We start from the raw sequence: 51,398 nt of genomic DNA on the forward strand, positions 1-51,398 counted from the left end.
GGGCGGGTTGCCGCCCGGCTGCCACTGCTTGGCGCCGGCGGGGCTGCGGACCAGCTCGTACTCGTGGTCCAGCAGCATGTCGAAATAGGACATGTCCCAGGTGATCGGCGTCGGCGTCCACGCACCCTCGATGCCCGAGGTGATGGCGTCTTCGCCCACGCCGCTCTTGTGGCCCGACTGCCAGCCAAAGCCCTGCAGCGCGATGTCGGCCCCTTCCGGAGCGACGCCGACCTTGGACGCGTCACCCGCGCCGTGCGCCTTGCCGAAGGTGTGGCCGCCGGCCGTCAGGGCTGCGGTCTCCACATCGTTCATGCCCATGCGGGCGAAGGTGATGCGGATGTCGCGGGCGGACTGCAGCGCCTCCGGCACGCCGCCCGGGCCTTCCGGGTTGACGTAGATCAGGCCCATCTGGATGGCCGCCAGCGGCTCTTCCAGCGCCATGTTCTTGTCTTCCTGGATGCGGGTCTCCTCGCCCTTCACCCAGTTTTCCTCGGTGCCCCAGTAGACGTCCTTCTCGGGCTCCCAGACGTCGGCGCGGCCGCCGCCGAAGCCGAACACCGGTCCGCCCATCGATTCGATCGCGACGTTGCCGGCCAGGATGAACAGGTCGGCCCAGCTGATCTGGGCACCGTACTTCTGCTTGATCGGCCACAGCAGACGGCGCGCCTTGTCCAGGTTGCCGTTGTCCGGCCAGGAGTTCAGCGGGGCGAAGCGCTGCTGACCCGAGCTCGCGCCACCGCGCCCGTCGCCGGTGCGATAGGTGCCGGCCGCGTGCCAGGCCATGCGGATGAAGAAGGGGCCATAGTGGCCATAGTCCGCCGGCCACCAGGGCTGGCTGTCGGTCATGAGGGCGGTCAGGTCGCGCTTCAGGCCGTCATAGTCGATCGACTTGAAGGCTTCGGCATAGCTGAAGCCGTCGCCCATCGGGTCGCCGGTCTTGCCGTGCTGATGCAGGATGTCGACCGCGAGGCTGTTGGGCCACCAGTCGCGGTTCGTGCGGCCGAGCAGGGCGCGCTTGGCGGCGGCCTTCTTGCTCGGATCAGACAGGGGTGAGTTTTCGCCGTCCATCGTGGGCCTCCCGGGGGGTCAGAGTGATGCGGAACGCTAGTCCCGATGGCTACTCAAGACAAATCGATTATAGTTCCGCTTGGGATAAGTCTTATCTATGAATGTCCGCCGCGTTCCTCGATCCGCGCGTCGCATGCTAACCGCTGATCTTCCTCGCTGATGCAGCAGCAGAGAGTGGGGGCGGCCGTTGAAGGGGGCAGACGGGGTGACGCGGCGACAGGTCATGTTCATTCACGGGTATGACCCGCGCGGCCCTGCGCCCTATCACGCCCTGATGTCCGAACAGGCTGTTCCAGGCGCCTTCACGGTCACGCCCCGTTCGGGATCCCGCTGGACCCTGTCCGTCGACTGGCCAGAGGGCAGGGCTGAGTCGGCGTTCGAGGTCCTTCGGTGGGACGACGTCGTTCGGAACTTCTGGCTTCGTGGCGCATCCGCCCGCTCGCTGTCGTGGCGCTACCTGCCGGCCTATCTGCGCTCTGGCATCCTCGCCGGGGCGGCCCGGGAGAACAGGCCTCTCTTCCTCGCACTGCTGATGCCTGCCCTGGTGGGAATAGTCTTTGTGGCCTCGCTGCTGGTTGCGACGGCGGCGGCCGTCGTCTTGGCGGCGTCGCTGATCGGTGCCGTGGGGGGGGATTCGCGCCTCGGGCTTTCGGCCATCGCCCTGATGCTGGCGGGTCCTGGATTATGGCAGGCGGTGCGAGCGAGGATCGACCTCGACTGGCTCAGCCAGTGCTTCGACGTGCTGGTTCGATTCCGGGCCATGCCGCAGGCCCGCGAGGCGAAACTGGACGCCATGGCCGAGCGGATCGTCCAGGTCGGCCGGGACGCCCCGTCCGACCCCCTGATCGTGGTCGGCCACAGCATCGGCACGGTCATGGCGGTCGCCGCCCTGTCCCGGGCTCTGACACGGGATCCCCTTCTGGGCCGCCGGGTCTCGCTGGTGACGCTGGGTCAGTGTCTGGCCGTGTACACCCGTCTCGGCGGCGACCCGGGCTGGGCGCGGGACCTGGATATACTGGTCAGATCGGATGTCGCCTGGACCGATGTGACCTCGCCGGCGGACGCGGCTTCGTCGGGGCGTTGGCACCCCCTCCGGTTCAGCCCGCATGAGGCCGCGGCGGGCCGTGTCAAGGTGACCTCGCCCCGCTTTCACCAGGCGCTGAGCCCCGATCGTCTCGCGCGGCTGAGACGGGATCCGTACGCCTATCATTTCCAGTATCTGCGGCTGTCCGACAGCCCCGAGATCTATGACATCCGGCGTCTGATCGTCGGTCCGCCGGTGCCGGTCTGATGGCGCTGTTCACGCCGCCCAAGCCCGATCCGCTGCCCGAGCGTCCTGGTCTGATCAGGCGCGCGCGCCTGATCGCCCATTCCAGCCTCGCCATCCTCCAGGGGGGCAGCTACGGCACGCCCAAGGTCGGCCGGATGGGACTGCCGAAGCTGCCCGGACACCGAAAGCGCTGGGTCTATCAGGTCCGTGATCCGGCCCGCGTTCGCGAGATGCTGGTGACCCGGGTCGACGCCTTTCCAAAGGCCGGGCTGATGGGCTGGATGCTGCGCCCCCTGACCGGCGAGAGCATCTTCACGACCAATGGCGAGGTCTGGCGCCGCCAGAGGCGACTGGTCGACCCGGCGCTGGAGCAGGCGCGCGTGCGCGACAGCTTCTCGCGCATGCGCGATGCGGCCGAAAGCGCCCTGACCCGGCTCAGGGCAGCGGCGTCGGCCCATGGGGCGGTGGCCGTGGACGACGAGATGACGCTGTTCGCCGCGGACGTCATCTTCCGCACCATCTTCTCCGAGCCGATCGATCCGGCCGAGGCGAAGGAGGCGGTGGACGCCTTCGAGCGCTTCCAGGCCCTCGCCTATGCCCATGGCATGTTCGGGCTCGCCGGGGTGCCGGAATGGCTGATGCCGGGGACCTGGTCCCGAATCCGCGCGGGCAAGCGCCTTCGGCGGGTGCTGAAGCGACCGCTGGACCGCCGTCTGGCGCGGATCGCCGCGGGCGAGAGCCCGCCCGCCGACATTCTCACCAGCCTGATGACCTCTCGTGATCCGGACACCGGCAGCGTCTTCGCGCCGGAGGAGTTGCTGGACCAGGTCGCCATGCTCTTCCTCGCGGGTCATGAAACCTCGGCCAGCGCCCTGGCCTGGGCGCTCTATCTTCTGTCCGAAGCGCCGGATGTGCAGGCCCGGGCGCGCGAGGAGGTGATCGCGACGGTCGGAACTGGCCCGATCGCTTTCGAGCACATGAAGCGCCTGGATCGGGTCCGGAACGTCTTTCGCGAAGCGCTCAGGCTCTATCCTCCGGTGACCACGGTGGTCAGGGAATGCGTGCGCCCGGAGCCCATGGGGCGCAATGAAGCCCAGCCCGGCGATCCTCTGTTCATCACGCCCTGGGTCCTGCATCGCCTGTCGGATGTCTGGAGCCATCCCGATGCCTTCGATCCGGATCGTTTCGAGACGGCGGAGGGGCGAGAGGCGGTGCGTCAGGCCTATCTGCCGTTCAGCGTCGGTCCCCGGGTCTGTCCGGGCGCCGCCTTCGCCTTGCAGGAGGCGACCCTGATGCTGGCGCTGATCCTGCGGGACTTCGAACTGACCCGGGCCGAAGAGGCGAGGCCGCCCGAGCCGGTCGCCAAACTCACCCTCAGGTCAGCGACCGGCGTCACCGTCCGCCTGAAGCGGTTGTGACGCCTGGGACAGGTGGTCGGCCAGCCGTCCGAACTGCTGCTCCATGACGGCATGGACTGGTTCGGCCATCGCCCCTGATCCGGAACCGTCGACGACGAAGGTCCAGCGCAGGCGTCGCATCGGCTGGCCCTCGACCGGCGCCCAGCTCAGGGTCAGCACGGCTTGCGCGCCGATCCCCCGAAGCGGGCCGAACGGCGCGTCGAACTGCGCCATGCTCCGGGCTGGCCAGACCAGCACGGCCTCCGCATGCTTGACGCCGCCGCCCGGCAGGGCCTCGCACCAGCAGCCGCCGGGCCGCAGATCGAGGCTGATGTTGGCTGCGTCGCCGGAATAGGTATGGGCGCTGCTCCACCACCGTTCCGGATGGGCGACGGCTTCGAGGATCGCCTCGGGCGAGGCGGCGACCGTTCGTTCGAAGGCCAGGGTGAAGGCGGTCTCGCTGCGCGACACGATTTCGGCGTTCGCGGGGGCGGCGAGCAGGCTCAGGCCGAGGCCGATCAGGGCAAGTCGAAACATGGCGGATCCTCCGGGTGGCAGGGGGCGCTCCCAGCGTCTCTGCGTCAAGGCTGTCGAGCGATGCGACCGTTTCTGACGTGTTGGCCTGATAGGGTTGCCACCATGACCAGCGATATCGCCACGTCTGAATTCTCCGATGCCTGTTCGTCCTCCCCGTCGGAGGCCCTTTGGGACGCCGTCCGCGACGCCTATCTGGCCGGGGCCACCGTCGCCAGCCTGCGCGAGGACTTCGGCATCCCGTCCTCGACCTTCTACAAGCGGGCGGGCCGCGAGGGCTGGCTGCATCGGCCCCGGGCCATGCCAGAGGACGCCCCACTGGACCTCGACGCCCCGCTCGCCGAGCCGCAGGCCATGCTGGACCTGGCCTGGCGCCGACTGTCCCATGCGCTCGACCAGGGCCGCTCCGCCGATGCCCTGCGCTGGATGCGCATCCATGATGGGCTCAAGGCCCGCGTCGCGACCGCTCCCGCCGCCGTCTCGCAAGGCGCTCGCGAAAGGCCGTCGGCATCGATCGTGGAGAAAGTGGAGACTGTTTTTCAGGATTCCACGACCCCGGCCGCTCGTCCGCCACTGAACCGCGCCGAACGCCGACGCCTGGCCCGCCTCGGCGGCGGCCCCTGATCGTTCAGGCGGCTTCGAAGCTCAATGGCGCGCCCCAGAACTGGCTGACCAGGTCAGACTGCGGCCCCGGCTTGCCCGTCGTCAGGAAGGTGCGCCGCCCGTTGTCGCCAAGCCCGTATTCAGGATGGCGCTGGAAGTAGCGATCCAGCGCGTCGGCCACGGCACTGGGCTGATGGATCACCGGCGTCCCTTCCGGGAGCGCCGCTGCGAAGATGTCGGCTACGATCTCATAATGGGTGCAGCCCAGGATGGCCTTGTCCGGATGCCGCCCGATCCGCCGCCGCAGCGCATCGACGTGATCGCGCACCACGACCGTCAGCTCAGCCGTCGGGGCCCCCAGTTCGATCAGCCCGGCCAGGCCGGGGCAGGGCTCGGAGAAGACCGCCAGGTCCTCGCGCCGCTTGTCGATCTCGATCTCATAGACCCGGCTCATGGCGGTCGCGGCGGTGCAGAAGACGCCGGTGATCTCCAGCGCCTCGATCTTGTCGCCGCGCCGTTCGGCCTCATAGGTCCAGGGCAGGCCCGTCGCCGCCTCGATGGTCGGGACGATGATGCCCAGCACATTGACCGGGCGGCCATGGCGCGCCCGCGCCTCGGGCACCCAGGTCTGCTGCAGCCGGCGAAGCGCGATGGCCGACGCCGTATTGCAGGCCAGCACGATCACGCTGGCTCCGGCCTCGAACAGGCGTTCGCACCCCGCGCGGGTCAGGTCGACGATCTCCTCGCCGCCGCGTCCGCCATAGGGGGCATGGGCCTGGTCGGCCAGGTAGATGAAGTCCCGCCCGGGGAACCGCCGTGTCAGTTCGCGGTGGACCGTCAGCCCGCCCACGCCGCTGTCGAAAACGCCTATCGCCATGTCGCAGGCTCTACGGCCTCGCCCGGAAAAGTGTAAGCGGTTTTCCACCAAGGCGAGGCCCAACGAGGGGCCGCCGCTTGCCTTGTCGTCCAACGGGATTACAGGTCGTTCATGTGACGGTCATGCGAACCTGGCCTAGGGTGCGTTCACGTCCAAGACCCATGAACAGGATGTTCCCATGCATAGACGCCAGCTTCTTGTCGGAGGCGCGAGCCTGATGGCCCTTTCGGGCTGCGCCAGCGCCAGCGCCGGGGCCATGGGCGGTGGAGCCGCCGCCACCGCCGACGAACTCGCCATCGCCAGGGCCGTGCTGCCGACGCAGACGCCGCGCGCCGAACTGCTCCAGCCCTGGACCGGTCCCTACGGGGGCGTTCCGCCCTGGCCGTCGGTGACGGCCGACAAGCTGCGGGCCGCCATCCTCGAGGGCATCGAGTTGCAGCGCGCCGAGATCGCCGCCATCGCCAACAACCCCGAGCCGCCCACCTTCGCCAATACCATGGTCGCCATGCAGCTGGCCGGCGAGCCGCTGGATCGGGCCACCTCGATCTTTGGCGTGATGACCTCCAACATCGGCTCGGACGATTACCAGGCGGTCGCCACCGAGGTTTCGCCTGTGCTGTCGGCGGCGGGTGACGAGATCACCTTCAACGAGGCGCTCTTCCGGCGCATCCGCACGGTCGCCGACAACGCCCGCGCGGCCGGTCTGACCCCTGAGCAGACCCGCGTGGCCGAACGCAGCCGCGACGCCTTCATCAGGAACGGTGCCGCGCTCGACGCCGCTGGCAAGGCGGAACTGGGCCGGATCAACACCGCGCTCGCCAACGCCTTCACCACCTTTGGCCAACGGGTCGTCGCCGACGAGAACACCTGGACCCTGATCGCCAACGAGGCGGGCGTCGCGGGTCTGCCCGAGTCCAACAAGGCCGCCGCCGCCGGGGCCGCGCGCTCGCGCAACCTGCAGGGCTGGGCCATCGTCAACACCCGCTCCAGCGTCGATCCCTTCCTGACCTTCGCCGACGACCGGGGCCTGCGCGAACAGGTCTGGCGCAAGTTCGTGAACCGCGGCGACAACGGCGACCGCAACGACACCAACGCCATCATCGCCGAGATCGTGCGCCTGCGCGCCGAGCGGGCGCGTCTGCTGGGCTACGCCAACCATGCGGAGTGGCGCATGCAGGACACCATGGCCGGCACCCCTGCCGCCGCCATGGAACTGATGATGCGTGTCTGGGAACCGGCCAAGGCGCGGGTGACGCAAGAGGTCGCCGACATGCGCGAGATCGCCGGTCACGACATCGAGCCGTGGGACTACCTCTACTACGCCGAGAAGGTCCGCAAGGCGAAGTACGACCTCGATCAGAACGAGCTGAAGCCGTACTTCGAGCTGAACGCGGTCAAGCGCGGGGCCTTCTACATGGCCGAGCGCCTGTACGGCTTCACCTTCACCCCGGTGCCGGCCGGCAGCGTTCCGGGCTTCCATCCGGACGTCGAGGTGTTCGAGGTCAAGAACAAGTCGGATGGCAGCCACGTCGGCTTGTTCTACTCCGACGACTTCGCCCGTGCGGGCAAGCGGTCGGGGGCCTGGATGACCAGCTACCGTCTGGCCTGGGGCTATGAAGGCGGCGGCAACAAGCTGGTGTCGAACAACAACAACTTCGTGAAGGCGGATGCCGGCCAGCCGATCCTGATCTCGCTGGACGATGCCGAGACCCTGTTCCACGAGTTTGGCCACGCCCTGCACTACCTGTCCTATCAGGTCCGCTACCCGGCCCTGGGCACGACGCCGCGCGACTACGTCGAGTATCCGTCGCAGGTGCACGAGCACTGGGTGCTGAGCCGGCCGATCCTGGATGGCTTCATGAAGCACTACCAGACCGGCGAGCCCATGCCGCAGGCGCTGGTGGACAAGGTCGAGGCGGCCGCGACCTTCAACCAGGGCTATGCCACGGTCAGCTATCTGTCTTCGGCCCTGGTCGACATGGACCTGCACACCCGCGCCACGCCGCCGACCGACATCGACGCCTTCGAGCGCGAGAGCCTGGCCCGCTACGGCATGCCCAGGGAAATCGTGATGCGGCACCGCCTGCCGCAGTTCAACCACCTGTTCACGTCCGACGCCTACTCGGCCGGCTACTACAGCTATCTGTGGTCCGAGGTGATGGACGCCGACACCTGGGCCTACTTCGAGGAGTCGGGCGACGTCTTCAATCCGGACATCGCCGCCCGCTACAAGTCGATCATCCTTGCGGAAGGCAATGCGTCGGATCGCGGCGAGGCCTATCGCCGGTTCCGCGGCCGCAATCCGGACGTGGCGGCCCTGCTGCGCGTGCGCGGATTTCCGGTGAGCTGACGTTGGAGATCGAGCCGGTTGTTCGCCGGCTCCATCCCCGCTCACCTGATCGATGATGTGAAGCCGTCGCGGTTCAGGCCGCGACGGCTTTTTCTTCGGACGGACGGGCGTGTTCGGCGATGGCGGCGAACAGGGCGCGCGGATCGATGGGCTTGGCCACATGGCCCTGCATGCCCGCTGCGCGGCACTGGTCGATCTGCTCGGGCAGGACGTTGGCGGTCAGGGCGATGATCGGGGTCCGGGCCGCAGGTCCCGGCAGGCCGCGTATGGCGCGGGCCGCCGAGGGGCCGTCCATGACGGGCATCTGCATATCCATCAGGATGAGGTCATAGGCCTCGGCCTGGAGGGCCAGGACGGCTTCCTCGCCGTTCTCGACGACGTCCAGCTCGATATCGAGCGGGGCGGTCAGGGCCGTGATCAATGCCCGGTTGGCGGCGTTGTCCTCGGCCAGAAGGACGCGCAGCCGGCGGTCCGGCGTCACGGTGTCCGGGGCGCGATGGCTGTCCGCCGGGCTTTCGGCCGACCGCAGCGGCACGCGGAAGCGGAAGGTCGAGCCGGAGTGTCCGTCGCTTTCCGCGCCAATCTCGCCACCCATCATCTCCACCAGGCGTCGGGAGATAGCCAGGCCCAGCCCGGTCCCGCCGTAGCGTCGAGACACCGACCCGTCCGCCTGGGTGAAGCGATCGAACATCTGGTCGATCTGGGCCGGATCCAGGCCCACGCCGGTATCGCGGACCTCGACCTTCAGCCACGAGTGGCCCGCCTCGGGTTCGACCTGCAGGGTCAAGGCGACCTCGCCGCGCTCGGTGAACTTCACGGCGTTGGAGACAAGGTTCAGCAACACCTGACGCAGCCTGGCCGCGTCACCGGCGAGCCAGACGCCGTTGGGGGCCTCACAGGTCAGGCGCAGACCCTTGTCCTCCGCCTGGCCGCTGAGCAGGGCAGTCACGCCCTGGCCGAGGTCGGCGATCGAGAACGGCTCCTCCGTGAGGCTCAGCGCCCCGGCCTCCAGCTTGGAAAAGTCCAGAATGTCGTTGACCACGGCCAGAAGCGTTTCACCGGCCGTACGGATGAGGTCGAGGTGCTTGCGGTCCTTGTCCGACAGACCGCCGTCCTGGCCCACAAGGCGGGAAAAGCCGAGGATGCTGGTCAGGGGCGTGCGCAGTTCATGGCTCATGTTGGCCAGGAATTCGCTCTTGGCGCGCGAGGCGGCCTCGGCGTCCTGACGGGCCTGAATCAGGGCCGCTTCGGCCTCCTTGCGTGCCGTGATGTCTCGAACGACGTCGACGATCTCGGTCAGTTCGCCGGCCCCGTTCAGGACCAGGCGCGGGTTGGCCTCGAGCCAGACCAGATGGCCGTCCTTGTGGCGGCCTCGATACTCATAGCCTGTCGGGCTGATCAGCTCGCCGCGCGCGATCCGCTCCTGCAACAGCGCACGGATGCGGATCACGTCCTCCTCGACGACGATGTCGGCCGGGGCCATGCCGACGATCTCTGTCGGCGAGTAACCCAGGACAGCGCGCGATGCCGGGGAGGCGAAGGTGATGCCGCTGTCCATCCGGCTGCGGATGACCATGTCGGAGGTGTGCTCGGCCACGAAGCGGAAGGCGCGCTCGCTTTCGAACAGCTCACGGTCGTCGACATGGTCGGTGACGTCGAACGACATGCCGAAGATCCAGCGACGGCCCTCCGCGTCCGGGGGCTGGCGCTGGCCCCAGTTGACGACCTGGCGGTATTCACCAGACGGCCGGATGATGCGGTAGCGGATCTGGACCTTTTCGTCGGTCTCGAACATCCGCCGCCACGACCGCCCGACGAGGTTGGTGTCGTCCGGATGGTAAAGCCGGAAGATCTGGTCGCGCGTCGGCACCCCGCCGGCGGGGTCGAGGCCGGCGATCTCGTACATGCCCGGCGACCACCAGGTCGTCTCGGGATCGAGAATCCGCCACCAGCCCACGCCCATCCCCTGAAGGCCAGCGAGAGCGATGGCGAGCGAGTCTCGATCACTGGTCTGGATCGTCATGGGCGCCCCTCAAGCGAAGGGCGCATCCTGAACGAAAATGGCTGCTATCCGGTGAACGCGGATTCTTCAGCCGTAGACGACCGGGATCATGGCCACCTGCCGGCTGGTCCGGCCGCGCGCATACTCCTCGCGGCGAACCGAGGGGAGCAACGACTGGAGCTCGGCGCGCAGCGAGGCGGCGCACTGGGCGGCCTCACGATGCGAGCCGCCCTGGCAGGCGGTGCGAACCGCGCGGTTGACGCGTCGGTCGAATTGCTGGGCACCGGCGGCGCTGGCGAGATCGAGGTCACCATAGGCGACGCGGATGTCCTCGGCCGAGGCTGAGCTGGCGGCGATCAGGGCCACGGCGAGGGTCGTGGCGGCGGCGAAGGCTTTCATGGCGGTCTTCCTGAGGTCTGGCGTCGCTCTTGGCGGCGACGGACAGGGACTAGCCCCGCTCCGTCGCCGCACGATGAGCGCGCGAGGGCCAAACTGCGACGCTGGGTGAATTCGAAGCCAGAAAGTGAATGATCGGCAACGAACCCCAAGGCTCGCAGCGAGGCTCAGCCGTAGACCACCGGAACAGCGGCGAGGATGCGGCCGCCGCGGGCGCGGGCGTATTCGTCGCGGCGAACGCCGGGCAGAAGGCGCATGGCTTCAGCGCGGAAGCGGGCGCGGCATTGATGATCGGCCAGCGGCGCGCCGGTGCGGCAGGCGCGACGGGCGACAGCGTTGACGCGGGCGTCAAAGGCGTCAGCACCGGAAACCGAACCGAGGTCCAGGTCGCCGAACGCGATGCGATAGTCCTGAGCGGAGGCGGCGCCGGCCGACAGGGCCAGGGCGGCGAAGGCGAGGGCGAGGGTCTTCATGGCGGAAGGTCCTTGGCTGTCGTCGCGGGGAGGCGACGCGGGGCCGTATGACCGCGTTCGGTGACAGCGAAGGTCGAGTTCCGTGACCGCCCGGTGAAGCCTTCCCTAAATCTTGTTCATGGTCGTCACGGTGTGCGCAAACGGCTGTTGTGACGCATGATCCGTGCGCGGTGTCTCAACCGCTGTTCCTCAATCCCGCCGCGACGCCGTTGATGGACAGGAGGATGCCCTCCCGCACTCGAGGATCATCGTCGCCCGCGCGACGGCGCCGGATCAGCTCGATCTGCACATGGTTGAGCGGCTCGACATAGGGCATGCGCAGTCGGATCAGGCGATCGAGCTCCGGCTGGCCGCCCAGAAGCGCGGCTTGGCCGGTAATCGCCAGCACGGCGGCGTGGGTGCGGTCCCACTCGGCCTGAAGCGCGCCAAAGACACGCGCGGCCAGGGCCTGGTCCGGAACCAGAGTGGCGTAGCGGCGGGCGATGGTCATGTCGGCCTTGGCCATGATCATCTCCATGTTCTGGACCAGCGTCCGGAAGAAGGGCCAGTCCGTCGCCATAGCGCGCAACTCCTCGATATCCGCGCCCTCGCAGGCCGAGCCGAAGCCGAACCAGCCGGGCAGCATGACCCGGCTCTGGGACCAGCTGAGCACCCAGGGAATGGCGCGCAGATCCTCGATGGCGGTCGAGGCGGTGCGGGATGTCGGGCGCGAACCGATCTTGAGCTCGGCGATCTCATTGATCGGCGTGGCCGCCCGGAAGTAGTCGACGAAGCCCGGCGTCTCATAGACGAGAGCGCGATAGGCGGCCATCGAGGCGCGCGACAGGGCAGCCGCGGTCTGCCCGTGGCGGTCCGACATCCGCTCGTCCGGCGGAGGGGTCAGGGAGGCGATCAGGGTGCCGGCGGTCAAGGCGTCCAGATTGCGCCGCGCCACGTCGGGTTCGCCATACTTGTTGGCGATGACCTCGCCCTGTTCGGTGATGCGGATGCGACCGGCCACGGTTCCGGTCGGCTGTGACAGGACGCCGGCGAAGCTGGAGCCACCGCCGCGTCCCACGGCCCCGCCTCGTCCGTGAAACAGCTGCAGCCGCAGGCCCAGGGCCTCGGTCACCGACAGCAGACCGCGCGAGGCCTCGTGCAGTTCCCACGTCGAGGTCAGGTAGGACCCGTCCTTGTTGCTGTCGGAGTAGCCGATCATGACCTCCTGCACGCCGCGCGCCCGGGCGACGGCAAGGGCCGACGGCTCTTTCAGCAGACGCTCCAGGGTGGGCTTGGCGGCCCTTAGGTCGTCGATGGTTTCGAACAGGGGGGCGGCCTGGATCGGGCAGGCGGCGGGGTCTTCCGGACGATAAAGGCCGACCTCCTTCAGCAGCAGATAGACCTCCAGCAGGTCAGACGCCGCGTCGGTCTTGGACACGATGTGGGTGCGGATGGCGTCGGGTCCGAACCGGGCAAGGGCCTCGGCGGCCGCCTGAAGGATGGCGCGCTCCTTCAGCGTCTCGGACGCATAGTCAGCATAGGAACTGAAGAGCGGGCGGGGCGAGCGGAGTTCGGCGGCGAGCAGCGCCAGCCGCGCTTCCTCGTCGAGGGCGGCGTAGTCGTCGCAAACCCCGGCCACGCGCAGCAGGTCGGCGACCACCCGGGCATGCACGTCGGCGTTCTGGCGCAGGTCCAGCGTCGCCATGTGAAAGCCGAACACATCGACCGTGGCGATCAGGCGAGCGAGGCCATCGTCGGCGAACACAGCACCGTGGCTGGCGACCAGGCTTTCATGAAGCACCGTCAGCTCCGCGCGGAACTCGAACGGTCCGGCATAGGCGGGAGCCGCGAAGGGCGCCGGTCGAGGCGCGGGCTGGCCGGTCAGGACCAGATGGGTGGCCGACAGCCGAGCGTAGATCTGGCTGAGCGCACGGCGATAGGGCTCGTCGGCGCGGTGGGGCGACAGGTCTCCAGAAGCGTCCGAGAGAGCCTTCAGCGCCGGACTGATGCGGGCGAGCGAGCCGGACAGGCTGAGCTCGGCGCCGAGCGCGTTCACGGCCTCCAGATAGTGACGCATCACGGCCTTGGCGGGCGTGGCGAAGGCGGCCCGCAGGGCGTCGGCGTCGACGTTGGGGTTGCCGTCGCGGTCGCCTCCGACCCAGGCGCCGATGCGGACGAAGGGCTTCAGGTCCGGGGCGTTCAGGCGGCGGCGCCAGTCGATCAGCTGCTCTGGCGCGACCTTGAGGAAGACGCGCTCCAGGAAGGAGACGACGGTGTCGATCTCGTCCTGAACCACCAGGCCGGTGGTGCGCACCAGCCGCGTGGCCCACAGGATGACGGCCTGACGGCGCAGCCCGTCGGTCATGACCTCCGGGCGGCAGGCCAGGTCGTCGCGGTCGCAGGCGTCGAGCAGGTCGGACACGGCGGCGATGCGGTCGATGACGCTCTTCCTGCGCACTTCCGACGGGTGGGCGGTGAGGACCGGCGAAATCAGGGCGTCTGACAGCAGGGCGCGGGCGTCCTCCAACGAACGCCCTGCGGCTTGCAGACGGGCCAGCGCCCCCTCCGGCGTATCGGCCCGCGCCCCCTCGGCCGCCTGGGCCTGGGCCCGGCGCTTGCCGGCCCGGTCCTCGGCGACGTTGGCCAGAAGCGAGAAGACCGCGAAGCCGTGGGCGAGGCCCACCGCCTCGTCCAGCGACAGCTCGCTCAGCAGCCGTTCCAGCTCCGCCGAGCCCTTGGCCCCGGGGTGGCGGTGGTAGGCGACCGAGGCGACGCGCACGGCCTCGATCCTGTCGTAGAGCGCCTGTCCGCCCTCGTCGCGGATGACCTCACCCAACAAGCCGCCGAGCAGCCGCACCTCCTCTCGCAGGCGGTCGTCGGCGGCGGGGACTGTGCTCGGCATGGCGATCTCGCTCAGCGGGGAGGCTGGAACGGTGAACGTATCAACGCTTATCCGCCCGGTCCCGGATAATCCGGAGGACTGAAACCCGATGTGCGATCGGCCTCGGAGGCCCCAGAGTCGACAAGCCGGAGCTTTTCGAGCATAAGCCGCCGCTTCCGGCGCAAGTGAACCTCGCGCCTCCACCGTCACGACCCCCGCCCTTCATCGAAGGGAGCCACGGGACGAGGGCGGAGAGGAACCCCCGTCGACGTCGTACGTCCACGGGGGCTGAGGTCGTTTTGCGCCCTGACGAGGTGTGAATGTTCGAGGCTCTGAACGAGCGGCTGACAGGCGTCTTCGACCGGATCACCGGGCGCGGCGCCCTGTCCGAAAAAGATGTGGCCGAGGCGATGCGCGAGGTGCGCGTGGCCCTGCTGGAGGCCGACGTCGCCTTACCCGTCGTCAAGGACTTCGTCGCCTTCGCCACCGAGCGTGCCACCGGCGAAGAGGTCATCCGCTCGGTCAAGCCCGCCGACCAGGTCATCAAGATCGTCTACGACGGCCTGATCGAGATGCTGGGCGGCGAGGAGCCGGTTCCGCTCAACACCAACGCCACACCGCCCGCCGTCGTTCTGATGGCCGGCCTGCAAGGCTCGGGCAAGACGACCACGTCGGCCAAGCTGGCGCTGCGCCTGACCAAGTTCGATCGCAAGAAGGTCATGATGGCCTCGCTGGACACGCGGCGTCCGGCGGCGATGGAACAGCTGGCCCAGCTGGGCAAGCAGATCGAGGTCGCGACCCTGCCGATCGTCCAGGGCGAGAGCGCGGTCCAGATCACCCGGCGCGCGCTGCAGTCGGCCAAGCTTCAGGGTTTCGATGTCCTGATCCTGGACACCGCCGGTCGGATCACGCTGGACGAGGCGCTGATGAACGAGGTGGCCGAGGTCGCCGCCATCGCCAAGCCGGTCGAGACGCTTCTGGTCGCCGACAGCCTGACCGGTCAGGACGCGGTGCGCACCGCTGCTGCCTTCCATGAGCGGCTCCCGCTGACGGGCCTCGTTCTGACCCGCGCCGACGGCGACGGGCGCGGCGGGGCCATGCTGTCAATGCGGGCCACGACCGGCCTGCCGATCAAATATCTGGGCGCGGGCGAGAAGGTCGATGCGCTGGACGTGTTCGACGCGCGGCGCGTGGCGGGCCGCATCCTGGGCCAGGGCGACATCGTGGCCCTGGTCGAGAAGGCCGCGACCGAGCTGGATCAGGCCAAGGCCGAGGCCATGGCCAGGAAGCTGGCCAAGGGTCAGTTCGACCTGAACGACCTGGCCGCTCAGCTGCAGCAGATGAAGAAGATGGGCGGGCTTCAGGGCATCATGGGCCTGATGCCGGGCGTGGCCAAGATGAAGGCCCAGATGGCCGACGCCAACATCGACGACCGCATGATCGCCCGCCAGGAGGCCATCATCAGCTCCATGACCAAGGCCGAGCGCAAGAAGCCGGACCTGCTGAACGCGAGCCGCAAGAAGCGCATCGCGGCGGGCGCCGGCGTCGAGGTTCAGGAGATCAACCGCCTGCTCAAGCAGCACCGCCAGATGGCCGACATGGTCAAGTCGCTGTCGCGCGGCGGGCGCGGCAATCTGCAGAAGATGGCCGCCATGATGGGCGGCATGGGCATGGGCGGCATGCCTGGAATGGGCGGCGGCCCCGACATCAATCGCCTGAAGGCGCTGGGCGGCGGGCGCATACCCGAGCCGAGCCCCGAAGAGATGAAAGCCCTCCAGGACCGGCTCTCCGGCCTGGGCGGCGGACTACCGCCGGGAGGCCTGCCCGGCCTGCCGGGCCTCCCCAAGAAGCCGAACTGACCTCGTTAGAAAGAGACTGAAATGCTGAAGATTCGTCTGGCCCGCGGCGGCGCCAAGAAGCGCCCCTACTACTACATCGTCATCGCCGACAGCCACTCGCCGCGCGACGGCAAGTTCCTGGAGCGGGTGGGCACCTACAACCCCATGCTGCCGAAGGACGGCCCGACCCCGCGCGTCAGCCTGAAGGCCGACCGCATCGCCGAATGGCTGACCAAGGGCGCCCAGCCGACCGACCGCGTCGCCCGCTTCCTGAGCCAGGACGAGACCCTGTCGGCCAAGGTCAAGTGGACCCAGGGCAACAACCCCAAGAAGGGCGAGCCGGGCAAGAAGGCCCAGGAGCGTCTGGCCGAGCGCGCCCAGCGTGAAGCCGACCGCGCCGAGGCCGAGGCCCAGGCCAAGATCGAGGCCGCCGAAGCCGCCGCCCGCGCCAAGGAAGAGGCCGCTGCTGCCGCCGCTGCCGCTGCCGCCGCTCCGGCCGAGGAAGCCCCGGCTGAAGAGGCCGCTCCGGAAGCCGCTGCCGAGGAGGCTCCGGCCGCCGAAGCCGCCGCTGAAGAGGCGCCCGCCGCCGAGGAAGAGAAGACCGAGGCGTAACCGTCTCATTTTTTCCGCTCATCCCCGCGAAAGCGGGGACCCAGTGCTTTGGCCGATGGACGTTCATTGGAGCGGACAATGGCGATCCCATTCGCCGTGCCTCGCTTAAGGACTGGGTCCCCGCTTTCGCGGGGATGAGCGGAGTTTTTTATGTCCACCTCTTCATCGAACCAGAAACTCATCCTCGTCGCCCACGTCGCCGGTGCCTTCGGCGTGAAGGGCGAGGTGCGGATCACGACCTATACGGCCGACCCGCGCGCGCTGATGGACTATGGCCCCTTGCTGCGCGCCGATGGATCGCACGGCCTGACCCTGACGGCGGCTCGGCCGACCAAGGACGGGCTGGTCGCCAGAGCCAGGGAGATCGCCACCAAGGAGGAGGCCGACGCCCTGCGCGGTCTCAAACTCCACGTCCCCCGAGACCGGCTGCCAGAGCCGGAGGAAGACGAATTCTATCTGACCGACCTGATCGGATTGGAGGCGCGCGAGCCCTCGGGCACCGCGCTCGGCAAGGTCAAGGCGGTCCAGAACTTCGGCGCCGACGACATGCTGGAGATCGCACCGGCCGAGGGCGGTCCGACCTGGTACCTCCCCTTCACCCGGGACGCCGTGCCCGAACTGCACATCGCCGACGGCTGGCTGATGGCCGTGCGCCCGGCCGAGGTCGGCGAGCGCGAGCCGGACTAGCCGTCCACGACCTCGGCGTCTCCGACGTGCTTCTTGATCGACTCGATCGCCCGCTTGGCCCCGGATTTGTCGGAATAGCCCTCGGTCGAGAAGATGATTTCCGAGTTGTATTTGAAGCGGACCCGGAACTCTCCGGCCTTGTCCTGGTAGATTTCAAACTTGTGGGCCATGCGGCGTCTCCCTGCTGAAGGGCCGATATGGCCAAGCCGGATGGTCGCCGGTCAACCCGTCCCGTGTCGTGTAACGGACACTTGCGCGTGAGCGAAGGACCCCCACATGAAGCCCTAACCGCAACAGAGACTGTATCTTATGGCCGACCTCAGCGCCTTTCCGATCACCAACCAGTATCCGACCAAGGACCCGTCGGTTCTGCAGCTCTATTCCAATCCCACGCCGAACGGGGTGAAGGTCGCCATCGCGCTGGAGGAGCTGGGCCTGCCGTACGAGGCGCATTTCGTCGACATCATGCAGAACCAGACCTGGACGGCCGACTATCTGTCGCTGAACCCGAACGGCAAGATCCCGGCGATCCTCGATCCCGATGGTCCGGGCGGCAAGCCTTTCGCCCTGTGGGAGTCCGGGGCCATTCTGGTCTACCTCGCCGACAAGGCGGGCAAGCTGATCCCGGCCGATCCGGCGGGGCGCTACGAGACCCTGCAGTGGGTGTTCTGGCAGATGGCGGCGCTGGGGCCGATGACGGGCCAGCTCGGCTTCTTCCACAAGTTCGCGGGCAAGGAGATCGAGGACAAGCGTCCGCGCGACCGCTTCGCCACCGAGGTCAAGCGGCTGCTGGGCGTGCTGGAAGGCCGCCTGGCGGACCGCCCCTTCATCATGGGTGACGACTTCACCATCGCCGATATCGCCCTGATCGGCTGGGTCCGCGCCATCCCCGCCTTCTACGCGGCGGGCGAACTGGTCGACTGGGGGTCGCTGAAGGTCGTGCCCGAGTGGGTCGCACGCTGCGAGGCGCGACCGGCCGTGGCGCGCGGTCTGACGATCCCGGCCAAGTCTTAAGGGGCGATTGGGGCGCGCCAGCACTCAGACAGGCGCGTTTCGGCGAGGATTACCGCTTCTGCGATGAGACCATCTGTGGCGGTCAATCGCATGGTCGCTGTGGTGTTTCCGGGTTGGATCGCGGGTCCCTCTATGGTGAAACCTCGACCATCGACGGGCGGCGGTTCCGCTGGTATTGGCTCCCCTCCTCGAGGAGGCGCCCCATATAGAGGGCCACTGTCAAATCCTGGTGCTTCGAGTCGGTTGAATGCGTCCAGCACGGTCAGGATCGCAGGGCAGGTGTCGCTGTCTGCGCGCTCGATGTCGAAGGCAAGGTCAAAGGACGGTCCTCGATACCGCGTCGCTGAAAATTCGGTTCGGAAGGCCCTTGCACCAGGACCGTCAACCGGACGAACGGCCTTATGGAACTCTATCGTCCAGGCACCCTGGGCATCGGAGGACGAAACGCTCAGAACTCTGACAGCCGAAACATCCGCGGCGTCACCACCACCGGCGGCGAAAGCCTCAAGCGCAGCGATGAATGATGTCAGCCACATGTCATTCCGTTCCGCGCCTGTCGGGTGCTTTCCATGTCAGCCGCTCAGTTAGCGAAATCAGGCTCTTGGCTGGTCCAGCATCCCGCCAAGTTTGCTGTGGCCGCCAGCCCGAACTCTGCGATCAAGCCTCCGTTGCTGCTTATCTCAACCCGAGTTCCCATGGTATGGTCCGGCTGGGTGCCCGATCCCCAAACCTTTGTGTGCAAGCCATCCACCGTCATTCGTATTGGCCGACGCCCCACCGGGTCTGCTGACGGCGGCGAAATACCTGGGACCTCAAGCTGGGGGGCGACCAAGCCCGTCATCCAGATGAGCGTGTTCCTCATTGCCGGGCACGAGCGGGAATCAGCCCAAGTCGCTTCGCCAGGTTCTCCTCGTTCCCCCGAAACCCGACGCGCAGAGTATTCGATCCACGGAAGGCCATCGGGCAGGCGGATCGATCGGTTCGGGTGGACGAAGAACTCTACGGTTTGCCAGCGACCGCTGACGGCTTCCTCGGTCGAGAAACCGGCGCTTGCAGACATTCGGTGGGGATCAGAGGGATCCTGACCTGCAAGGCTCGACGCCGCTGTAGCCGAATGCGGCAGAGCGAGTAGAGCCGCCAATACCGCATATGCTTTAAGGGCAGGGTGTCGCATCTGGATTTACCTCCGGGCCGGGGTTGTCTTCGTCGCCATCCATGTTTGTCTGATTGTAGACGTGTATCTGCACCCTTGGCGGCTGATTCCTAGAGTGGGTTCCGACCATATAGAATCGAAGCCCGGTGCTCGGTCCGCCAGCTTGCGTCACAAGGTCCTGGAAATGCGGGTAGACGACTTATCTATCTGGACTCGACGGGTAAGGTCCTGTGCCAGGATGAGAATGAATTAGTCCAACCAAATTCGCTGGGTTGACGCCGTCTAGCAAGAAGCTGCAGCTCCCTGCGTTGGGTGCGCCAACGTCCAAGTTGAGGGCGTCGACCCCACCGCTGGCGTTGCGGACCAGCACCATGCACCTCTCTCTGTTGTCGAGAAGCGGATCACCCGCGTCTTGTTGCATGATCCTGAATGCCCGCCGCCGCCGCCGCATCCGCATTCCATTCCAGAGCGGCTTCAGGATTGTCACATGGGTGCGGCGGCGGAACATACTCAGGATCGGTGATCTCATTTTGCGGGTCGCCGGGGTTCTCCCCCTGACCGCCACCCCCGCTGCCGCCCCCTCCTGACGGAAAGGTTCCTCCCGGTCGTCGGCGTTGACCGACGAGGAAGATGTCACCCGGGTATGTCGGATCGGTCATGGCGGGCTCCTGAGATGGCCCGCTTACCATGAACCCGCATGCCCCCCCCCTTGACGAGTCACATTCCCGTTAATCGTGAAAATTGTTCCGCATGCGACCTGTGCGTTGGACTCGTCGTCGCGTCGGAACCTATTCCTCGCCGTCCGGCAGGCCCATCATGTGGAAGCCGGCGTCGACATGGATGACCTCGCCGGTGGTCGACAGGCCCAGGTCCGAGCACAGCCACAGGGCGCAGCCGGCGACGCCCTCCATGCTGGTGTCTTCTTTCATGGCCGACATGGCGCGGCCTTGCGCGATCATGCCCCGGCCGCCGGAGATGCCGGCCAGCGAAAGGGTGCGCATGGCGCCCGCCGAGATGGCGTTGACGCGGATACCCTTGGGCCCCAGGTCGCGGGCGATGTAGCGGGTCGCGGCCTCCAGCGCGGCCTTGGCCACGCCCATGGTGTTGTAGTTCGGGATGGCGCGCTCGGACCCCAGATAGGTCATGGTCACCAGCGAGCCGCCGTTGGGCATCAGCTTCGAGGCGCGTTTGGCCACGTCGACGAAGCTGAAGGCCGAGATGTTCATGGCCAGGAGGAAGCTGTCGCGGCTGGTGTTGTCGACGAAGGAGCCCTTCAGCTCGTCCTTGTTTGCGAAGGCGACGGAGTGGACGACGAAGTCGATGGTGCCGAAGGTCTTTTCCAGCTCGGCGAAGGCGGCGTCCATGGAGGCGTCGTCGGTGACGTCGGCCTGGATCACGGCCTTGGCCCCGACGCTCTCGGCCAGCGGACGCACGCGCCGCTCCAGCCCCTCGCCGAGGTAGGTGAAGGCCAGCTCCGCGCCCTGGGCGGCCAGCTGGGAGGCGATGCCCCAGGCGATAGAGTTCGAATTGGCGACTCCCATGATCAGGCCCTTCTTGCCCTTCATGAGTTCGCCCGTGGGCATGTTCCAGCCGCTCTCGCTCGCCATGTCTCGATCTCCGTGTGCGCGGGCGTCCGGCGTCGGATCAGCCCAGCTGTTCGTCTCTGGGGGGTGGGTTAGCAGGGGCGGCCTCGCCCTGCAAAGAGCGTCCGCCCAGCCGCTCGATCAGCGCCATCAGCGGGGTCGAGGTGATCCCGTGGACGATGATGGATGTCAGGATGATGAAGCCAGTGATGGCCCACAGCCGCTCGCTGTCGCCGAAGTCGCCGTGGTTGATGCCGTAGGCGAGGTAGTAGACCGACCCCAGGCCCCGGATACCGAGATAGGCCAGGAGCACCTTGTCCCGACGGGGCAGGGGCGATCCGATCAGGGACAGGTAGCCCGCGACCGGGCGCACGATGAACAGGATGGCCAGGCCGATTGCGACGTCGGTCCAGGTCAGGGCGTCGAGCAGGCCGTTGGCCAGGGCCCCGCCGAACAGGACGAGCAGGAGCATCATCAGCAGGCGTTCGATCTGCTCGGCGAAGTCGTGCATCTCCTCGTGGAAGTCGTCCTCGCGCTCGGACGCCCGGATCGTCAGGGCACAGACGAAGACGGCGAGAAAGCCGTAGCCGTGGACGATCTCGGTCACGGCATAGGCGATGAAGGTCGCCCCGATCGCCACCAGGCCGTCGGCGTGGCGCGACAGGCCGCGCTTGTGCGCATGGAAGATCAGCCAGCCCATCGCCTTGCCGACCGCCCAGCCCGTGACGCCGCCGGCCAGCAGTTTCCACCCCACGTCGATGGCCAGCCATTCCCCCAGCCCCTGACCGGCCCAGGTCGCCGCGCCGGCCATGGAGACGAGGATGGCCAGGTTGACGAAGGGAAAGGCCAGGGCGTCGTTCAGCCCGGCCTCGGCCGTCAGATTGAAGCGGACCTCATTCTCCTCGCCCGAGCGCGGCGGCCCGGTCTGGACATCGGAGGCGAGAACCGGATCGGTCGGGGCCATGGCCGCGCCGAGCAGCAGCGCCATCGCCAGGCTGAAGCCGAGACCCAGCACGCCGAGCCAGGCGGTCGCGGCGATCGTCAGGGGCATGGCGATGGCCAGCAACCGCCAGGTCGGTGCCCATCCCTTCCAGCTGATGGGCCGATCCAGCTTCAGCCCCGCCCCCATCAGGGAGATGATGACCACCAGCTCGGTCAGCCGCTCGGTGATGGTGTCGAAGGTGCGCGGGTCCGGGTCGAAACCGACGATGTCCAGCGCGAAGATGCCGAAGCCCAGGCCGACGCAGATCATGGCCAGCGACAGCGGCAGGCGTCGCAGCCCCTTGGGCGCCCACGAGACGAGCAGGACCACGGCCCCGAGGCCGAGCAGCAGCAGGATGTAGGGGTCGATTTCCAGGCGCTCGGTCTCCGGTCAGCGCCCTAGAACGCGCGAAACCGAGCTTCGCCGCAAGCCGCGTCAGACCTTCGAGAAGATCACCGTGCCGTTCGTCCCGCCGAAGCCGAAGCTGTTCGACATGACGGTGGTCAGCTCCATGTCCTTGCGCTCGCGCAGGATGGGCATGCCGTCGAACTCGGGGTCGAGGTTCTCGATGTGCGCGCTCTCGGAGGCGAAGCCGTTGTGGAGCATCAGCAGCGAATAGATGGCCTCCTGCGCGCCGGCCGCGCCCAGGCTATGGCCCGTCAGCGACTTGGTCGACGAAATCAGGGGCATGTGGTCGCCGAACACGGCCCGGACCGCGCCCATCTCCTTGGAGTCGCCCACCGGCGTGGAGGTGCCGTGGGGGTTGAGATAGTCGATGGCGCGCTGGCCCGCCTGGGTCAGGGCGATCTTCATGCAACGCTCGGCACCCTCGCCCGACGGCGCCACCATGTCGTAGCCATCGGAGTTGGCGCCGTAGCCCACGACCTCGGCATAGATCTTAGCGCCGCGCGCCTTGGCCCGCTCATACTCCTCCAGCACCACGATGCCCGCGCCGCCGGCGATGACGAAGCCGTCGCGGTCCTTGTCGTAGGCGCGCGAGGCGACCGAGGGCGTGTCGTTGAAGTTCGACGACATGGCCCCCATCGCGTCGAACATGTTGGACATGGACCAGTCGATGTCCTCGACCCCGCCGGCGAAGACGACGTCCTGCTTGCCCCACTGAATCTGCTCAGCGGCCGCGCCGATGCAGTGGACGCTGGTTGCGCAGGCGGAGCTGATCGAATAGTTGATGCCGCGCATCTCGAACCAGGTCGACAGCACGGCCGAGGGGCCCGACGCCATCGCCTTGGGCACGGCGAACGGCCCGATGCGCTTGGGCGAGCCCTTTTCGACCGTGGTCTGGGCGGCCTGGAGAATGACCTGCGTGGAGGGGCCGCCCTCGCCGACGATCAGGCCGATGCGGTCGTCCTTGATCTCCTCGGCGGTCATGCCGGAGTCCTTCAGCGCCTCCTCGAAGGCGATGTGACCCCAGGCGGTGCCGTTGGCGAGGAAGCGCGCGGCGCGACGGTCCACGAGCGGGGCCCAGTCCTCGGCGGTGACGCCCAGCGACGGCGGGGCCCAGACCTGACTGCGGAAGCCGTGGGCGATGTGGTCGGGGGCCGCGATGACGCCGGATCTGGCCGAGCGCAGAGAGGCGGTCACTTCCTCCTGGCCCGTGCCGATGGAGGAGACGATGCCCAGACCGGTGACGACGACACGCCGCATATGTGTTTCCTTCTAAAGTCTTCGGTCCGCGTTGATCGCGGAACTCGTTTGAAAATCAGCCGCCCGTGGGCTTCTCGCCCGGCTGGAACAGGCCGACGCGCATGTCGGTCGCCGTGTAGATAGGAACGCCGTCGGCTTCCATCACCCCGTCGGCGATGCCCATGACGAGGCGACGGTTGATCACGCGCTTCAGGGTGATCTTGTAGGTGACCTTTTTGATGTCCGGGGTGACCTGGCCGGTGAACTTGACCTCGCCGACGCCCAGAGCCCGGCCCTTGCCCGGTCCGCCGATCCAGCCGAGGTAGAAGCCGACGAGCTGCCACATGGCGTCGAGGCCCAGGCAGCCTGGCATCACCGGATCGCCGATGAAGTGGCACTGGAAGAACCAGAGGTCGGGATGAACATCGAGTTCGGCCTCGATGTAGCCCTTGCCGTGCTCGCCACCGTCGCCGTTGATCTGGGTGATCCGGTCGAACATCAGCATGGGCGGGGCGGGCAGCTGGGCATTGCCCGGCCCGAACAGCTCGCCCCGGCTGGACGCCAGAAGCGCGGCGTGGTCGAAGGACGAGGGATATTGCGACTGGCTCAAGGGCGGGGCTCCCGAAGTGTGGCGGGGGCGTGACATGACCGGCGTCAAGGGTCAATGGCGCGCTGTTTCTCCCTCCCCGGAACGGGGAGGGAGAGGCGTTACCTTGCCTCGCCCGCCGGGCGCGAGGCGTCGCACAGGGCGGCGTCCGCGGCGCCGAACACCGAATCGGCCTTGACCCAGCCGCGCAGCTTCTGGGCGCGGACGCGACACCAGCCGTCCTCGCACTCGTCGAGAGAGACAAGGGAGCGTCCGCTGAAGCGGGCCTTGATCGCGGCCTCCTCGTCCGGGCGGGCGCGGATCGGCACCTCGTCCGTCGTCGCGTTGAAGGCCCCGCGACGGCCGGACGCCACGCTGCGGTGAATCCAGGCGACGGCGCCTTCGGGATCGCAGATCTTCCGCCATTCGCGTGTCTCGGCGATGACCTGAACCGGCAGGCCGGCGGCGCGGTATTCCCACAGGATGCGGTAATCCAGGCCCGGTCCCTGACGCGCGCGGACCTCGGATGACTTCAGCGAGACCCAGCGCGGCACCTCCAACCCCGTCGGCGTCGGGCGACCGTCTGGCATGGTGGCCGTGGCCCCGGCCGCCACGCCTGCGCCGATCACCAGCACGATCGCGGCCATGCGGCGCGACAGGCTTTGGAGACGGGGGTGAGACTTGCTAGACACCGGGCTCTATGTCGCTCGTGGTCAATCCAAGGCTCTCATGTCCAGCAATCGGCTTAAGGTCGTCTTAACCAGAAGGCTGCCCGACGCGGTCGAGACGCGCATGCGCGAGCTGTTCGACGCCGAGCTGAACCTGAAGGACCAGCCGTTCGACCGCGCGGCACTGGTCGCGGCGGTCCAGCGTGCGGATGTGTTGGTGCCCACTATCACCGACGAGATCGACGCCGACCTGATCGCCCAGGCCGGCGAGCAGCTGAAGATGATCGCCAACTTCGGCGCGGGCGTGGACCATATCGACGTGGACGCCGCCGTCGGGCAGGGACTGATCGTGACCAATACCCCGGGCGTCCTGACCGAAGACACGGCGGACCTGGCCATGAGCCTGATCCTGGCCGTCAGCCGCCGTCTGGTTGAAGGCGCCAACATCGTCCAGGCGGGTGAGTTCCAGGGCTGGACGCCAACCTGGATGTGCGGGCGCAAGTTGTGGGGCAAGCGGCTGGGGATCATCGGCATGGGCCGCATCGGCCAGGCCCTGGCGCGCCGGGCCAGGGCTTTCGGTCTGCAGGTCCACTATCACAACCGAAAGGCCGTCAGCCCCCGGATCGAGGAGGAGCTGGGCGCGACCTACTGGGACGAGCTGGACCCCATGCTGTCGCGCATGGACCTGATCTCGCTGAACTGCCCGGCGACGAAGGACACCCATCACCTGCTGGACGCGCGGCGGCTGGTGCTGCTCCAGCCCCACGCCATCCTGATCAACACGGCGCGGGGCGAGCTGATCGACGAGGCTGCACTGGCCGATGCGGTGGCCCAGCGCAGGATCGCGGGCGTCGGCCTGGACGTGTTCGAGAACGAGCCGGCCATTCATCCCGGCCTGCTGGGCCATCCGAACGTGGTGCTGCTGCCACATCTAGGCTCTGCGACGCTTGAGGCGCGTCAGGACATGGGCGACCGGGTCATCGCCAACATCATGACCTTCCAGAACGGCCACCGGCCGCCGGACCGGGTCATTCCGGCGATGTTCTAGACGCCCCGCCTCTCTCCGCTCATCCCGGCGAAAGCCGGGACCCAGCGCTTTGGGCGATGATCAGCGGGCGTGGAGTCGAGGCATCCAATCGACCCTCCGTGCCCCACAAAAGGACTGGGTCCCGGCTTTCGCCGGGATGAGCGGAACATGGGGGTCAAAGAAAAAGGGACAGCCAGCAGGCTGTCCCTTCATCATATCAGCCTGTCGGGTCGATCAGGCGCGTCGCTTGACCAGTCCCAGCAGGAACAGAAGCAGGCAGGCACCGCCGAACGCGACGATGAACGTCATGATGTTGAAGCCGCCCACGGGCGTTCCAAACAGGTTCGAGGCGATGAAACCACCGATGAGGGCACCGAGCACACCAACGATAAGGTTGGTGATCAGGCCGTGATTACGGCCCATGACTTTCTCGGCCAACCAACCGGCGACGATGCCGATGACCAGCCAACCAATAATACCAAGTCCCATGATGTCTATCCTTCCAAAGCCAAGGTGACCCAACAATGCGCCCGGGCTCTGGAAGGTTGCGTTTGACGGTCGCGATTATTCGACGGTGACGGACTTGGCGAGATTTCGCGGCTGGTCGACATCCGTGCCCTTTTGCACGGCGGTATAGTAGGCGAGCAGCTGAACCGGCACGGCATAGACCAGCGGCGCGATCAGGGGATGACAGTCCGGCGCGTGGATGCGCTGGATGCCGGCGCCATGAGGATCGGGCGCGGTGCGGGGCGCGATCATGATGACCGGACCGCCGCGCGCGGCGACCTCCTGCAGGTTCGAGGCCGTCTTTTCGAACACATCGTCCAGAGGGGCGAGGGCGATGGTCGGTGTCGCCTCGTCGATCAGGGCGATGGGGCCGTGCTTCAGCTCGCCGGCGGCATAGCCCTCGGCGTGGATATAGCTGATCTCCTTCAGCTTGAGCGCGCCTTCCATGGCCAGCGGGAACATCGCCCCCCGGCCGAGGAACAGGACGTCGGTCGCCTTTGAAAGCTCCTGGGCCACCGCGCGGATGTCGGCGTCCATCTGGAGCGCCTCGGCGATCAGGCGCGGGGCCTCGAACAGGGCCTTGACCAGTTCGCCCTCGGTCTGTCCGTCGATCCGGCCGCGCGCGACGCCGGCGGCCACCGCCAGCGCGAGCAGGGCCGAGACCTGGGCGGTGAAGGCCTTGGTGGAGGCGACGCCGATCTCGGGCCCCGCATGGGTCGGCCAAAGCACATCGGCCTCGCGCGCCATCGACGAGGAGTGGACGTTGACGATGGCGGCCGTCTTCAGCCCCTGGCCCTTGCACCAGGTCAGGCTGGCGAGGGTGTCGGCGGTCTCGCCCGACTGGCTCACGGCGACGGCCAGCGTGCCCTTCGTCACGGCCGGCGAGCGGTAGCGGAACTCGGACGCGATCTCGACGTCGCAGGGCAGGCCGGCCAGCTTCTCGAAGGCGTAGCGGCCGATCTGGCCAGCGTAGAAGGCGGTGCCGCAGGCCACGATCTGGATGCGGTCGATGGCGGCGAAGTCGATGGCCCCGGCCTCGAGCGTCTGCACCTTGGCCTTGCCGGTCACCAGGTCGAGATAGTGGGACAGGGTGTGCTGGACGCTGTCGGGCTGCTCATGGATTTCCTTCTCCATGAAGTGGCGATAGGCGCCCTTCTCGACCATGGCGGACGAGGCGCTGACCTGGACGACTGGCCGCTCCACGGCCGCGCCGGAGGCGTCGAACATCCGCGCGCCCGAGCGGGTCACGGCGACGAAATCGCCCTCTTCCAGATAGCTGATCTTCTGGGTGAACGGCCCGACCGCCAGGGCGTCGGAGCCCAGATACATCTCGCCCTCGCCCCAGCCGACGACCAGCGGCGAGCCCTTGCGAGCCCCCAGGATCAGCTCGTCCTCGCCCTCGATCAGGATGGCCAGGGCATAGGCCCCCGTCAGCCGGTCCAGCGTCGCCTTGAAGGCCTCCAGAGGCGCCTTGCCCGTCGCCAGCTCGTGGTCCAGCAGATGGGCGACGACCTCGGTGTCGGTCTGGCTTTCGAAGGCGCGGCCCTCGGCGGTCAGTTCGGCCTTCAGCTCGGCGAAGTTCTCGATGATGCCGTTGTGGACGAGGGTGACGCGCCCGGCCTTGTGCGGGTGGGCGTTCGGCGTCGTCGGCGCGCCGTGGGTGGCCCAGCGGGTGTGGCCGATGCCGATGGTGGACGAGAGGGGTTCGGCGGCCAGAACGGCCTCGAGTTCGCGGATCTTGCCCTTGGCGCGGCGGCGCTCGACCTTGCCGTCCACGAGGGCGGCGACGCCGGCGGAATCGTAGCCCCGGTATTCCAGCCGCTTCAGGCTGTCGATCAGACGGGGAACCGCCGGGCCCGTGCCCGTCACGCCGATGATGCCGCACATTCGTCTAGGTCTCCCGGGTCGTCCCGGCCGGGTGACGGCCGCGATGGTCTGCTCTAGGGAAGGCGTAAGGAACCGGCACCTAATAAGCCGTTTCGGAAGATTTCCGACAGCGGGGAGGGCAGACCTTGGGCGAGCGCAAATACTTCGGCACCGACGGCATCCGGGGCCGCGCCAACTCCATGCCGATGACGGCCGAGGTGGCGCTGCGGGTCGGCCTGGCGGCGGGCAAGCTGTTCATGTCGGGCGATGACCGCAGGCATCTGGTGGTGATCGGCAAGGACACGCGCCTGTCCGGCTATATGATCGAGCCGGCGCTAGTGGCGGGTTTCGCTTCGGTCGGCATGGATGTCCTGACCTTCGGGCCGATCCCGACGCCGGGCGTGGCCATGATGACCCGCTCGATGCGGGCGGACCTGGGCGTCATGATCTCGGCGTCGCACAACGACTACGCCGACAACGGCATCAAGCTGTTCGGGCCGGACGGCTACAAGCTGTCCGACGAGATCGAGCTGAAGATCGAGGCCATGATGGACGCCGGCCTGGACGAAGGCCTTGCGGCGTCCAGCGCGCTGGGCCGGGTCAAACGCATCGACGACGCCCCGCCGCGTTACATCGAGATCGCCAAGGCCGCCTTCCCGCGTCACCTGTCCCTGGCGGGCCTGAGGATCGCCATCGATTGCGCCAACGGCGCGGGCTACAAGGTCGCCCCGACGACCCTGTATGAACTGGGCGCCGAGGTTTGCGCGGTGGGCGTGTCGCCGAACGGCACCAACATCAACGCCGACTGCGGTTCGACCCACCCGGCCTCCGTCATTCAGGCGGTCAAGGACAAGCGGGCCGACATCGGCATCGCGCTCGACGGCGACGCCGACCGGCTGATCGTCTGCGATGAGAAGGGCCAGGTCGTCGACGGCGACCAGATCATGGCCCTGATCGCCCGCGACTGGGCCCGGCGCGGGGTGCTGAAGGGGCAGGGGGTGGTCGCAACCGTCATGTCCAATCTGGGTCTGGAGCGGGCGCTTCTCGCCGAGGGTCTGAGCCTGGAGCGCACCAAGGTCGGCGATCGCTACGTCATGGAGCGGATGCGCGAAGGCGGCTTCAACCTGGGCGGCGAACAGTCCGGCCACCTGATCCTGCACGACCACGCCACGACCGGCGATGGCCTGATGGCGGCGCTGCAGGTACTGGCGGTCCTGGTCGAGAGCGGCCGTCCGATGAGCGAACTGGCCCGCCAGTTCGAGCCGGTGCCGCAACTCCTGCAGAATGTGCGGTTCACGGCCGGCAAGCCGCTGGAGGACGCCAAGGTCAAGGCGGCGATCAAGGAGGGTGAGGCAGCCCTGGACGGCCAGGGCCGCCTGCTGGTGCGTCCGTCGGGCACCGAGAAGCTGATCCGCGTCATGGCCGAGGGCGACGATGCGGCGCTGGTCAAGCGCGTGGTGGCGGATGTCGCGGCGGCGGTGAAGGCGGCGGGTTAGGGGCCGACCCCGCCAGATTAAGGCAAATTTCAGTCGAACCGTGCATGCTCGCGGCATGGAGAGCGCCGCTCGCGAGATCTCGGCATCAATCGCAGCCCGCTTTTCGGCGTGGGATCTGCTGAGGCGGCCTATCTGGTTGTTCGATCCATCGGCCGGGATGCTCCTGCACGCCAACCCTGCGGCCGTGGCGTTCTGGGGAGCGGATACGCTGGATGCGTTGCTGGCCCGCGACGTGTCCGTCCTGTCCCCAGCGGTTCAGGCACGCATCGCGCGTCTGGTCCAGGTGACCGCCAACGGCGGGTCCATCAAGGAGACCTGGACCCTCTATCCGAACGGCAGCCCCGTCTCGACCGAGGCGACGATTTCGACCCTTGCTCTCGATGACGGACGGTCGGTTCTTCTGATCGAGGCCGATCGCCTCGAGATCGATCCCGAGGAGGTTCGGGCGATCGAGGCCCTGAGACACACCACGACCCTGATCTCCCTGTTCGATCCGGACGGCCAGCCCCTGTTCAGCAATCCTGCGGCTTTCGCTGTCTATGCGGGGCAATGTCGATCATTTGGCGAGCGGTTTGTGTGCCTTGCCGTGGCGAAAGAGCTCTGGGCCAGGGCTCTGGATGGGACGACCGCGATCGACGTCTGCGAGGTCAAGACGCCGGGTGGTGTTCGCTGGCACCACATGGTCGTGACGCCCGCGCTTGATCCCGTCACCGGCCAGACAGGCCTCTTGCTGACCGAGCACGACGTCACGGTGCGTGTCCTGGCAGAACAGGCCCGTGCAGTGGCGGAGCAGAAGGCGGTCATGGCGGAGGCCCGGCAGCAGTTCCTGTCCGTGATGTCTCACGAACTCAAGACCCCGCTGAACGCCATTCTGGGGTTCGCCGAGGTCATGGCGCATGACTCTCTTCCGTCGAGAACCCTGGAGCAGGCCAGCCGGATTCACGAAGCTGGTCGGCGGGTTCTGACGCTCGTCGAGGAAATGATCGCCGTGTCCAGCCAGGACGTCCTGGAGCCGGGAGCGGAGACCCTCGGGGCGGCGTCGATTGCGCCTGAGACGGCGAACCCGTTCTTGTCTGGGGCGGAGGCATCGACGCGGGTGCTGTATGTCGACGACAACGAGAACAACCGAACTCTGGTCGCGACCATCCTCGCCACCCAAGGTCTGTCCTGCACGACGGCCGAAGACGGATTGCAGGGACTGGAAGCGGTCGAGCAGGGGGATTTCGACCTGATCCTGATGGACATCGCCATGCCCGTCATGGATGGGGTCGAGGCGTCAAGGCGCATTCGGGCCCTCCCCGGGGCCAAGAGCAGCGTCCCCATCGTGGCGGTAACGGCCAACACCCTGCCGGAACAACTCGCGTCGTATGCCGCGGTCGGCATCGACGACGTCCTGGCGAAGCCAATCACGATGAGCGGCCTGCTGATGGCCGTATCGGTCTGGAGCGGTGGTCGAACGAAGACCGCGTTGACCCAGGCGATCGGCCTGTAGAGCCTGGCTGGTCTTGGACTTTCGTCCTTCCGCGTGCCTTTGGGGCCGGTCCTGATCGGCAGGCTCAAACTGCTTCGGCTAATCCAGCTCCGGTCTCCGACAGCGTCTTCGCCACGTCCTCGATTCGCTGGCGGATGTCGGGCACGGCGATGGTTTCCCAGAAGGCGGCGCGGGCAGGGGGGCCCAGCACGAACAGGGTCGGATCAGGGCGGCCGTCGCGGCCCAGAACCCGGCCAAGGGGATCCAGATCGAGGCCGAGGCGAAGCGGGTCCAGCCGAGCGCGCCCGGCGGCAATCAAGGGCGCGGTCAGGGCGTCGGCGTCGGCGGCGTGGCCGGGGCCGGTGCAGTCGATCAGCCACGGGGCGGTCAGCGCCGGGGCTTCGCCCCGTCGGGCGCGCCAGTCGAGACGGACTCCGTGCTCATCGGCGGTTATCGCGCGGACACGGCCGGTGACGACGGTCAAGCGGCTCTCGGCTCGAAGTCGGTCCATCGCATCGCCGATGACGGTCGCCAACCGATGCCGATGGACGTCCCAGAAGGGGCGCAGGTGGCGCACGATGCGTCGGCGGGTCGGCAGGTCGGCGTTGGTCCACAGCTCGGCGGTGATGGGGCGCAGGCCCTCCATGACCTCGCGCCAGCCGTGCTCGCTGGCCAGTTGGCGGGCGCTCTTCAGCCGTTGGGACAGGGGCGCGGTCAGCAGGGTCTCGGTCGGTCGAAGCGGCGGGTCGGGTCGTTCGCCGTGCGCCCGGGGCATCAGGCCCCTCCGCGACAGGGCCGTCGCCCGGCCGCGCCAGCCGCGTCCCTGAAGCATCAGCAGCATGTCCACCATCGTCAGACCGGTGCCGACGATCAGGACGTCGTCCTCGGCACCGATTCCGTCCAGAGCGCCCGGAGCCCAGGGGTCAGCGATGATGCGCTCGCAGGCGCCTGCCTCGGCCGTCTTCGGTGCGGGGTTTCCGGTCGCGAGGACGACGGCGCGCGCTGCGATCCTTGATCCATCCGACAGCCGGACGCCGTCGTCCTCGATGGCTTCGACCTCGCCGACGATGCGCTGGATCTGGCCGGGATGGGCCGCTTCGACCACCGTCAGCCGATCCCGAACATAGAGCCCATAGACCCGGCGCGGCGCGAAGCCGTCGGGATCGGCCATGTCGGGATGGTTCGCCTCCAGCCAGTCGACGAAGTGGCCGGGCCGGTCGGCGAGCGCGCTCATCCGGCTCGAGCGCACGTTCAGCAGATGACCGTCGAATGGGGTCGAATAGGCGACGCCGAGGCCGAACGCTGCCGTCCGGTTGACGACCGTCGAGGCCACGCCCCGCTCCGCCAGACGCGCGGCCAGCATGGCCCCGGAGAAGCCTCCGCCCACGATGACCACGTCTTGTCTCTGTCCGGCCACTCGCTTCCCCGCTCGCGCGGCTTCTGGACTGGCCGGCGCGCGGCGTCAAACCGAGACGGTCTGGCGTCCGGCGCGCGCCCAAGCTAGGCCTTGGCATCATGCGCGATCATCCCGCTACGCCGCTCGTCGGCTATCCCGACCTGTCCGAGCCGGAGCGTCTGGCCCGGGTGGCGGCCTTCCGGGACCAGATGGCTTCGCGGCGAACCGTGCGCGACTATTGCGATCGCCCGGTGGATCGCCGTGTCATCGAGGCCGCCTTGCTGACAGCCGGGGGCGCGCCGTCGGGGGCCAATCACCAGCCCTGGTTCTTCGTCGTCATCGAGAGCGCCGAGGCCCGTCGTCGCATCCGCGAGGCGGCCGAGGCCGAAGAGCGGGAGTTCTACGCCACCAAGGCTCCGCAGGAATGGCTGGACGCCCTGGCGCCGCTCGGCACCGATCCGGACAAGAGCTTCCTGGAAGTCGCGCCGGTGCTGATCGCCGTCTTCGGCCAGAGGCGCGGTGGACCAAGACCCGGCGACGACAGGAAGAACTACTATGTGCCCGAGAGCGTCGGCATCGCCACCGGCTTCCTGATCGCGGCCCTGCATCAGGCCGGGCTCGCGACCCTGACCCATACGCCCGCGCCGATGAGCTTCCTGAATGACATCTGCGGTCGCCCGGACAATGAGAAGCCCTTCCTGCTGCTGGTCGCCGGTCATCCGGCCGAGGATGCGACGGTGCCGATCGCCGCGCTCGACAAGAAGCCGCTGGACGCCATAGCCGCCTGGATTTAACCGGCGGGCAGTCCCGTCCGGAGCCTGCCCCATGAAGCGCCTCGCCCTCGCCGCCTCGATTCTCGTCCTGTCCGGGGTCGCTGCCGTCGGCACCTCAACCCCCGCCGATGCCTGGGGCGCGACCGGGCACCGGCTGATCGGCGTGGCCGCCATGCGCGCCCTGACCGACGAGCTGCCGGCCTTCCTGCGCGAGCCCGGCGCCATCGCCGAGATCGGCGAGCTGTCGCGCGAACCGGATCGCACCAAGGGCGCCGGGCAACCCCACGACCGCGAGCGCGACACCGCCCACTTCGTCGACCTGACCGACGACGGCCGGGTCATGACGGCGGCGGGTCCGACGCTGGCCGAACTGCCGGAGCTGAAGAGCGAATACGACGCCCTGCTGCTGGCGGCCGACATCAAGGTCAACGATGCGGGCTATCTGCCCTACGCCATCATGGACGGATATCAGCAGCTGGCGCGCGACTTCGCCCTCTGGCGCGTGCTGAACGCCGCCGAGGCGCGCGAGACCGATCCGGCGAAACGCGCCTGGTATCGCGAGGACCGGTTGCGGCGCGAAGCCCTGATCCTCAGGGACATCGGCTATCTGTCCCATTTCGTCGGCGACGGCTCCCAGCCGCACCACCTGTCGATCCACTACAACGGCTGGGACCGGAACACGCCCAACCCCGAGGGCTTCACCACCTCGCGCCAGACGCACAGCAGCTTCGAAGGGGCCTTCACCCGTCGCACCGCGCGGCTGGATATCGTGGAGGCCGCCATGCCGGCGCCAGCGCTGGAGGGCTTCGAGATGCGGGCGCGCGTCGCGACCTATCTGACGGCGGGGCTGGGGCAGGTCATCCCCTTCTATCGGCTGGAGAAGGCAGGCGGCTTCGTCGACGCCGATCCGCGCGGGGCCGAGTTCGTCACCGTGCGTCTGGCGGCGGGCGCGGCCGAGCTGCGCGACCTGATCACCCTGGCCTGGCGTGATGCCGGAACCCAGGCCGTGGGCTGGCCCGCCGTGCGCGTCGCCGAGGTCGAGGCCGGGACTGCCGATGCCTGGGGCGCGATGGTGGGAACGGACTGAGCCCGCCTTGGCCGAGCCCACCCCTTTCCAGCCGACGCCCCCCGTCGTCATCCTCGACAAGCCGCAGCTGGCCGACAACATCGGCGCGGTGGCCCGCGTCATGGCCAACTTCGGCCTGGACCGGCTGAGGCTGGTCAGCCCGCGCGACGGCTGGCCCCAGGACCGAGCCTGGGCGGCCGCGTCAGGTGCCGACTGGGTGCTGGATGGCATCGTTGTGTTCGACACTGTCGCCGACGCCATCGCCGACCTGAACACCGTCTTCGCCACCACCGCCCGCCCGCGCGAGACGCGCCAGCCGGTGCGGACGCCACGTGAGAGCGCCCGGCTGCTGTATGACGACACGGCGTCGGGCCTGTCGACCGGCCTGCTGTTCGGCGGGGAACGGGCGGGGCTGGAGACGACGGACATCGCGCTCTGCCAGGGCATCACAACCATCCCGATCGACCCACGCCATCATTCGCTGAACCTGGCCCAGGCCGTGGCGATCAACGCCTATGAGTGGCGCACGATGGTGCTGGACGCCCCGCCGCCGAACTTCCGCGAAGGCGAACCGCCGGCCGAGGCGCGGCTGATCGAAGGCATGATGGGGCATCTGGAGAACGAACTGGAGGAGGGCGGCTTCTTCTATCCGCCCGAGAAGAAGCCCTCGATGATGCAGAACCTGCGCGTCATGCTGGGCCGCGCGGCCTTTTCCGAGCAGGAGGTGGCGACGTTCCGGGGCGTGATCCACGCCCTGTCCAAGGGCCGGGGGCGGCGGCTGGAGAAGCTGGCGAGAGAACACTCAACGTCTTTCCGGGGCCGCGAAGCGGAACCCGGAACCCAGGCTGGCGGGGATTGAGCGGTGGTCGCCGCCGATGCACTGATCGCCGTCTACATGATGGCCCGTCAGCGCAACGGCACGATCTATACGGGCGTGACGAGCGCTCTCGTCACCCGGGTCTGGCAGCACAAGACCGGCGTGACGAAAGGCTTCGTCCAGGAGTACGGCTGCAAGACCCTGGTCTGGTACGAGCAGCACGAGTCCATGATCGAGGCGATCATTCGCGAGAAGCAGATCAAGAAGTGGCGACGGGCGTGGAAGATCGCCCTGATCGAGGCCCGGAACGAGTCGTGGAACGATCTGGCTCGGCATTGGTACGACTGAAGGGTGCGCCAGTGGAAACACCCTGGGTTCCGGGTTCCGCTTCGCGGCCCCGGAAGGACGGCTATAGGGTGTCGAGGAAGACCGGCACAATCTCAGTGGCCGGGCCGTGGATACACTGGTCGAACAGGGCCGCGCCCTGGCTGGGCTCCAGATTGATCTCGACCGTCCGCGCCCCGGCCATCCGCGCCCGCCGCACAAAGCCCGCCGCAGGGTAGACCTCGCCCGAGGTGCCGATGGAGACGAACAGGTCGCAGCGCGACAGCGCCCCCTCGATCCGGTCCATGTGCAGCGGAAACTCGCCGAACCAGACGATGTGCGGCCGCAGCCAGCCGTCCGGGCTGAACGGGCTGTCGTGATAGGCGTCGAGGTCATCGGTCCAATCGAGGACGCGGCCAGTCGCGGTGCATTGGGCCTTCAGCAGCTCGCCATGCATGTGAATCAGTTCGAAGCCGGGCGCGGGAGGCGTTTCCGCTTGGGCGCGGTCGTGCAGATCGTCCACGTTCTGGGTGACGAGGGTCAGTCGCCCCTGAAACCGCGCGGCGAAGTCGGCGATGGCGCGGTGGGCGGCGTTCGGCTGGACCTCGGCCATCTGGCGGCGGCGCTGGTTGTAGAAGGCTTGCACCTTTGTCGGGTCGCTGGCGAAGGCCTCAGGCGTCGCCACATCCTCGACCCGGTGGCCAAGCCAGAGGCCGTCGTCGGAGCGGAAGGTCGGCACGCCCGATTCCGCCGAAATGCCGGCTCCGGTCAGGATGACGATGTTGCCGTGAGCCATGGCTCGTCCTAGCACCGGCAAATGAGCATCGACTACGTCACATTCTTCGACGGTCTCTGCCGTGATCTGGGGTTCTGTTCGATCGATCTCGAAGCCCAGGATCGCATCATTCGGCTTGCGTCGAGCGACCCTGAGACAATCACGCGCGCCGTCTTTGATGCAGAAGGGCTCGACTACGACACCTACGCACCGGATAGGGTCCGCCGAGAAGTCCGCGCCTATGTCGAGCGCCACCTGAACCGTGAGATTTAGAATGAAGACCCGCGCCGCTGTCGCCTTCGAGGCCAGGAAGCCGCTCGAGATCGTCGAGGTCGACCTGGAAGGGCCGCGCGCGGGCGAGGTGCTGGTCGAGATCAAGGCGACGGGCATCTGCCACACCGACGCCTACACCCTGGATGGGCTCGACTCCGAGGGCATCTTCCCGTCGATCCTCGGCCACGAGGGCGCTGGCGTGGTGGTCGAGGTGGGGCCGGGCGTGACCAGCGTCGCTGTGGGCGATCACGTGATCCCGCTGTACACGCCAGAATGTCGGCAGTGCAAAAGCTGCCTCAGCCGCAAGACCAACCTGTGCACGGCCATCCGCGCGACCCAGGGCAAGGGCCTGATGCCCGACGGCACCAGCCGCTTCAGCTACAAGGGCCAGGCCATCGCCCACTACATGGGCTGTTCGACCTTCTCCAACTACACCGTCCTGCCCGAGATCGCGGTGGCCAAGATCCGCAAGGACGCGCCGTTCGAGAGCGCCTGCTACGTCGGCTGCGGCGTGACGACGGGCGTCGGCGCGGTGGTCAATACGGCCAAGGTCGAGCCGGGCGCGAACTGCGTCGTCTTCGGCCTCGGCGGTATCGGGCTGAACGTCATCCAGGGGCTGAAGATGGTCGGGGCCGACATGATCGTCGGCGTCGACATCAACGACACCAAGGAAGAGTGGGGCCGTCGCTTCGGCATGACCCATTTCGTGAATCCGAAAAACGTCAGCGACATCGTCGCCCATCTGGTCGAGCTGACTGGCGGCGGGGCGGACTACACCTTCGACTGCACCGGCAACACCACGGTGATGCGCCAGGCGCTGGAGGCCTGTCACCGCGGCTGGGGCGAAAGCATCGTCATCGGCGTGGCCGAGGCGGGCAAGGAAATCTCCACCCGCCCGTTCCAGCTGGTCACCGGCCGCGTCTGGCGCGGCTCGGCCTTCGGCGGGGCGCGGGGGCGCACCGATACGCCCCGGATCGTCGACTGGTACATGGACGGCAAGATCGAGATCGACCCGATGATCACCCACACCCTGCCGCTGGAACGCATCAACGAGGCCTTCGACCTGATGCACGCGGGAGAGAGCATCCGCAGCGTGGTTGTGTTCTAAGTCCGTTGCATTGAGAAACGCACTCGGTTAGCGTCGCCGGACAACAGGGAGAGAGACCATCATGTTCACCCACGTCACCGTTGGCGCCAACGACATCGAGGCGTCGCGCCGGTTCTATGATGCCGCGCTCGGCGCGCTCGGCATCGACCCCGGTTCCGGACCGGACGCCATGGGACGCTACTGGTGGCGGACGCGCATGGGGGCCTTCGCCATCGGCGCGCCCATCGACGGCGAGCCCGCCTGCCATGCCAACGGCGGCACCATCGGCTTTCACGCCAAGACCCCCGAAATGGTCCAGGCCTTCCACGAGGCCGGCGTCGCGGCCGGCGGGGCGGCCATCGAGGACCCGCCCGGCGAGCGCAAAGGCCCGTTCGGCACCCTGATCCTCGCCTATCTGCGCGATCCCTCGGGCAACAAGATCTGCGCCATGCATCGGCCAGGGTGAGGCTGGCGGCTGTGTAAGCGCCGTGCTATCATGAAGGCATGGGACAGCTTCTGATCCGTCAGGTTGACGACGCCGACATCCTCGCGCTCAAGGCCCAGGCGGAGCGGGCGAACATCTCGCTGGAACAGCGCCTGCGCAATCTGGTGTCCGAAGCTGCCGGACGTGAGCGGGACGCGTTCTGGGAGCTCGCCCGCATCAGCCGAGAGTTGACCGGCGGGCAGACGATGGACGTGGAATCGGTGCTGCGCGAAAGCCGTCGGGAGTTGCTGGACCGTGACCCCCTCAGCCGTCGTTGACAGCAGCATCGTGCTGAGATGGTTCGTTCGCGATCCATGGTCAGACGCCGCCATCGCCGCCGCCGACCGCTACCGTCTGATCGCGCCGGCCTTTCTGAAGGTCGAGATCGCCAACGCCCTCAGGAGCCAGGTCCGGTTCAACAGCATGGCGCTGGATATGGCCCTGCGTCATCTTGAAGGTCTCCGTTCCACGGTCTCGCTTTTTGATGACGATCCGCTTCTCCCTGCCGCCCTTCGCCTGGCCGCCGATCGGGATCACGCGATCTATGACTGCGTCTACATCGCCCTGGCGATGAGAGAGGCCGTTCCTTTGGTGACAGCGGACATGAAGCTGTTCCGCAAGTTCGCCGATGTGCCGGCGTTGCAGATCCTGACGCCAGAGACGCTCTGAGTCTGGGACAGTGAAGACCCGCCCGTTCTAGGGTGCCTCCCCTTGCCGCTCAAGCGGGACAGGGCGACGAGAGGCACGTCGCCGCCCCTTCCGCCAGACGGAGGAAGGGCATTCCCATTCGGCGATCAGCCGCTAAGGTGCCTTCTTTCTTAGCGTTACCGGGGTATGGGGAATGACCGAGACGACGACGCCCGCGGGCGTGCAGGCCTTCTACGACCAGGTCACCAACGTCAGCGACTTCATCTGGGGTGGCACCTGGAACGGCGAAGCCGTCCTGCCTTTCCCTCCCATGGTGATCGTGCTGCTGGGCGTCGGGGCCTGGATCATGATCGGCCTGCGCTTCTACCCGATCCTGAAACTGGGCGAGGCGTTCGCGGGTCTGTTCAAGAAAGGTGATGGCGGCAAGGGTGAGATCTCGCCCTTCGCGGCCCTGTCGACCGCCCTGTCAGGCCAGGTCGGCACCGGCAATCTGGCGGGCGTGGCGACCGCCATCACCCTGGGCGGACCCGGGGCCCTGTTCTGGATGTGGATCACCGCCCTGTTCGGCATGGCCCTGGCCTTCGCCGAGGGGTCGCTGGCGATCCGCTTCCGCGAGCAGCGTGCCGATGGCACCTACCAGGGCGGGCCCATGTCCTACATCCGCATGGGGCTGGGCAAGAAATGGGGCTGGCTCGCCATCCTGTTTTGCCTCGGCACCCTGTTCTCGTCGGTGGCGACGGGCAACATGATCCAGTCCAACTCGATCGCGGACTCCATCACCAGCCTGGCCCCCGTGCCGGAATGGGGCGCGGGTCTGATCGTGGCGGCGGCCGTCTTCATCGTCATCATCGGCGGCATCAAGTCGATCGGCAATCTGGCCGAGAAGATCGTGCCCTTCATGGCCATCACCTATCTGCTGCTCGGATTCGCTGCCCTCATCCTGAACATCGAGGACCTGCCGGCCTCGTTTGCCCTGATCTTCGACAGCGCCTTCAACGGCGCGGCGGCGACAGGGGGCTTCCTGGGCGCCGGCGTGATGATGGCGATCCGGGCTGGCGTGGCGCGCGGCCTGTTCTCCAACGAGGCGGGCCAGGGCTCGACCCCCATGGCCCACGCCGTGGCCCAGACCGACGATCCCGCGCGTCAGGGTCGCTTCGCCATGATGGGCACCTTCATCGACACCATGATCATCTGCACCATGACGGGGCTGGTCATGCTGACGGTGCAGGGCAGCTTCCCGGCGGCGGGCGGCACGGTCGAGCACGTCTGGAACTCGGACCTGCGCGGATTCGACATGACGCTGGCGGCCTATTCCGCCGTCTTCCCGCAGATCCTGTTCGGGACGACGACGCTGGGCGGACTGGTCACCTCGGCCTGCCTGATCATGTTCGTGTTCACGACGCTTCTGACCTGGAGCTACTACGGCGAGCGGGCGGCGACGCACCTGTTCGGCCAGAAGGTCGCCATTCCGTGGCGACTGCTGTGGGTCGGCATGATCTTCGTGGGCTCGTTCCAGCAGATCGAGTTCGTCTGGCGCATGGGCGACATCGCCAACGCGGCCATGGCCCTGCCCAACCTGATCGCGCTCGCGGCCCTGTCGGCGGTGGTCTTCGCCCTCGCGCGGGGCGACAAGACGGCGGGCCGGACGCACGACTGAGGCCGGTATTCGGGACTGTTTGGACGCCGGGGCCTTGGCTTGGGGGCCCCGGTGCCTAGATAGGGACGACCTTCCACCGTCCATCCCCGGAGTCTCCCATGGCCTTCACCCTGCCGCCCCTGCCCTATGCCTATGACGCGCTGGAACCGGCCATCGACAAGGAGACGATGACCTTCCACCACGACAAGCACCACCAGACCTACGTCGACAATCTGAACAAGGCGGTGGACGCCGACGCGTCGCTTCAGGGCAAGTCGCTGGAAGAGCTGTTCGCCTCGATCTCCAAGGCCCCTAAGGCGGTCCGCAACAACGGCGGCGGCCACTGGAACCACGCCCTGTTCTGGGAGCTGCTGGCTCCGGCCGGGCAGGGCGGCCAGCCGTCGGCTGAGCTGTCGGCCGCGATCGACCGCGATCTGGGCGGGCTTGAGAAGTTCAAGGAGGCGTTCAACGCCGCCGGAGCTGGCCAGTTCGGCTCGGGCTGGGCCTGGCTGATCGTTCAGGACGGCAAGCTGAAGGTCACCTCGACCCCGAACCAGGACAACCCGCTGATGGACGTCGCCGAGGAGAAGGGCGCGGTCGTGCTGGGCGCCGATGTCTGGGAGCACGCCTATTATCTGAAGTACCAGAACCGCCGGGCCGACTATCTGAAGGCCTTCTGGGAGGTGGTGAACTGGAACAAGGCCAACGCCCTCTTCGCCGCCGCCACGGCCTGATCGTCTGACATCCCGGGGCGGGTCGTCGCGAAAGCTTCACGATCCGCCCCACTGGCGCCCGCACCGGTCGCGCCTATGTGACCTTGGCCATTCCGAACCGCCGAGGTCGTCCATGTCCCCCACATTCAAGATTTCCGCCGCCGCCCTTCTGCTGTCCGGTGTGCTCGCCGCCGCCGCCTGCACCCCGCCCGCCGAGACCACCGAGCCCGCCTCGGCCGAGACCCCTGCGGCCAATCCCGATGTGACCCGTTTCAACGTCGGCTCGCTGGAACTCATCGCCCTGCGCGACGGGGGCATGACGGGCGTGCCGAACGACAACTCCGTCCTGGCCGTGGACCGCACGCCGGAAGAGGTGGCCGCCGTCCTGACGGCCGCGGGCCTGCCGGGCGACAGCTTCGACCTGTCGATTCAGCCGCTTCTGGTCCGTGACGGAGAGCGTCTGGTTCTGATCGACGCCGGTGGCGGGGCCTCGATGGGGGCCAACGCGGGCAAGCTCGTCGCCTCGCTTCAGGCCGCCGGCGTGACCCCCGACCAGATCACCGACGTCCTGATTTCGCATGGCCACGGCGACCACGTGGCGGGGCTGGCTGATGCTTCGGGAGCCCTGACATTCCCCAACGCCACGATCCGCCTGACCGCCAATGAATGGACGGCGATCCAGGCCAATGCCCAGTCGGCCGACCTGGTGACCGCCATCACGCCCAAGGTCGAGACCTTCGCCCCGGGTGCCCAGATCACGCCCGGCATCAAGGCCTATGCCATCGACGGCCATACGCCCGGCCACACCGGCTATGAGATCGCCTCGGGCGACGAGCGGCTGCTCTACATCGGCGACGCCATGCACCACCATGTGATCTCGGTGCAGCAGCCGACCTGGACCATCGCCTTCGACGGCGATGAGGCCACCGCCGAGGCCAGCCGCCAGGCCCTGCTCAGCCGCGCGGCGTCGGAGAACCTGCTGGTTTACGCCGTCCACTTCCCCTATCCCGGCATCGGCCGCATCCAGCGCCGCGAGGACACCTTCGTCTGGGTGCCCGAGACGCCGGCGTCCTGAACGGCCTGACGGCTTGACCTGAAGGGGGCGGGCCGTCATAAGGCCCGCTTTCCCGCGCCGGGCCCTGTCCGTCGCGCGAAATCACTACGGACGATGCGTGTACCGCCGTTGAGATCGTCCCTCCATCTGGGGAGGGACCGGGCCGCATCATTTTGAAGAGACCAGAATGTCCAAGCGCCACAGCGCCAAGTACAAGATCGACCGGGCCATGGGTGAAAACCTGTGGGGTCGCTCCAAGTCCCCCGTCAACAAGCGCAGCTACGGCCCCGGCCAGCACGGCCAGCGTCGCAAGTCGAAAGTCTCGGACTTCGGCCTGCAGCTGAAGGCCAAGCAGAAGCTGAAGGGCTACTACGGCAACATCACCGAAAAGCAGTTCTCGGCCATCTACGACGAGGCTACCCGCCGCAAGGGCAACGCCTCGGAGAACCTGATCGGTCTGCTGGAGTCGCGCCTGGACGCCATCGTCTATCGCGCCAAGTTCGTCCCGACCGTCTGGGCCGCCCGCCAGTTCGTCAGCCACGGCCACGTGACCGTCGACGGCAAGAAGGTCGACATCGGCTCCTACCGCGTGAAGCCGGGCCAGGTGATCGAGGTCAAGGAAAAGTCGCGCAACATGGCTCTGGTGCTCGAAGCCCAGCAGTCGTCCGAGCGTGACGTGCCCGACTACCTCGAGCTGGGCGACCGCGGCTTCTCGGTCCGCTACGTCCGCGTGCCGGAATTGGCCGATGTGCCCTATCCGGTGAAGATGGAGCCGAACCTGATCGTGGAATACTACAGCTCGTAAGGGCGCTTCCGCTCGGAACACGGTACTTCGTGGCTTGAGCCCAAGATTGAAGAAGGCCCCGGAGCGATCCGGGGCCTTTTTCGTTTTGCGGCTCCTGGCAGTGGACCTTCGGGATGTCCGTTGTGGGTGGAAAGCGGACGCTACCGCGTGCGATAACGGCGCCACGCCCTAGATTTTGGCGAACGTGTTGATTGGCTCCCGATGGAAACGATAGCGTTCATTGCGGCGGTGCTGATCCTTAGCACCGGGACGCTCTACGCCATCAGGCGACGTGTGATGAGCGCGGCAGAACCGGTCCAGTCAAAATGGTGGGACTGGATCGGAAACATCGCATGCGCTCTCGTCGGACTTGGCGTAGCCGTTGGGTTGTTCGCCATCAGAATGGTCTGGGATGAAGAGGCTCGCCGGGCTCTGCTTGTGGTCGCCGCCTTGCTCATCGCTATCAGCGTCACGGCCTTCGCTTTCGAGCGGTTATCGAGGCGCTGATGCTTGGCAGTAATGTCCACTATGGCTCGACAGCTGCCAATCCCGGCCTGCCGAAAACCCGCTCCCAACCAACGAAGGCAAACCAAGGTTACGGGAAGTTCACTTGGCGTGGGGCGTCAAGGACGTTTTACATGGCGGGTGAACGGAGGCCCCCATGGATCGCAGACAACTTCTCCTCACCGGCGCGGCCCTCGGCCTGACGCCGGGCCTGGCTCTCGCGCAGGACGCCAGCCCGCAATGGCTCAAGCTGCCGACCGAGCCCTATCGCGGCAAGCAGGATGACGTGGTCTTCGTCGATCCCATGACCGGCTGGTACGGCAACGGCGCGGGCAAGCTGTTCAAGACCACGGATGGCGGCCAGACCTGGACGAAGCAGCTGGACCGGCCGGGCACCTTCGTGCGGGCGCTGGGCTTCGTCGACGCCGACCTCGGTTTCCTCGGCAATATCGGGCCGGACTACTTCCCGGGCGTGACCGACACCACGCCGCTCTATCGCACCCGCGATGGTGGGACGACGTGGGAGGCGATCACGATCGAGGGCCCGGCCATCACGGGCATCTGCGCCATCGATGTGCTCAAGACCCAGTTCATCAACGCCGGCGTCCTCGGGAACCGCGTCACGGTCCGGGCCGGAGGACGGGTGGGCGGGCCGGCGCTGCTGGCCACGTCGCGGGACGGCGGCGAGACCTGGACGTCGGAAGACCTGTCGGCCCTGACCGCGATGATCCTGGATGTCCATTTTGTCGACGAGCGGATCGGCTTCATCTGCGGCGCGACCGACACCGACGTGGCCCAGTCCCGCGCCCTGATCCTGAGGACCGGCGATGGCGGCCGCAGCTGGAGCCGGGTCTATGAGGGCAGCCGTCCGTTCGAACTGACCTGGAAGATGAGCTTCCCGAGCGAGACGACGGGCTACGTCACGGTCCAGAGCTACAACCCCGACACCACGGTGTCGGCCCGCGTGTTCGCCAAGACGACGGACGGCGGCCTGACCTGGTCCGAGATGCCCTTGATCGACAATGCGGCGGTGCGCGCGTTCGGCATCGGCTTCCTGGACGAGAACCAGGGCTGGATCGGCGCCGTGCCGAACGGCTTCGAGACCCGCGACGGCGGCGCGACCTGGACGCCGGTCCAGATGGGCAATGCGGTGAACAAGGTGCGGGTGATGCGCCACGCGGGCGGGGTCGCCGTGTTCGGCATCGGGGTGGAGCTGCACCGGCTCGACCTGCCCGGCTGAGATTACAAAGATATCAGATGCGGACCGGGCCGAATTGGGTGATCATTCGGTCTCTGGCTGTTACGGGATCGGGCGCATGTCCACCCTCCGCACACTCTGCATCGTCGCCGTCGCGGTGCTCGGCGCGTCCGGGTGCGCCCTGCTGCCGTTCGGGCGGGAATACGCGGTGGTGCGCGCCATGCCTGGCCAGCTGGAGCCGATCCACGCGGCCGCCATCACGCGCGACCTGGCGGTCTTCTGGGTCAGCTCGAACGGCTGCACCGACAAGGACGACCTGACGCCGGTCGTCGAACGCGCCCGCGATGGCTCCACCATCACGCTTCGACGCATCGATGAGGACACCTGCGACCAGCCCATGGCCGAGGGGATCGAGATCATCTGGTCGTTCGAGGAACTGGGCCTTGCGCCCGGCGAGCGGGTTCGCGTCAACAATCCCTACCAGTTGCCACCGTCGATCTAGGCGGGATTGCTGGCGCTCAGCGGCGGGTTCTGGACCGCTGTCAGCTGGCTGTGGATCACCGACACCCGTGTGCCCGGATGCTGGTCCTCGACCTGGATCCGCGCGTGCAGCTGACGCGCCAGGGCCTCGACGATGCTGGTGCCCAGGCCTGGCGTCGCGCTGGCGGCGTCCTTGGGCATGCCGACCCCGTCGTCAGCGACGGTCAGCGTCCAGTTGGCACCGTGGCTCTCATAGCCGACCCGGATCGTCCCGTTCCGTCCGCCGGGGAAGGCGTGCTTCAGCGCGTTGATGACCAGCTCGGTCACCACCAGGCCCAGGCTGACGGAGACATCGGCGTCGGCGGCACTGTCGTCGGCCTCGACGGTCAGCGTCAGGCGCTCGGGATCGTGGATCATGGAGGCGGCGATGCTCTTGCACAGCTGGGTGAAGTAGGGTGCCAGCTCGACCTCGCCCAGACGCGACGCGGCCAGCTGCTGCTGCAGAGCAGCGACCGACATCACCCGGCTGTGGGCGTCCTTCAGATGCAGGCGGGCCTCGTCGGACTGGACCTTACGCGCGCTCTGCAGGATGACGCTGGCGATGATCTGCAGGCTGTTGGCGACGCGGTGCTGCAGCTCCTGCAGCAGGATGCCCTTCTCGCGCAGAAGGTCGTCGCGCAGCTGGTCCTCGGCGCGGGCGTCGGTCACGTCGTCGATCGTCACGAGAAGGCGGACAGGCTGATCGGATGACGCATAGGCCAGACGCTGTGCGTTGATGACCAGGCAGCGAACGCCCTGACGCGGACCCTTCAGGTCCATTTCATACGCCGCGATGTCGGCGTCGCCGCCCGCCGTGGCTTCCAGCAGGATCTGCAGCTGAGGCTTGTTCCACTCACCCGTGCCGATCTCGCCAAGATAGCGGCCGACGATCCGATCGGGATCGATGTCGAACGTCCGGCAGAACGACGCGCTGGCGGCGACGATCTTGAGCGACTGATCCAGCAGCAGAAGGGGCGGTTTCGATGAGCCCACGACGGCCAGCGCCAGGCTGAGGGGACCATCGGGATGCAGTGGTGGATGGGCAGCCATGGCTGGCCCTCCAGGGTGATCCGGAGGCTCGCGGAGCGAAAGCCGTTCCCGGTATTCTTTTCGATGCAGGGTCGGTTGTCCCGGAGCGTCCGGACGACAACGCTGCAGTCTAGCACAAAGCCGCGAATGGAATGAGTCCTTTCGGACCGGCCTTTCAGCGCCGCTCGAACGTCGGCAGCATGTCGGTCGGGATGCGCGTCGGCCGCATGGTGCGCGGCTCGATCAGGCACCATTCGGAGATCCCTTGCGCGCATAGCCGGCCCTCGCCGTCCTCGATGCGGACATAGCGGGCGAAGCGCGGACCCTGCGGCTCGCCGACCCAGGTGCGGGCGACCGCGACCGAGTCCGGCATCAGGGCGCGCAGGTAGTCGATCTCGTGACGCAGGGCGACCCAGGACCATTTCGCCCGGGTCTCGGCGTCGAATCGCGCGTTCCAGTGGGCGGTGCCGGCGTCCTGCAGCCAGCCGACATAGACCACATTGTTCACATGGCCGTTGTCGTCGATGTGTTCGGGTCGAATGACGAGCGGCAGCTCGAAGACCTCGCGGTCCGGGCGCGGCTCCAGCGTCTTTCGGGCCATGCGCGTCAGGCCTGGCTGGTCGTCACGCCCTTTTCGGCCATGAGGGCCTGCAGCTCACCGGCCTGGAACATCTCGCGCACGATATCCGAACCGCCGACGAACTCGCCCTTCACATACAGCTGGGGAATGGTCGGCCAGTCGGTGAAGGTCTTGATGCCGTCCCGCAGGCCGTCGTCCTGAAGCACGTCCACCCCGACGAATTCGACGCCGACATGATCCAGAATCTGCACCGCCAGCGAGGAAAAGCCGCAGCGCGGCGCGTCCGGCGTGCCCTTCATGAACAGGACAACCGGGTGCTCGGCGATCGCCTGGGCGATGAAGGCGTGGATCGGATCGGCGGGAGTTTCGACAGCGGTATCGGTCACGGGGACGCCTTTCGTGTGCGGCCGTCAGCTAGGCACCATGACGATGCGGGTCAAGGTCGCGGCCGATCACGGCCCCGCGAGTCCGGCAGGGGATCAGGCCGCCACGCGGGCCATTTCGATCTGCGCTGAGAGGCCCGGAGGCATGTCGCGCTCAGGCACCGCGGCGAGGACGGCGAGCCGGTCGACATCGCCGGCGCGGACCAGAACGCTCGCGACGCTGGGGTCGGTCATGGCGTGCGCCAGACAGATCGCCTCCGCTGTCCAGTTCGGCGTGCGGTGCAGGAAGGCGAAAGTGCCCGCGCCCGCCAGAGGATCGTCCTTGGGGCGCTCGGGCTTGGGCGCACCGAAGCCGAACAGGCCCTTCCGCGTCGGCGGCTGATGAACCGTTGCCGCCTTCTTCTCGGTGTTCAGGGCCTCGGGGAAGTAGTCATAGGCCAGGATGACCATGTCCTGCTCGCGAGCGGCGCGCATGCGACTGCGGATGCGCCAGTCGACATTGACGTGGAACGGCGTGGCCAGGACGTCGAAGGCGCCGGTCGAGACATAGGCGTCCATCACCTCGCCCTCGCCGGAGACGCCCAGGTATCGTACGCGTTCGGTGGCCCGCAGCGCCTTGAGCGCGTTCAGCGAGCTCTGCGACAGCTCGTGCTCGCCGGGTTCGTCCAGGATGGCCAGGTCGAACCAGCCCAGTCCCGAGACGTGCAGGCAGCGGTCGATCGCCCCGGTCATGCCCTCGGCCGAGAAGTCGCGCGCCGATCCCTTGCGGCCGTCGCCGGCGCCCAGGTGAAGGCTGATGTTCAGCAGCTTCCGGTCCACGTTGGCGACCGCATGGCCCAGCACCTCGGCCAGCACCGGGTCGGCGCTCTCCAGGCTGTAGGCGTTGATGCCGGCTTCCAGCGCCGCATAGATCAGGCCGTGGGCGGCTTCCTCGCCGCGCGTCAGGGCGCCCAGGCCCAGGCTCAGCGTCAGGCTGGACACGGCACCCCCGGAGGCGCCGAAGGGGCGATACCGCATCGTCAGTCTCCCTTGCTGGGTGCGGAGGTTTCGAGCGCCAGGGCATGCAGCTCCCCGCCCATGCGGCCCTTGAGCGCGGCGTAGACCAGCTGGTGTTGTCTGACCCGCGACAGGCCCTCGAAGGCCGTCGATACGATGCGCGCGCGATAGTGGTCGCCGTCGCCCGCCAGGTCGTCGATCGCGATCTCGGCGTCGGGGAAGGCCTCGGCCAGGCAGGCGTGCAGCGCTTCGACGGGCATGGGCATGGGAGGGTGCGTCTCCGCGAGGTTCGCGCCGATCATGTCCGGTAAACCTTAATGGGGCGCTACGGCCGTCAGGGCGCAACCGAAGCGCCGGACCGGCGTTGTCAGCGAAGGTTCCACAGCTTGACCGGGGGTTTCCCATGCGCGTTCGTCTGCCGTCCATCATCGCCGTGTCCGCCATCGCCGCCCTGTCGCTGGGCGTCGTCGCCTGCACCGAGGCCGAGCAGGACCAGACCGCCGCCGAGGCGGACGCCGCCGGCGACAATGCCGAGGCCGCCGCCGCCGAAGCGGGGCAGGAGCTTCAGGAAGGTGCCGCCGCCGCCGGCGAGGTGCTGGAAGCCGGAGCCATGAAGGCGGCCCAGGCCGTGGAAGAGGGCGCGGGGAACCTGGCCGACAGGCTCGAGGAAAATCAGGCCGAGGCCGCCGCCGAGGGCCGCCCCGGCGCGACCCCGCCGGCCTGATCCTGAGTGCGATCAGCCCTCGGTCGGTCTCGTCATGCGGTCACTTGTCTCTGACGGCCGACGCGCTCGACCGATCCGAGCCAAGCAGGATGACAAGGGCCGCATTGCCCAACGCGCCTATGCCGGCAAACGCCGCCAGACGGGCCAGCATGTCCAGGGGCGCCGCAACGACCGCGTCAACGAGATCATACGGTGAAATGAAGGCCACAAGGGTGGCCAGACCCGCGACGAGCACAGCACCCTGACCTGCGCCTCGGGCGATACCGGTGAGCGATGACATAGCGACCTCTCCGCTTTTCGGGACGAAGACGATGGGTCGACCGACCCTCGCGATCAAGTCCTCTCACGTGCCTTCCGCCAGGACCGCGTCGATCAGGGCGCGGGCCTCGGTGCTGTTCCAGTTCGCCTCGCCCGAGAAGGCCGCGTGGATGCGTCCCTGACGGTCCAGCAGGATCGTCTGGGGCATCTTTCCCCGGCCCGGAAACTCGAACGGCAGCTGGAAGCGCGTGTCCGAATAGAAGGGCAGGGGCTCGTGCACGTCGATGAAGGAGCGGGCGTCGGCCACGGCGTCGGCGCCCGTGTCGACGTTGATCGGCAGCACGACCAGGTCTCCGTCCGGATAGGCCGAGGCCAGGGCGGCGATGGTCGGCATCTCGGTGCGGCACGGCGCGCACCACATGGCCCAGAGGTTCACCAGAACGACCTTGCCCCGGAAATCCTCGAACCGGACCTCGGCGCCCTCGCGGTCGCGGAAGACGTAGACGGGCGCGGTTTCGAGCACGGCGGGGGTCTCCAGCCGGGCCAGAGGGCCCGTGGCGAAGCGGGCCAGCTCGCTTCTCGCTACCGGTCCGGCCTCGACCGGCTCAGCGCCTTTGAAAGGACCGGCACGCATGGCGTATAGGGTGCCCACCGTGCCCCCGGCGATCACCGCCAAGGCCAGCGCCCCGATCAGAACGCCTTTCCCGGACCCGCCCATGCCTGACTCCAATCCTCCGGCCCCTGCGCCGTCGTCGGGCCAGACCCTATGGGGCGGGCGCTTTTCCGCCAAGCCCGCCGAGATCATGCAGGCGATCAATGTCTCCATCGGCGTGGATCAACGCCTGTGGGCGCAGGATCTGCGCGGCTCGCGGGCCCATTGCCGCATGCTGATGGCGCAGGGGATCGTCGGGGCCGAGGACGGGGCGGCGATCCTGTCGGGGCTGGACACCATCCAGGCCGAGATCGAGGCCGGGACCTTCCCCTTCCGCGACGAGTATGAGGACATCCACCTGAACGTCGAGGCGCGGCTGTCCGAACTGATCGGCGAGCCGTCGGGGCGTCTGCACACGGCCCGCAGCCGCAACGACCAGGTCGCCGTGGATTTCCGTTTGTGGGTGCGCGATGCCTGCGACCGGACGGGCGAGCAGCTGAAGGCGCTGCAGTCTGCCTTGTTGGCCCGCGCCGAACAGCACGCGGGCGACCTGATGCCGGGCTTCACCCATCTGCAGACCGCCCAGCCGGTGACGCTGGGCCATCACCTGATGGCCTATGTCGAGATGTTCGGCCGCGACGCCGGGCGTTTCGCCGACGCCCGGGCCCGCATGAACGAGAGCCCGCTGGGGGCGGCGGCCTTGGCCGGGTCTCCCTTCCCGATCGATCGACATGCGACGGCCAAGGACCTCGGGTTCGACCGGCCGATGGGCAACAGTCTGGACGCGGTTTCGGACCGGGACTTCGCGCTGGAGACCCTGGCGGCGGCCTCGATCACGGCCGGGCATCTGTCGCGGCTGGCCGAGGAGATCGTGGTGTGGATGACGCCGATGTTCGGCTTCGTCACCCTGCCGGACGACCTGACGACCGGCTCGTCGATCATGCCGCAGAAGCGGAACCCGGACGCGGCCGAGCTGGTCCGGGCCAAGACGGGGCGGATCATGGGGGCCTTCGTCGCCCTGTCGACCGTGATGAAGGGCCTGCCGCTGGCCTATTCCAAGGACATGCAGGAGGACAAGCCGCCGGTGTTCGAGGCCATGGACGCGCTGGATCTGGCACTGACCGCCATGACGGCGATGGTGGCGGCGCTGCGACCCAACACCGCCCGCATGGCGGAAGCCGCGGGCTGGGGCTATTCCACGGCGACGGACCTCGCCGACTGGCTGGTGCGGGAGGCCGGGCTGCCGTTCCGTCAGGCGCACCATGTGACCGGGGCGGCGGTGAAGCGGGCGGAGGCCTTGGGCGTGGGTCTGGAGCAACTGCCGCTCGCCGAATTGCAGGCGCTGAACCCCCGCGTCACCGAGGATGTTTACAAGGTGCTCAGCCCTGAGGCTTCCTGCGCCAGCCGCCAGAGCTTTGGGGGAACCGCGCCGGAACAGGTCCGCGCGCGCATCGCCGACTGGAAGGCCCGTCTCGCGTGAAGGATCAAGCCATGAAGACCCTCCCTGTCCTGGGCGCCGTCGCCCTCGCCCTCGCGTTGTCGGCCTGCGGCCGCATGGCCGATCTGGAAGCGCCGGCGCCGCGCGAGACCGAACGCGCCCCGCGCGACGCCAACGCGCGGCCGATCATCGATCCGGCGACCGTCAACCGCCCCTCCAGCCAGGTTGGCATCGACGGCGGCCCGTCCAATCCCTTCGGCTCCACGGCCGCCGGGCGGGAGCCGCAGTAACTCAATCCTCCCCCGGAGCGCAGCGAACGGGGG

General features: G+C 67.7%; 54 protein-coding genes. 29 read left to right on the forward strand and 25 right to left on the reverse strand.

Translation table 11 applies throughout. The annotated features are described in order from the left end of the window. The coding region (locus IP78_RS02185; RefSeq protein WP_304438532.1) for a peroxidase family protein at positions 1–1,068 on the reverse strand (1,068 nt) is incomplete at its 3' end. A gap of 223 nt (positions 1,069–1,291) precedes the next feature. On the opposite strand from IP78_RS02185, the gene IP78_RS02190 reads away from it, so the two are divergent. After that, positions 1,292–2,359: a hypothetical protein gene (locus tag IP78_RS02190; RefSeq protein ID WP_054110076.1), complete on the forward strand. Its 1,068-nt coding sequence runs from the start codon at positions 1,292–1,294 to the stop codon at positions 2,357–2,359. Continuing rightward, positions 2,359–3,756, forward strand: coding sequence for a cytochrome P450 (locus IP78_RS02195; protein ID WP_054110077.1), 1,398 nt, complete (start codon positions 2,359–2,361; stop codon positions 3,754–3,756). The genes IP78_RS02190 and IP78_RS02195 overlap by 1 nt, the downstream gene beginning before the upstream one ends. Here the strand turns inward: IP78_RS02195 and IP78_RS02200 are convergent. Further along, entirely contained in the window at positions 3,718–4,272 is a 555-nt protein-coding gene (locus tag IP78_RS02200) for an SRPBCC domain-containing protein (protein WP_054110078.1), read from the reverse strand. The two genes, IP78_RS02195 and IP78_RS02200, sit on opposite strands and share 39 nt — an antisense overlap. A gap of 102 nt (positions 4,273–4,374) precedes the next feature. Here IP78_RS02200 and IP78_RS02205 point away from each other — a divergent pair, with 102 nt between their 5' ends. Then, entirely contained in the window at positions 4,375–4,893 is a 519-nt protein-coding gene (locus IP78_RS02205; RefSeq protein WP_054110079.1) for a hypothetical protein, read from the forward strand. Between the two features lie 4 nt (positions 4,894–4,897). Here the strand turns inward: IP78_RS02205 and IP78_RS02210 are convergent, their stop codons facing one another. Continuing rightward, on the reverse strand, positions 4,898–5,749 hold the full coding sequence (locus IP78_RS02210; RefSeq protein WP_054110080.1) for a glutamate racemase: 852 nt from the start codon (positions 5,747–5,749) through the stop codon (positions 4,898–4,900). Between the two features lie 178 nt (positions 5,750–5,927). Between IP78_RS02210 and IP78_RS02215 the strand changes: the two genes are divergently transcribed. Next, complete coding sequence (locus tag IP78_RS02215) at positions 5,928–8,099, forward strand: M3 family metallopeptidase (protein ID WP_054110081.1); 2,172 nt, start codon at positions 5,928–5,930, stop codon at positions 8,097–8,099. A gap of 73 nt (positions 8,100–8,172) precedes the next feature. Here IP78_RS02215 and IP78_RS02220 read toward each other — a convergent pair whose 3' ends face one another. The 4 genes from IP78_RS02220 to ppc form a co-directional block, all read right to left on the reverse strand. Beyond that, on the reverse strand, positions 8,173–10,122 hold the full coding sequence (locus IP78_RS02220; RefSeq protein ID WP_054110082.1) for an ATP-binding protein: 1,950 nt from the start codon (positions 10,120–10,122) through the stop codon (positions 8,173–8,175). A 66-nt stretch (positions 10,123–10,188) separates the two neighbouring features. After that, a complete protein-coding gene (locus IP78_RS02225; protein ID WP_054110083.1) occupies positions 10,189–10,500 on the reverse strand; it encodes a UrcA family protein in 312 nt (103 codons plus the stop codon). A 164-nt stretch (positions 10,501–10,664) separates the two neighbouring features. Next, positions 10,665–10,970: a UrcA family protein gene (locus tag IP78_RS02230; protein ID WP_054110084.1), complete on the reverse strand. Its 306-nt coding sequence runs from the start codon at positions 10,968–10,970 to the stop codon at positions 10,665–10,667. A gap of 175 nt (positions 10,971–11,145) precedes the next feature. After that, the gene (gene ppc / locus IP78_RS02235; protein ID WP_054110085.1) at positions 11,146–13,851 is read right to left on the reverse strand and encodes a phosphoenolpyruvate carboxylase; all 2,706 of its coding nucleotides are present in this window, start codon (positions 13,849–13,851) and stop codon (positions 11,146–11,148) included. A 299-nt stretch (positions 13,852–14,150) separates the two neighbouring features. Here ppc and ffh point away from each other — a divergent pair, with 299 nt between their 5' ends. The 3 genes from ffh (at position 14,151) to rimM (ending at position 16,967) form a co-directional block, all read left to right on the forward strand. Then, positions 14,151–15,689: a signal recognition particle protein gene (gene ffh, locus IP78_RS02240; protein WP_054110086.1), complete on the forward strand. Its 1,539-nt coding sequence runs from the start codon at positions 14,151–14,153 to the stop codon at positions 15,687–15,689. A 21-nt stretch (positions 15,690–15,710) separates the two neighbouring features. Beyond that, entirely contained in the window at positions 15,711–16,280 is a 570-nt protein-coding gene (rpsP, locus tag IP78_RS02245) for a 30S ribosomal protein S16 (protein ID WP_054110087.1), read from the forward strand. A 150-nt stretch (positions 16,281–16,430) separates the two neighbouring features. Continuing rightward, positions 16,431–16,967 carry a ribosome maturation factor RimM gene (gene rimM / locus IP78_RS02250; protein WP_054110088.1) on the forward strand — a complete coding sequence of 179 codons (537 nt, stop codon included), beginning with the start codon at positions 16,431–16,433 and terminating at the stop codon, positions 16,965–16,967. Here rimM and IP78_RS14940 read toward each other — a convergent pair. Then, entirely contained in the window at positions 16,964–17,137 is a 174-nt protein-coding gene (locus IP78_RS14940) for a DUF1508 domain-containing protein (protein WP_082384801.1), read from the reverse strand. The genes rimM and IP78_RS14940 overlap by 4 nt on opposite strands. A 139-nt stretch (positions 17,138–17,276) precedes the next feature. Between IP78_RS14940 and IP78_RS02255 the strand changes: the two genes are divergently transcribed. Continuing rightward, positions 17,277–17,981 (forward strand): glutathione S-transferase N-terminal domain-containing protein, encoded by a 705-nt coding sequence (locus IP78_RS02255; RefSeq protein WP_054110089.1) that lies wholly within the window; start codon positions 17,277–17,279, stop codon positions 17,979–17,981. A 1,554-nt stretch (positions 17,982–19,535) separates the two neighbouring features. Here IP78_RS02255 and IP78_RS15215 read toward each other — a convergent pair. The 6 genes from IP78_RS15215 to IP78_RS02280 form a co-directional block, all read right to left on the reverse strand. After that, entirely contained in the window at positions 19,536–19,793 is a 258-nt protein-coding gene (locus IP78_RS15215) for a hypothetical protein (protein WP_156320247.1), read from the reverse strand. Positions 19,794–19,922: 129 nt separating this feature from the next. Further along, the gene (locus IP78_RS02260; protein WP_197272353.1) at positions 19,923–20,717 is read right to left on the reverse strand and encodes an enoyl-ACP reductase; all 795 of its coding nucleotides are present in this window, start codon (positions 20,715–20,717) and stop codon (positions 19,923–19,925) included. A 61-nt stretch (positions 20,718–20,778) separates the two neighbouring features. Then, a complete protein-coding gene (locus IP78_RS02265; RefSeq protein ID WP_231680873.1) occupies positions 20,779–22,029 on the reverse strand; it encodes a sodium:proton antiporter in 1,251 nt (416 codons plus the stop codon). Between the two features lie 105 nt (positions 22,030–22,134). Continuing rightward, a complete protein-coding gene (gene fabB, locus IP78_RS02270) occupies positions 22,135–23,364 on the reverse strand; it encodes a beta-ketoacyl-ACP synthase I (RefSeq protein ID WP_054110092.1) in 1,230 nt (409 codons plus the stop codon). A gap of 55 nt (positions 23,365–23,419) precedes the next feature. Then, a complete protein-coding gene (gene fabA, locus IP78_RS02275) occupies positions 23,420–23,953 on the reverse strand; it encodes a 3-hydroxyacyl-[acyl-carrier-protein] dehydratase FabA (protein WP_156320248.1) in 534 nt (177 codons plus the stop codon). A 98-nt stretch (positions 23,954–24,051) separates the two neighbouring features. Continuing rightward, positions 24,052–24,621, reverse strand: a complete 570-nt coding sequence (locus tag IP78_RS02280) for an SH3 domain-containing protein (RefSeq protein ID WP_231680875.1) — start codon at positions 24,619–24,621, stop codon at positions 24,052–24,054. Between the two features lie 37 nt (positions 24,622–24,658). On the opposite strand from IP78_RS02280, the gene IP78_RS02285 reads away from it, so the two are divergent. Beyond that, positions 24,659–25,645, forward strand: coding sequence for a D-glycerate dehydrogenase (locus tag IP78_RS02285; protein ID WP_054110095.1), 987 nt, complete (start codon positions 24,659–24,661; stop codon positions 25,643–25,645). 213 nt (positions 25,646–25,858) lie between these two features. Here the strand turns inward: IP78_RS02285 and IP78_RS02290 are convergent, their stop codons facing one another. After that, positions 25,859–26,113, reverse strand: a complete 255-nt coding sequence (locus tag IP78_RS02290; RefSeq protein WP_054110096.1) for a GlsB/YeaQ/YmgE family stress response membrane protein — start codon at positions 26,111–26,113, stop codon at positions 25,859–25,861. Between the two features lie 75 nt (positions 26,114–26,188). Continuing rightward, positions 26,189–28,018, reverse strand: coding sequence for a glutamine--fructose-6-phosphate transaminase (isomerizing) (gene glmS, locus IP78_RS02295; protein ID WP_054110097.1), 1,830 nt, complete (start codon positions 28,016–28,018; stop codon positions 26,189–26,191). Positions 28,019–28,143: 125 nt separating this feature from the next. Here glmS and glmM point away from each other — a divergent pair, with 125 nt between their 5' ends. Then, positions 28,144–29,493, forward strand: a complete 1,350-nt coding sequence (glmM, locus tag IP78_RS02300; protein ID WP_054110098.1) for a phosphoglucosamine mutase — start codon at positions 28,144–28,146, stop codon at positions 29,491–29,493. 55 nt (positions 29,494–29,548) lie between these two features. Beyond that, positions 29,549–30,985, forward strand: a complete 1,437-nt coding sequence (locus IP78_RS02305) for a response regulator (protein ID WP_054110099.1) — start codon at positions 29,549–29,551, stop codon at positions 30,983–30,985. 64 nt (positions 30,986–31,049) lie between these two features. Here IP78_RS02305 and IP78_RS02310 read toward each other — a convergent pair whose 3' ends face one another. Then, positions 31,050–32,360, reverse strand: coding sequence for an FAD/NAD(P)-binding protein (locus IP78_RS02310; protein ID WP_231680876.1), 1,311 nt, complete (start codon positions 32,358–32,360; stop codon positions 31,050–31,052). Positions 32,361–32,479: 119 nt separating this feature from the next. Here IP78_RS02310 and IP78_RS02315 point away from each other — a divergent pair, with 119 nt between their 5' ends. From IP78_RS02315 to IP78_RS02330, 4 genes are read left to right on the forward strand one after another with little or no spacing between them, the layout of a single operon-like run. Beyond that, a complete protein-coding gene (locus IP78_RS02315) occupies positions 32,480–33,154 on the forward strand; it encodes a nitroreductase family protein (RefSeq protein ID WP_054110100.1) in 675 nt (224 codons plus the stop codon). A 31-nt stretch (positions 33,155–33,185) separates the two neighbouring features. Next, positions 33,186–34,220 carry a S1/P1 Nuclease gene (locus IP78_RS02320; RefSeq protein WP_054110101.1) on the forward strand — a complete coding sequence of 345 codons (1,035 nt, stop codon included), beginning with the start codon at positions 33,186–33,188 and terminating at the stop codon, positions 34,218–34,220. Between the two features lie 7 nt (positions 34,221–34,227). Beyond that, entirely contained in the window at positions 34,228–35,058 is an 831-nt protein-coding gene (locus IP78_RS02325; RefSeq protein WP_054110102.1) for an RNA methyltransferase, read from the forward strand. Positions 35,059–35,061: 3 nt separating this feature from the next. Continuing rightward, positions 35,062–35,364, forward strand: coding sequence for a GIY-YIG nuclease family protein (locus IP78_RS02330; protein WP_231680882.1), 303 nt, complete (start codon positions 35,062–35,064; stop codon positions 35,362–35,364). A gap of 61 nt (positions 35,365–35,425) precedes the next feature. Here IP78_RS02330 and IP78_RS02335 read toward each other — a convergent pair whose 3' ends face one another. Continuing rightward, positions 35,426–36,136, reverse strand: coding sequence for an NAD-dependent deacylase (locus IP78_RS02335; protein WP_054110103.1), 711 nt, complete (start codon positions 36,134–36,136; stop codon positions 35,426–35,428). Positions 36,137–36,157: 21 nt separating this feature from the next. Between IP78_RS02335 and IP78_RS02340 the strand changes: the two genes are divergently transcribed. From IP78_RS02340 to IP78_RS02395, 11 genes are all read left to right on the forward strand, one after another. Then, positions 36,158–36,388, forward strand: a complete 231-nt coding sequence (locus tag IP78_RS02340) for a hypothetical protein (RefSeq protein WP_054110104.1) — start codon at positions 36,158–36,160, stop codon at positions 36,386–36,388. Between the two features lies 1 nt (position 36,389). Then, positions 36,390–37,496 carry an S-(hydroxymethyl)glutathione dehydrogenase/class III alcohol dehydrogenase gene (locus IP78_RS02345; protein ID WP_054110105.1) on the forward strand — a complete coding sequence of 369 codons (1,107 nt, stop codon included), beginning with the start codon at positions 36,390–36,392 and terminating at the stop codon, positions 37,494–37,496. A gap of 61 nt (positions 37,497–37,557) precedes the next feature. Then, positions 37,558–37,941, forward strand: coding sequence for a VOC family protein (locus IP78_RS02350; protein ID WP_054110106.1), 384 nt, complete (start codon positions 37,558–37,560; stop codon positions 37,939–37,941). 38 nt (positions 37,942–37,979) lie between these two features. Further along, positions 37,980–38,237: a hypothetical protein gene (locus IP78_RS02355; RefSeq protein WP_054110107.1), complete on the forward strand. Its 258-nt coding sequence runs from the start codon at positions 37,980–37,982 to the stop codon at positions 38,235–38,237. Next, entirely contained in the window at positions 38,215–38,628 is a 414-nt protein-coding gene (locus IP78_RS02360; RefSeq protein ID WP_054110108.1) for a type II toxin-antitoxin system VapC family toxin, read from the forward strand. Before IP78_RS02355 ends, IP78_RS02360 begins: the two co-directional genes overlap by 23 nt. A gap of 172 nt (positions 38,629–38,800) precedes the next feature. Next, on the forward strand, positions 38,801–40,264 hold the full coding sequence (locus IP78_RS02365; RefSeq protein ID WP_054110109.1) for a sodium:alanine symporter family protein: 1,464 nt from the start codon (positions 38,801–38,803) through the stop codon (positions 40,262–40,264). 98 nt (positions 40,265–40,362) lie between these two features. Beyond that, complete coding sequence (locus tag IP78_RS02370) at positions 40,363–40,977, forward strand: superoxide dismutase (RefSeq protein WP_054110110.1); 615 nt, start codon at positions 40,363–40,365, stop codon at positions 40,975–40,977. A gap of 112 nt (positions 40,978–41,089) precedes the next feature. Beyond that, entirely contained in the window at positions 41,090–42,031 is a 942-nt protein-coding gene (locus IP78_RS02375) for an MBL fold metallo-hydrolase (protein WP_054110111.1), read from the forward strand. Positions 42,032–42,197: 166 nt separating this feature from the next. Beyond that, positions 42,198–42,815 carry a 30S ribosomal protein S4 gene (gene rpsD, locus IP78_RS02380; RefSeq protein WP_029415888.1) on the forward strand — a complete coding sequence of 206 codons (618 nt, stop codon included), beginning with the start codon at positions 42,198–42,200 and terminating at the stop codon, positions 42,813–42,815. A gap of 640 nt (positions 42,816–43,455) precedes the next feature. Then, the gene (locus IP78_RS02390; protein WP_054110113.1) at positions 43,456–44,538 is read left to right on the forward strand and encodes a hypothetical protein; all 1,083 of its coding nucleotides are present in this window, start codon (positions 43,456–43,458) and stop codon (positions 44,536–44,538) included. Positions 44,539–44,614: 76 nt separating this feature from the next. Next, positions 44,615–44,998, forward strand: a complete 384-nt coding sequence (locus IP78_RS02395) for a hypothetical protein (protein ID WP_054110114.1) — start codon at positions 44,615–44,617, stop codon at positions 44,996–44,998. Here IP78_RS02395 and IP78_RS02400 read toward each other — a convergent pair. The 5 genes from IP78_RS02400 to IP78_RS02420 form a co-directional block, all read right to left on the reverse strand. Beyond that, positions 44,995–46,065, reverse strand: a complete 1,071-nt coding sequence (locus IP78_RS02400) for a sensor histidine kinase (RefSeq protein WP_054110115.1) — start codon at positions 46,063–46,065, stop codon at positions 44,995–44,997. The two genes, IP78_RS02395 and IP78_RS02400, sit on opposite strands and share 4 nt — an antisense overlap. Before the next feature lie 154 nt (positions 46,066–46,219). After that, positions 46,220–46,645, reverse strand: coding sequence for a thioesterase family protein (locus IP78_RS02405; RefSeq protein WP_054110116.1), 426 nt, complete (start codon positions 46,643–46,645; stop codon positions 46,220–46,222). Between the two features lie 5 nt (positions 46,646–46,650). Then, positions 46,651–47,010, reverse strand: a complete 360-nt coding sequence (grxD, locus tag IP78_RS02410; RefSeq protein ID WP_054110117.1) for a Grx4 family monothiol glutaredoxin — start codon at positions 47,008–47,010, stop codon at positions 46,651–46,653. A gap of 93 nt (positions 47,011–47,103) precedes the next feature. After that, complete coding sequence (locus IP78_RS02415) at positions 47,104–48,024, reverse strand: oxidoreductase (RefSeq protein WP_054110118.1); 921 nt, start codon at positions 48,022–48,024, stop codon at positions 47,104–47,106. Between the two features lie 2 nt (positions 48,025–48,026). Next, positions 48,027–48,269: a BolA/IbaG family iron-sulfur metabolism protein gene (locus IP78_RS02420; protein WP_054110124.1), complete on the reverse strand. Its 243-nt coding sequence runs from the start codon at positions 48,267–48,269 to the stop codon at positions 48,027–48,029. A 137-nt stretch (positions 48,270–48,406) separates the two neighbouring features. On the opposite strand from IP78_RS02420, the gene IP78_RS02425 reads away from it, so the two are divergent. Further along, the gene (locus IP78_RS02425; protein ID WP_054110119.1) at positions 48,407–48,727 is read left to right on the forward strand and encodes a hypothetical protein; all 321 of its coding nucleotides are present in this window, start codon (positions 48,407–48,409) and stop codon (positions 48,725–48,727) included. A gap of 40 nt (positions 48,728–48,767) precedes the next feature. Here the strand turns inward: IP78_RS02425 and IP78_RS02430 are convergent, their stop codons facing one another. Both IP78_RS02430 and IP78_RS02435 read right to left on the reverse strand, forming a co-directional pair. Beyond that, complete coding sequence (locus tag IP78_RS02430; RefSeq protein ID WP_054110120.1) at positions 48,768–49,007, reverse strand: hypothetical protein; 240 nt, start codon at positions 49,005–49,007, stop codon at positions 48,768–48,770. A gap of 63 nt (positions 49,008–49,070) precedes the next feature. Then, positions 49,071–49,703, reverse strand: a complete 633-nt coding sequence (locus IP78_RS02435) for a TlpA disulfide reductase family protein (RefSeq protein WP_054110121.1) — start codon at positions 49,701–49,703, stop codon at positions 49,071–49,073. On the opposite strand from IP78_RS02435, the gene argH reads away from it, so the two are divergent. Further along, on the forward strand, positions 49,702–51,117 hold the full coding sequence (argH, locus tag IP78_RS02440) for an argininosuccinate lyase (protein WP_054110125.1): 1,416 nt from the start codon (positions 49,702–49,704) through the stop codon (positions 51,115–51,117). The genes IP78_RS02435 and argH overlap by 2 nt on opposite strands. An 11-nt stretch (positions 51,118–51,128) precedes the next feature. Further along, entirely contained in the window at positions 51,129–51,365 is a 237-nt protein-coding gene (locus tag IP78_RS02445; RefSeq protein WP_054110126.1) for a hypothetical protein, read from the forward strand. Positions 51,366–51,398: the final 33 nt, after the last annotated feature.

The sequence above is a fragment of the Brevundimonas sp. AAP58 genome (genome assembly GCF_001295975.1).
Classification (GTDB): Bacteria; Pseudomonadota; Alphaproteobacteria; order Caulobacterales; family Caulobacteraceae; genus Brevundimonas.

What these genes read in the sequence shown, in the direction of transcription:
- IP78_RS02365 (WP_054110109.1), top strand. Translation starts at nt 38,801, where the DNA reads ATGACCGAGACGACGACGCCCGCGGGCGTGCAGGCCTTCTACGACCAG.
- IP78_RS02420 (WP_054110124.1), bottom strand. Translation starts at nt 48,269, where the DNA reads ATGCCCATGCCCGTCGAAGCGCTGCACGCCTGCCTGGCCGAGGCCTTC.
- IP78_RS02350 (WP_054110106.1), top strand. Translation starts at nt 37,558, where the DNA reads ATGTTCACCCACGTCACCGTTGGCGCCAACGACATCGAGGCGTCGCGC.
- IP78_RS02415 (WP_054110118.1), bottom strand. Translation starts at nt 48,024, where the DNA reads ATGCGGTATCGCCCCTTCGGCGCCTCCGGGGGTGCCGTGTCCAGCCTG.
- IP78_RS02215 (WP_054110081.1), top strand. Translation starts at nt 5,928, where the DNA reads ATGCATAGACGCCAGCTTCTTGTCGGAGGCGCGAGCCTGATGGCCCTT.
- fabB (WP_054110092.1), bottom strand. Translation starts at nt 23,364, where the DNA reads ATGCGGCGTGTCGTCGTCACCGGTCTGGGCATCGTCTCCTCCATCGGC.
- IP78_RS02320 (WP_054110101.1), top strand. Translation starts at nt 33,186, where the DNA reads ATGAAGCGCCTCGCCCTCGCCGCCTCGATTCTCGTCCTGTCCGGGGTC.
- glmS (WP_054110097.1), bottom strand. Translation starts at nt 28,018, where the DNA reads ATGTGCGGCATCATCGGCGTGACGGGCACGGGCCCGGCGGTTCCCCGT.
- IP78_RS02260 (WP_197272353.1), bottom strand. Translation starts at nt 20,717, where the DNA reads ATGCCCACGGGCGAACTCATGAAGGGCAAGAAGGGCCTGATCATGGGA.
- IP78_RS02335 (WP_054110103.1), bottom strand. Translation starts at nt 36,136, where the DNA reads ATGGCTCACGGCAACATCGTCATCCTGACCGGAGCCGGCATTTCGGCG.
- IP78_RS02435 (WP_054110121.1), bottom strand. Translation starts at nt 49,703, where the DNA reads ATGGGCGGGTCCGGGAAAGGCGTTCTGATCGGGGCGCTGGCCTTGGCG.
- IP78_RS02305 (WP_054110099.1), top strand. Translation starts at nt 29,549, where the DNA reads ATGGAGAGCGCCGCTCGCGAGATCTCGGCATCAATCGCAGCCCGCTTT.
- IP78_RS02195 (WP_054110077.1), top strand. Translation starts at nt 2,359, where the DNA reads ATGGCGCTGTTCACGCCGCCCAAGCCCGATCCGCTGCCCGAGCGTCCT.
- IP78_RS02370 (WP_054110110.1), top strand. Translation starts at nt 40,363, where the DNA reads ATGGCCTTCACCCTGCCGCCCCTGCCCTATGCCTATGACGCGCTGGAA.
- rimM (WP_054110088.1), top strand. Translation starts at nt 16,431, where the DNA reads ATGTCCACCTCTTCATCGAACCAGAAACTCATCCTCGTCGCCCACGTC.
- argH (WP_054110125.1), top strand. Translation starts at nt 49,702, where the DNA reads ATGCCTGACTCCAATCCTCCGGCCCCTGCGCCGTCGTCGGGCCAGACC.
- IP78_RS02400 (WP_054110115.1), bottom strand. Translation starts at nt 46,065, where the DNA reads ATGGCTGCCCATCCACCACTGCATCCCGATGGTCCCCTCAGCCTGGCG.
- IP78_RS02200 (WP_054110078.1), bottom strand. Translation starts at nt 4,272, where the DNA reads ATGTTTCGACTTGCCCTGATCGGCCTCGGCCTGAGCCTGCTCGCCGCC.
- IP78_RS02375 (WP_054110111.1), top strand. Translation starts at nt 41,090, where the DNA reads ATGTCCCCCACATTCAAGATTTCCGCCGCCGCCCTTCTGCTGTCCGGT.
- IP78_RS14940 (WP_082384801.1), bottom strand. Translation starts at nt 17,137, where the DNA reads ATGGCCCACAAGTTTGAAATCTACCAGGACAAGGCCGGAGAGTTCCGG.
- rpsP (WP_054110087.1), top strand. Translation starts at nt 15,711, where the DNA reads ATGCTGAAGATTCGTCTGGCCCGCGGCGGCGCCAAGAAGCGCCCCTAC.
- IP78_RS02395 (WP_054110114.1), top strand. Translation starts at nt 44,615, where the DNA reads ATGTCCACCCTCCGCACACTCTGCATCGTCGCCGTCGCGGTGCTCGGC.
- IP78_RS02345 (WP_054110105.1), top strand. Translation starts at nt 36,390, where the DNA reads ATGAAGACCCGCGCCGCTGTCGCCTTCGAGGCCAGGAAGCCGCTCGAG.
- rpsD (WP_029415888.1), top strand. Translation starts at nt 42,198, where the DNA reads ATGTCCAAGCGCCACAGCGCCAAGTACAAGATCGACCGGGCCATGGGT.
- IP78_RS02220 (WP_054110082.1), bottom strand. Translation starts at nt 10,122, where the DNA reads ATGACGATCCAGACCAGTGATCGAGACTCGCTCGCCATCGCTCTCGCT.
- IP78_RS15215 (WP_156320247.1), bottom strand. Translation starts at nt 19,793, where the DNA reads ATGACCGATCCGACATACCCGGGTGACATCTTCCTCGTCGGTCAACGC.
- IP78_RS02355 (WP_054110107.1), top strand. Translation starts at nt 37,980, where the DNA reads ATGGGACAGCTTCTGATCCGTCAGGTTGACGACGCCGACATCCTCGCG.
- IP78_RS02230 (WP_054110084.1), bottom strand. Translation starts at nt 10,970, where the DNA reads ATGAAGACCCTCGCCCTCGCCTTCGCCGCCCTGGCCCTGTCGGCCGGC.
- ppc (WP_054110085.1), bottom strand. Translation starts at nt 13,851, where the DNA reads ATGCCGAGCACAGTCCCCGCCGCCGACGACCGCCTGCGAGAGGAGGTG.
- IP78_RS02255 (WP_054110089.1), top strand. Translation starts at nt 17,277, where the DNA reads ATGGCCGACCTCAGCGCCTTTCCGATCACCAACCAGTATCCGACCAAG.
- IP78_RS02225 (WP_054110083.1), bottom strand. Translation starts at nt 10,500, where the DNA reads ATGAAAGCCTTCGCCGCCGCCACGACCCTCGCCGTGGCCCTGATCGCC.
- IP78_RS02315 (WP_054110100.1), top strand. Translation starts at nt 32,480, where the DNA reads ATGCGCGATCATCCCGCTACGCCGCTCGTCGGCTATCCCGACCTGTCC.
- IP78_RS02205 (WP_054110079.1), top strand. Translation starts at nt 4,375, where the DNA reads ATGACCAGCGATATCGCCACGTCTGAATTCTCCGATGCCTGTTCGTCC.
- ffh (WP_054110086.1), top strand. Translation starts at nt 14,151, where the DNA reads ATGTTCGAGGCTCTGAACGAGCGGCTGACAGGCGTCTTCGACCGGATC.
- IP78_RS02190 (WP_054110076.1), top strand. Translation starts at nt 1,292, where the DNA reads ATGTTCATTCACGGGTATGACCCGCGCGGCCCTGCGCCCTATCACGCC.
- IP78_RS02405 (WP_054110116.1), bottom strand. Translation starts at nt 46,645, where the DNA reads ATGGCCCGAAAGACGCTGGAGCCGCGCCCGGACCGCGAGGTCTTCGAG.
- IP78_RS02425 (WP_054110119.1), top strand. Translation starts at nt 48,407, where the DNA reads ATGCGCGTTCGTCTGCCGTCCATCATCGCCGTGTCCGCCATCGCCGCC.
- IP78_RS02430 (WP_054110120.1), bottom strand. Translation starts at nt 49,007, where the DNA reads ATGTCATCGCTCACCGGTATCGCCCGAGGCGCAGGTCAGGGTGCTGTG.
- IP78_RS02390 (WP_054110113.1), top strand. Translation starts at nt 43,456, where the DNA reads ATGGATCGCAGACAACTTCTCCTCACCGGCGCGGCCCTCGGCCTGACG.
- IP78_RS02210 (WP_054110080.1), bottom strand. Translation starts at nt 5,749, where the DNA reads ATGGCGATAGGCGTTTTCGACAGCGGCGTGGGCGGGCTGACGGTCCAC.
- IP78_RS02340 (WP_054110104.1), top strand. Translation starts at nt 36,158, where the DNA reads ATGAGCATCGACTACGTCACATTCTTCGACGGTCTCTGCCGTGATCTG.
- IP78_RS02285 (WP_054110095.1), top strand. Translation starts at nt 24,659, where the DNA reads ATGTCCAGCAATCGGCTTAAGGTCGTCTTAACCAGAAGGCTGCCCGAC.
- IP78_RS02445 (WP_054110126.1), top strand. Translation starts at nt 51,129, where the DNA reads ATGAAGACCCTCCCTGTCCTGGGCGCCGTCGCCCTCGCCCTCGCGTTG.
- IP78_RS02290 (WP_054110096.1), bottom strand. Translation starts at nt 26,113, where the DNA reads ATGGGACTTGGTATTATTGGTTGGCTGGTCATCGGCATCGTCGCCGGT.